This is a genomic window from Streptomyces sp. CA2R106, from assembly GCF_037034245.1.
Lineage (GTDB): Bacteria > Actinomycetota > Actinomycetes > Streptomycetales > Streptomycetaceae > Actinacidiphila.
This window is the reverse complement of sequence record NZ_JBAGKC010000011.1, coordinates 111473-168859: the sequence shown is the minus strand read 5'-3', so window position 1 is coordinate 168859 and position 57387 is coordinate 111473. Positions and strand designations below refer to the sequence as shown.

The following is a 57387-nucleotide window of genomic DNA, read 5'->3' as shown; positions in this document are numbered from 1 at the left end:
AACTCGCCGAGCCCCGCGCGCTGGCCGCGACCTGCGGCCCGGTCCGCGTCTGGTCGGTCTACGTGCCGAACGGCCGGGAGGTCGACCACCCGCACTTCGCCTACAAGCTGCGCTGGTTCGAGGCGCTGACCGCCGCCGTCGCCGGGGACGCGGCGGGGCAGCGCCCCTTCGCCGTCCTCGGCGACTACAACGTGGCGCCGACCGACGCCGACGTGTACGACCCGGCCGCGTTCGAGGGCGCCACCCATGTCACCCCCGCCGAGCGCGCCGCCCTGGCCGCCCTGCGCGGCACCGGCCTGAGCGACGTGGTCCCCCGCCCGCTGAAGTACGACCACCCGTACACGTACTGGGACTACCGCCAGCTCGCCTTCCCCAAGAACCGCGGCATGCGCATCGACCTCGTCTACGGCAACGCGCCGTTCGCGACCGCCGTCTCCGACGCCTATGTGGACCGCGAGGAGCGCAAGGGCAAGGGTGCCTCCGACCACGCGCCGGTGGTGGTCGACCTCCAGGTGTGACCGGAGGTAGGGGTGGTGGCGCGGGAGGCGGGCCGTGCGGCGTGCGGCCCACCGGGGTCATCAGCGCGGGGGACCGCCACGGGCGTGTCCGCCGCGGATCGGGCGAAGGCGCGCGCCGCGCGTGCATGATGGCGCCAACGGACACCGGAGCGTCCCCCGACGGTTTCTGACGCTCCCTCAGCTTTCAGACCACCTTCACCACCGGCTTGTACGGAGGAATGACGTGGACTCCCTTCAGCAACTGCCGAACATCGGAGCGGTGCTCGCCGACCGGCTGCGCCGCGCGGGCGTGGGCGACGCCGGCGAACTGCGCCGGCTCGGCTCGGGCCGCGCCTTCGAGAAGATCCGCCCGGAGCTTCCCGAGGACGCCCGCACCCACACCCTGCTGGCGCTCGAAGGGGCGCTGCGCGGCATGCGGTGGACCGCGATCCCGCAGACCGAGCGGGACACCCTGGTCGACCGCGTGCTGGGCGCCCCCGAACTCACGGGAGCGCCCAGCACCGCGGCATCCGGCCGGGTCGACTGAGAGTCTGTCGTTCGGATCTCCGCGGGAGAAGGAGCGGGGCCGAACGGCAGACGCTAATCGACGTTGGGGCCGCTGTGGCGGCGCGGGTGGCTCGGCACCCGGCCCGCGCGCACGCCGGAGTCGTGCACCTCGTGCGGGAACCGCCGCCGCCCGTCCTGCGGCATCTCGTCGGCCTCGATCTTCCGCGCGTCGTGGGTGCGCCGGCCGTCGCCCTGGTGCCCGGGACCGTGGTCCGGCGGCGCGCCCTGGTCGTGCTCCTGGCGGGTCGCCCACGCGCCCGAACGCGGCCGGGTACCGGTCGGCACCCGGGGGTCGCGGCCCATCCGCCGCATCCCGAACACCACGGCCGCGATCAGGACGATCACGATGCAGATTCCGATCACCAAGGGGCCGATCGAACCGGCCGGTAGCGCGAGCTGGACCATGTGCTGCTCGGAAAGAGACATTTCGGCACCTCCTCACATCACGCATGCCCGCGATCAACACCGGCACACGGGCGGCGGCCGGGAAAAGCGGAACCCGCACCGGCCGGTCACCGGGCGTGACCCGCCGGGCCCGCCCCGGGGCGCGCCGCCGGGCCGCCGACCGCGCCGCTCGGGACGCCCGCGCACTTCGCACCTGGTCCGCGCGCCGGCCGGCACCCCGTCAAGCCGACCCGGATTCGCCAGCGCGGACGCCGTCCTGGATCATTACCGCATGCCGGTCCTGATAGCCATGTGCGCCTTCGTGATGACCCTGGTCGGCGGCGTCGTCGCGCAGCACATCGGGGACCGCCGCCATCTCGTGCTGGGGCTCGCCGCCGGGCTCATGCTGGGCGTCGTCGGCTTCGACCTGCTGCCGGAGGCGCTGGAGAACCAGCCCCGGCACGTCTTCGGGGTGCCCGCGGGCCTGCTGATGTTCGTGGCCGGCTTCCTGGCGCTGCACGTCGTGGAGCGCGCGGTCGCCATCCACCGCGCCCACGAGGGCGAGTACGCCTCGCACACCCATGGCCACAGCCACGCGCACGACCCGGTCAAGGGGGTGGGCGTCGCCGCGGCGTGCGCCCTGGTCGGGCACAGCGTGATGGACGGCTTCGCGATCGGCGCCGCCTTCCAGGCCGGGGACACCGTCGGCATCGTCGTGGCCATCGCGGTCGTCGCGCACGACTTCGCCGACGGCTTCAACACGTACACGATCACCCGGCTCTACGGGAACGGCCGGCGCCGGGCGCAGGTGCTGCTGACCGCCGACGCGCTGGCCCCGGTGGCCGGCGCCGCGATCACCCTGGCGTTCACCATCCCGGCCGGGGTGCTCGGCCTCTACCTCGGCTTCTTCGCCGGCTTCCTGCTCTACCTGGCCACCTCCGACATCCTCCCCGAGGCCCACAGCCCGCACCCGTCCACCTCCACGCTGCTGTGCACAGTGGGCGGCGCCGGGATCATGTGGATGGTGATCGGCCTCGCCAACTAGGCCGGGCCCGACCGATACCGTCCTCCCGCCCAAGGGGCGGCGGCCGCCGGAGGCGGAACCCCCAGGTCAGCGCGTTCTTTGACTTCAAGCACTCGAAGTTTCTACCGTCGATGGGGTGACAGCAGGAATCGGCGAGCGAACGTACACGATCAAGGAAGCCGCGGCCCTCGCGGGGCTGCCCGCCAGCACGCTGCGCTACTACGAGTCGATCGGCGTGACCGCGCCGGTCGCCCGCGGCGAGAGCAGCGGGCACCGCGTCTACACGGACGCGGACGTGGAGCTGCTGACCGCGGTCGCGTGCATGGCGGCGACCGGCATGCCGGTCAGCGACATGCGGCACTACGTCGAGAACGGCCGGCTCGGCCCGGCCGCGGCGGCGCAGCAGATCGCGTTGCTCAGCGAGCGCGCCGAGCGGCTGGCCGAAGAAGCCCGGCTGGTCAGGGCCCGGCGCAAGTACGTCACGATCAAGATCGATTACTGGCACGCCGTGGCCGCCGGCGACGAGGCCGAGGCCGAACGACTGGCCGCCGAGGCGCGCGCGCTGGTCGGGCAACTCAAGCCGGCCAGGTGAAACGATCAGCTCGCGAAGCGCCCTCCCGGCCTTCGCCCGCTGATCCGCGCTGCCCGGAAGCAACTGCAAGTGAGACGGAGCTTTCATGCGTCAAGTAGTGATGACCCGGCCCGGTGAGATCGTCGTCGAGAACCGCCCCGACCCGAGGATCGAGGAGCCCACGGACGCGGTCATCCGGTTGGCCGCCACCTGCGTCTGCGGCTCGGACCTGTGGCCGTACCGCGGTGTGCAGCAGGTCGACCACCAGGTCATGGGGCACGAGTACGTCGGTGTGGTGGAGGAGGTGGGCCCGCAGGTCAGGACGGTCAAGGCCGGTGACTTCGTGGTCGGCTCGTTCTGGACCTCGGACAACACCTGCGAGATCTGCCGGGCGGGCTACCAGTCCCACTGTGTGCACCGCACCGTCATGGGCTCGATCGGCACGCAGGCCCAGCGGGCGCGCGTCCCGCTGGCCGACGGCACGCTGGTGGCCACCCCGGGCCTGCCCGACGCCGATCTCGTCCCGTCCCTGCTCGCCGCCTCCGACGTCCTGGGCACGGGCTGGTTCGCCGCGGTGGCCGCGCAGGCGGGGCCCGGCAGGACCGTCGCCGTCGTCGGTGACGGCGCGGTCGGCCTGCTCGGCGTCCTGGCAGCCCGGCAACTGGGCGCGGAGCGGATCATCGCCTTCAGCCGCCACCCCGACCGGCAGCGGCTGGCCCGGGAGTTCGGGGCCACCGACATCGTCGAGGAGCGCGGCGACGAGGGAGCGGCCAAGGTCAAGGCGATGACCGGCGGCCTCGGCGCACACGGCGTCATCGAGGCGGTCGGCACGCAGGAGGCCATGATGCAGGCGATCCACGCCGCGCGGGCGGGCGGGCACGTCGGCTTCGTCGGCGTCTCCCACGGCGTCAGCATCCCGGGCGACCTGCTCTTCAGCACCGGCGTCCACCTCCACGGCGGCCCGGCGCCGGTCCGCGAATACCTGCCCGAGCTGATCCGGCTCATCTGGGACCGCGAGATCGAACCCGGCCGGGTCTTCGACCTCACGCTCCCGCTGGAACAGGCGGCCGAGGGCTACCGGGCGATGGACGAGCGCCGCGCCGTCAAGGTGCTGCTGACGCCCTGACGCCCTGACGCCCTGACGCCCTGACGCCCTGACGCCCTACCCGCACCACCGGCCCGGCCGTACCGTCCCTAGCTCTTGCCCGCCTTGGGGGCGGTGGTCGCCGCCTTGGTGACGTCCGCGACGAGTTCCACCACGTCCGAGCCGTACGCCTGGGAGTTCACCACCCGCAGCAGCAGGCAGAAGGTCGAGTCCAGGCCGTACTTGCGGATCAGCCGCGGGTGGTGGCGGGCCAGGTAGCGGGTCGCGGCCTGGTTGGCTGTGCCGCGCTGTCCGGACGCCAGGAACACCGGCCGCTCGTTGCCGGAGTCGCGGGCGGACGACAGCCGGGCCAGCAGGACGTACTCCACCGCGCCCTTCTCCAGCCGGTACGTCTCGCCGGCCACGGTGATCGCGCCCTGCTCCGGGCCCTGCGCCGGGTCGGTGTCGATCTCCACGCCCGGCAGCATCGAACGCAGGTGGGCGGCCAGCCGGAAGTTGGCAGTCGGCCCGCCGATGCAGAACTCGGTGCGGGCGCCGAAGCCCTGCCAGGCGGTGTCGTGGGCCAGCACCTCCGCGTGCGCCCCGCACTCCTTGATCACCGCGGCGAGCTCCAGCAGCGCGAAGGCGTCGTGCCGGGCCAGGCTCCAGCCGCGCGCACCCGGGTCGCGCGGCACCACCAGCAGGCACTCGGAGTCCGTCGGCAGCCCGAAGAACCGCTGCTTGCGGTGCAGCCGGCGCCGCCACAGGTAGCCGCGGACCAGCCAGCCGAGCAGACCGCCGATGACCAGACCGGCCAGGACCAGTACGAGGTTGCGCACGTCGTCGCTCATGGCGCGGCATCGTAGCGGTGTTCGAGCCGGGCCGTCGCCCCCGGTGCGGGCCCGCACGCGCGGCCGCCGCCGTACCCGGGCGGGTACGGCGGCGGCCGCGGCAGGGTTCCTGGCGGAGGTCACCGCCCCCGCCGGGCGCGGGTACGGTTCAGTTGGCCGCGGCGGGCAGCAGCGCCAGGATCTCGTCGGTGCTGCCGGTCTCGCCGAGCCGCGGGAAGATCCGCTGCACGGAGTTGGCGTGGGCGTCCGCGTCGGTGTCGGTGACCGCGTCGGTGGCGATCGTGACGTGGTAGCCGGCCTCGAACGCGTCGCGGGCGGTGGACTCCACCCCGATGCTCGTCGAGATGCCGGCCAGCACGACCTGGGTCACCCCGCGGCGGCGCAGCTCCATGTCGAGGCCGGTGCCGTAGAACGCGCCCCACTGCTGCTTGCTGACGGTGATGTCGCCCGGCTGCTGGTCCAGTTCCTTGACCAGGTCGGCCCAGCCGTCGGGGAAGGTCACGGTGCCGCCGGGGCCGCCGTCGGTGCGGCCGGGCGCGACACCGGTGACGTTCACCAGGACCACGGGCAGCTCGCGCGCGCGGAAGGCGGCGGCCAGCCGCGCGGCGCGCTCGATCACCTCGGCGGACGGGTGGACGGTCGGCAGCGCGGTGATGCCCTGCTGGAGGTCGATGACGACGAGCGCGGTGCGGGCGTCGAGGGTGGTCGCGGTCATGGCGCAGTGCTCTCTCTCACGGGGTGGGTGGTGCTGTGCTGTTCCGTGCGGTACGGAAAGGACGGAAAGGTCGTGGGGCGGGTCACCGGGTCGTGCCCCGCAGGGAGCGGTCGGCCGCGGTGAGCAGCAGGACGGCGGCGCCGAGGACCAGCGTGGCCAGCGCCATCTCGTGCAGCCCCGCGTCGGTGGCGCGCGGGCCGTAGCACAGGCCGATCAGGCTGGCCGCGGTGATCGCGCCGAGGTACTGCGCGGTGCGCTGGAGCCCGGCGGCGCTGCCGGTCTCGCCGGGCGGCGCCTGCGCGTAGACCGCGGCCTGGTTGCCGGTGGAGGTCAGGCCCTGGGGCAGGCCGAACAGCGCGCCCGCCGCGCACAGCGCGACCGCGGGGGTGGTGTGCCCGGCCGCCAGCAGCAGCCCGCTGCCGGCCAGCAGCAGCACCGCGGCGGTGGTCAGCGGCGCCCTGATGCCCTTCGTCCGCGTGCCCAGCATCGAGGTGGCCATCGCCGCCACCGACATCGGCAGCATGAGCAGACCGGCCGTCGCCGAGGAGTAGCCGTGGGCGTCCTCCAGCCACTGCGCGAAGCCGTACATCACGCAGTAGACGACCAGGTACGACATGCCATGCCGCAGGTAGGTCAGGGTCAGTGGGCGGTTGCGGGCCAGCATCCGCAGGTCCAGGAAGGGCGTCTTGCGGCGCAGCTCCCACCAGGTCAGCACGCCCGCCAGCACGGCGGCCACCGGTAGCAGCGGCCACGGCGGGGCGGACAGCCGCATCAGGAAGAGCATGAAGGCGGTGAGCAGCGCGGCGAACAGGGCGATGCCGACCGGGTCGATACCGCCCTGCGGCCGTACGGGCCCGGCGGCGCCGGCCGGGGCGCCGTTCTCGGCCGGGGCGCCGCTCTCGTTCGGGGCCGGGGGAGTGCGCGGCAGCCAGAGCGCGGCCAGGACGAAGCCGAGCAGCGCGAGGGGGAGGTTCACCGCGAAGACCGCGCGCCAGCCCAGCGTCGCGGCGAGCACGCCGCCCAGCACCGGGCCGACCGCCGCGCTCGACAGGCCAGCCAGCGACAGCAGCCCCAGCACCGGGCGCGGTGTCGGCACGCCGATCCGCTGCGAGTGGGACCGCAGCAGCGCCATCGCCGCCGGGTAGGCGGAGGAGGTGCCGATGCCGAGCAGCACCCGGGAGCCGATCAGCCACCCCAGCGAGGGCGCCGCGGTGCCCACCAGCCCGGCCGCGGCCACGACCAGCAGCCCGGTCAGGAACACCCGGCGCGGCCCGAGCCGGTCGGCGAGCCGCCCCATCGTCGGCTGCGCCACGGCGCTGGCCAGGTAGAGGCTCGACACCAGCCAGGCGGTGTCGGCGGCGCCGACGTGGAAGCTGCCGCCGATCGCGACCAGCGCGGTGGCGATCATGGTGGAGTTGATCGGGTTGAGCACCGCGCCGAGCATCAGCGGGACCACGAGGCGGGGGCCGAAGCCGGGGGTCGCGCCCGCGGTGTCGGCGGCCGGTTCCGGGGCGTGCGGCCCGGAGGCGTGGGGCCCTGAGGTGTGCGGCTCGGGGGTGTGCGTCCCGGAGGCGTGAAGACCTGGGATGTCCGGTCCGGACGCGTGGGGCTCGGGCGCCGGGCCGTTCGGGGGCCGGGTCACCGCGCGACCGCCCGGCGGGCGGGGGAGCGTATGAGGGCGGGGGTCACGACTCGACCAGCCGGCGCAGCAGCGGCACCACGTCCGTCAGCGCGCGCTGCTCGTCCGGGCTGAGCTGCGCCTCCATCGCCTCGGCGAGCCAGCCGCGGCGGGCGCGGCGGCCGGTGCGCAGCAGGTCGGTGCCCGCGTCGGTGAGGGAGAAGACCACCTGGCGGCCGTCGGTCGGGTGCGGAGCGCGCTCGACCAGGCCGCGCTCCTCCAGCGCGGCGAGCGTCATCCGCATCGACTGCGGGCGGACCAGTTCGCCCCGGGCCAGGGCCGCGGTGGTGGCGGGGCCCTCCCGGTCGAGCCGGCTGATCACCGACTGCTGGGACGGCGTGATCTCCGCGTCGTTCGACGCGGTGCGCATGCGCCGCGACAGGTGCGCGACGAGCGTGGTCAGCTCGTCGGCGGTGCGGAGGCGTTCGGCCTGTGACATGCCTCCAGCGTAGAAGGTTGACAGGAAAACTTGCAAGTTTGCCTGTCGAGTTCCGGGCGCCGCCGCGCCCGGCGGTGCCCGGAACCCGCCCCCGCGACCTCTCGGCCGCGCTGTACGCCTGACGCGCCGTCCGGATGCCGCCGTACGGGTCGGGCGGGTGCGAAACAAGCCTGTTCCCCCGTGGTAACGGCACGGGCCTTGCCACAGTGGTGCGCGGGACTTACGTTCGTCGGACGGCTGGGATCTACGGGCGTAGAACCGACGTGACGTCACGTCAGAGGAGCTGCGGATGAGCAACGTCGTCAGGGCCGCGCTGGTACAGGCCACCTGGACCGGGGACACCGGGTCGATGATCGCCAAGCACGAGGAGCACGCGCGGGCCGCCGCCGCCCAGGGTGCCAAGGTGATCGGCTTCCAGGAGGTCTTCAACGCCCCCTACTTCTGCCAGGTGCAGGAGGCCGAGCACTACCGGTGGGCCGAACCGGTGCCGGACGGCCCCACGGTGCGCCGGATGCAGGCGCTGGCGAAGGAGACCGGGATGGTCCTGGTCGTGCCGGTCTTCGAGGTCGAGCAGTCCGGCTTCTACTACAACACCGCCGCGGTGATCGACGCCGACGGCAGCTACCTCGGCAAGTACCGCAAGCACCACATCCCGCAGGTCGAGGGCTTCTGGGAGAAGTACTACTTCAAACCCGGCAACCTCGGCTGGCCGGTCTTCGACACCGCCGTCGGCCGGATCGGGGTGTACATCTGCTACGACCGGCACTTCCCCGAGGGCTGGCGCGCCCTGGGCCTGGCCGGCGCGCAGCTCGTCTACAACCCCTCGGCCACCAGCCGCGGCCTGTCGGCGTACCTGTGGCAGCTGGAGCAGCCGGCCGCCGCCGTCGCCAACGAGTACTTCGTCGCGGCGATCAACCGCGTCGGCACCGAGCCGTACGGCGACAACGACTTCTACGGCAGCAGCTACTTCGTGGACCCGCGCGGGCAGCTCGTGGACGGCGCCGCCTCCGACACCGAGGAGGAACTGCTCGTCCGCGACCTCGACTTCGACCTGATCGACGAGGTCCGCCAGACCTGGGCGTTCTACCGGGACCGCAGGCCCGACGCCTACGGCGACCTGACGGAGGCGTGAGCAGATGGCAACCGCGACCGGCAGCGCGCACGCCGCGCTGCACGCCCGCCACCAGGCGGTGCTGCCCGACTGGCTGGCCACCTACTACGCCCGGCCGATCGAGCTGACGCACGGCGCCGGCCGGCACGTCTGGGACGCCGAGGGACGGCGCTACCTGGACTTCTTCGGCGGCATCCTCACCACGATGACCGCGCACGCGCTGCCCGAGGTGACCGCGGCCGTCACCGAGCAGGCCGGGAAGATCCTGCACACCTCGACGCTCTACCTCAGCCGCCAGGCGGTCGAACTCGCCGAGCGGATCGCCCGGCTGTCGGGCATCCCCGACGCCCGGGTGTTCTTCACCACCTCCGGCACCGAGGCCAACGACACCGCGCTGCTGCTGGCCACCACCTACCGCCGCTCCAACCAGGTGCTGGCGCTGCGCAACAGCTACCACGGCCGGTCCTTCACCTCGATCGGCATCACCGGCAACTCCGCCTGGTCCCCGACCAGCCTCTCCCCGCTCCAGACGCTCTACGTGCACGGCGGGGTGCGCACCCGCGGCCCGTACGCGCACCTGACGGACGCGGAGTTCACCGACGCCTGCGTGGCGGACCTGGAAGACCTGCTGGGACAGGCGGGCGGCACCATCGCCGCGCTGATCGCCGAACCGGTGCAGGGCGTGGGCGGCTTCACCTCCGGACCCGACGGGCTGCTCGCGGCGTTCAAGCGGGTGCTGGACCGGCACGGCATCCTGTGGATCACCGACGAGGTGCAGACCGGCTGGGGCCGCACCGGCGACCACTTCTGGGGCTGGCAGGCGCACGCCGAGGCCGGCCCGCCGGACATCCTCACCTTCGCCAAGGGCATCGGCAACGGCCTGTCCATGGGCGGCGTGGTGGCCCGCGCCGAGGTGATGAACTGCCTGGACGCCAACTCCATCTCCACCTTCGGCGGCAGCCCGATCACCACCGCCGGCGCCCTCGCCAACCTCACCTACCTGCTCGACCACGACCTCCAGGGCAACGCCCGCCGGGTCGGCGGCCTGCTGCGGGCCCGGCTGGACGCGGTCGCCGCCCGCAACCCGCTGGTCCGCGAGGTGCGCGGCCGCGGCCTGATGCTCGGCGTCGAGCTCGTCGAACCCGGCACCGACACCCCGTCGCCGGCCGCCGCCTCCCTCGTCCTGGAGGCCGCCCGCGAACGCGGCCTGCTCATCGGCAAGGGCGGCCGGGCCGGCAACGCGCTGCGGATCGCCCCGCCGCTGACCCTCACCGTGGCCGAGGCCGAGGAGGGCGCCGACGCGCTGGGCGAGGCCCTGGCCGCCGCCCACGCCGAAGTGGCCAAGCAGCCCGCGGAAGGGGGCGCGCGATGAGCCGTACCCTCATCCGCGGCGGCCTGGTCATCACCGCCGCCGACGAGGTCCACGCCGACGTGCTGATCGAGGGCGGCCGGATCGCCGCGCTCGCCGCCCACGACAGCGACACCGCGGCCGGCTGGACCGCCGACACCGTCATCGACGCCACCGACCGCTACGTCATCCCCGGCGGCGTCGACGCGCACACCCACATGGAGATGCCCTTCGGCGGCACCGTCGCCGCCGACACCTTCGAGACCGGCACCCGCGCCGCGGCCTGGGGCGGCACCACCACCATCGTGGACTTCGCCATCCAGCAGGTCGGCGGCACCCTCCGGGCCGGCCTCGACGCCTGGCACGCCAAGGCCGACGCGAAGTGCGCGATCGACTACGGCTTCCACATGATCGTCGCCGACGTCAACGAGCCGGTACTGGGGGAGATGGACCTCCTGGTCGAGGAGGGCATCACCAGCTTCAAGCTCTTCATGGCCTACCCGGGGGTCTTCTACAGCGACGACGGGCAGATCCTGCGGGCGATGCAGCGGGCCGGGGGAAATGGCGGGCTGATCATGGCCCACGCCGAGAACGGGATCGCCATCGACGTCCTGGTGCGGCAGGCGCTCGCCGCCGGGCGGACCGACCCGCGCTACCACGGCGAGGTCCGGCACGCGCTGCTGGAGGCCGAGGCGACCCACCGCGCCATCCAGCTCGCCCGGGTGGCCGGCGCCCCGCTGTACGTGGTGCACGTCTCCGCCCAGCAGGCGGTGGCCGAGCTGATCGCCGCCCGCGACCAGGGGCTGCCGGTCTTCGGCGAGACCTGCCCGCAGTACCTCTTCCTGTCCACCGACAACCTCGCCGAACCCGGCTTCGAGGGCAGCAAGTACGTGTGCAGCACCCCGCTGCGGCCGCGCGAGCACCAGGCCGCGCTGTGGCAGGGCCTGCGCACCGACGACCTCCAGGTGGTCTCCACCGACCACTGCCCGTTCTGCTTCACCGGGCAGAAGGACATCGGCCGCGGCGACTTCTCCAAGATCCCCAACGGGCTGCCCGGGGTGGAGAACCGGATGGACCTGCTGCACCAGGCGGTCCTGGACGGCCACCTCACCCGCCGCCGCTGGATCGAGATCGCCTGCGCCACGCCGGCCCGGATGTTCGGCCTCTACCCGCGCAAGGGCACCCTCGCCCCCGGCGCCGACGCCGACGTGGTCGTCTACGACCCGCACGCCGAGCAGGTGCTGTCCGCCGGCAGCCACCACATGAACGTGGACTACAACGCCTACGAGGGCCGCCGGATCACCGGGCAGGCGCAGACGGTGCTCTCCCGCGGGGTGCCGGTGATCCAGGACCGCGCGTACGTCGGGCGGGCCGGGCACGGGCAGTACGTGCCGCGCGGCACCTGCCAGTTCCTCGGCTGACCCGCCGCCGCGGCGGGTTCCGTCGACCATTCATCGAAGCTGAAGGAGCGGTGCCGCCATGGACTTCGGACTCGTTCTCCAGACCGACCCGCCGGCTTCGCGGGTCGTGTCGCTGATGCAGCGTGCGGAGCGCAGCGGGTTCACGTACGGGTGGACCTTCGACTCGGCGGTGCTGTGGCAGGAGCCGTTCGTCATCCACAGCCAGATCCTGGCGCGGACCGAGCGGATGCGGGTCGGCACGATGGTCACCAACCCCGGCACCCGCACCTGGGAGGTGACCGCGTCGACCTTCGCGACGCTCAACGACATGTACGGCAACCGGACGGTGTGCGGCATCGGCCGCGGCGACTCGGCGATGCGGGTGGCCGGCCGCAGCCCCAACACACTCGCGCGGCTCGGCGAGGCGATCACGGTGATCCGCGACCTCGCCGAGGGCCGCGAGGCCGCCGTCGACGGCACCGCGCTGCGCCTGCCCTGGGTCGAGGACGGCGAACTGCCGGTGTGGATGGCCGCGTACGGGCCGAGGGCGCTGAAGATGGCGGGGGAGAAGGCAGACGGGTTCATCCTCCAACTCGCCGACGTCTACCTCACCGAGCACATGGTCAAGGCGGTGCGCGCCGCCGCCGAGCAGGCGGGCCGGGACCCGGCGGGGATCACGATCTGCGTGGCCGCGCCGGCGTACGTCACGGCGGACGACTCGCCGGCCGCCCTCGCCCACGCCCGCGACCAGTGCCGCTGGTTCGGCGGGATGGTCGGCAACCACGTCGCCGACCTGGTCTCCCGCTACGGCGAGCACTCCGCGGCCGTGCCGGACGAACTCACCGACTACATCAAGGCCCGCCAGGGGTACGACTACTCCCACCACGGCCGCGCCGGCAACCCCGACACCGCCTTCGTCCCCGACGACATCGTGGACCGCTTCTGCCTGCTGGGCCCGCCGCAGGCCCACATCGCCAAACTGGAGGCCCTGCGCGCCCTGGGCGTCGACCAGTTCGCGGTCTACGACATGCACGACGCCCAGGAAACCGTCATCGACACCTACGGCACCGACATCATCCCCGCCCTCAACCCCTGACCCGCGCCTCCCGGTTCGACGGCCCCCCGCACGGCACCGCGTCCCCCTGCCGCCCTCCTCCGAACGGACGGACCGCCCATGACCGACACCGCTCCCATACCCCCGCCCGCGTCCCCGGGCGGCTCCGCCCAGCAGGCGTACCCGGACGGCCGGGTCGCGCTGTCCGACCCGTCCGCGGTGGCCTCCGCACCCTTCGCCAACGCCGAACTGGTTCCGGTCCCGGTAGAGCAGCGGACCTGGGGCGTGTACAACTACCTCGCGCTGTGGGTGGCCATGGCGCACTGCATCCCGTCCTGGACGCTGGCCTCGGGGCTGGTGGCGCTGGGGATGGACTGGAAGCAGGCGGTGCTGACGATCGCGCTCGCCAACGTGATCGTGCTGCTGCCGATGCTGCTGACCGGCCACGCCGGCCCGAAGTACGGCATCCCGTTCCCGGTGCTGGCGCGGGCCTCGTTCGGGGTCCGCGGCGCGAACCTGCCGGCACTGGTGCGGGCGGCGGTGGCGTGCTGCTGGTTCGGCATCCAGACCTGGATCGGCGGCCAGGGCATCTTCGTGCTGCTGGGCAAGATCTTCGGCGGGTGGGCCGACACCGGCGAGGTCGGCGGCTACCCGTGGACGCTGTGGCTGTCCTTCCTGGTCTTCTGGGCGATCGAACTCGCCGTCATATACCGCGGCATGGAGACCCTGCGGCGCTTCGAGAACTGGGCGGCGCCGTTCGTCCTGGTGGGCGCGGCCGTGCTGCTGGTCTGGATCGCGCACAAGGCGGGCGGCCTGGGCCCCCTGCTGCACCAGCCGTCGAAGCTGGGCTGGGGCGCGGACTTCTGGAAGGTCTTCTTCCCCGGCCTGATGGGCATGATCGGCTTCTGGTCGACGCTGTCCCTGAACATCCCCGACTTCACCCGCTTCGGCCGCGGGCAGCGGGCACAGGCGTGGGGCCAGACCCTCGGACTGCCGACGACCATGACGCTCTTCGCGCTGATGTCCGTGCTGGTCACCTCGGGATCGCAGCAGGTCTACGGGGCGGCGATCTGGGACCCGGTGGAACTCGCCGGCCGGACCGACAACGTCTTCGGCCTGCTCTTCGCGCTGGTCACCGTCTTCATCGCGACGATCTCGGTGAACGTCGCGGCGAACGTGGTCTCCCCGGCGTACGACCTGGCGAACCTCGCGCCGAAGCGCGTCACCTTCCGCACCGGCGCGGTCGTCACGGGTGTGGTCGGGGTCCTCGTCATGCCGTGGAAGCTGACCTCCACACCGCAGCTGTACATCTTCACCTGGCTCGGCGTGGTCGGCGGCCTGCTCGGTACGGTCGCCGGCATCCTCATCGCCGACTACTGGATCGTGCGGCGCACCGAACTGCACCTGGCCGACCTGTACGCCGACCACGGACGCTACTGGTACACCGGCGGCTGGAACTGGCGGGCCGTCGCGGCGTTCACGACCGGCGGCCTGCTCGCGGTCGGCGGCTCGTACTCGACCCTCGGCGCGGACGGCACGAAGGCGGGGCCCTTCCCCGTGCACGGGCTGATCCCCTTCCTCCAGCCCCTGGCGGACTACGGCTGGGCGGTCGGCCTCGGGGCGTCCCTCGTGGTGTACCTCGCCCTGATGCTCGCCCGGCCGCCGGGTGCGGCCGGCGCCGGGTGAGACGGGGCACGGGGCCGGGGCCGTCTCTGGTTGGATAGGGGGCATGGGCAACGATGCAGGCACGGCGCCGCCGACCGCGGAGGACCTGACCGACGCGTTCACCGCCGATGTCGAGGCGGTCGTCAGGGACGTCGTCGCGGCCGAAGTGACCCCGCGCTGGCGGCGGCTGGCCGATGCCGACGTCGTGGAGAAGAACGGGCCGCACGACCTCGTCACCACCGCCGACCGGCGGGCGGAGGAGGCCCTCACGCGGCGGCTGCCCCAACTGCTGCCCGGCTCCGTGGTGGTGGGCGAGGAAGCGGTCGCGGCCGACCCGGCCCTGCTGGAACTGCTGCGCGGTGACGCCCCGGTGTGGGTGGTGGACCCGGTCGACGGCACTTCGGCGTTCGTCCGGGGCGACGAGGGCTTCTCCACGCTGGTGAGCCTGGTCCGCGGCGGTGAGCCCGTGGCCTCCTGGACGTACGCCCCGCAGCTGGGCCTGTTCGCCACCGCGCGGCGCGGGCTGGGCGCGTACCTCGACGGGGCGCGGCTGCGGACGGCCGCCGACCGCGAGCCGCTGCGGATATGGATCTCCAACCCGGTCTTCCGCCACGCCGAGGAGCGCGCCGCGCTGGCCCGGCTGGAGGCGGCGGGCGTCGAGACGGTGCCGTGCGTCACCAGCGCCGGCCTGGCCTACCTGGAGGTCGCCCGGGGCATCGCCGACGGTGTGGCCTTCTTCTGGGAGGCGCCCTGGGACCACTCCGCGGGGCTGCTGCTGGTCTCGGAGGCGGGCGGCGCGAGCCTGACGCCGGCGGGGGCGCCGTTCCGCGTCGCCGGGGGCAACCGGCTGCCGTTCACGGTGGCCCGGAACGCGGCGACCGCCGAGCGCGTGGTGCGCACCCTGGGTGTCGGTTTCTCGGAGAGCGGCGCGGCGGGCAGTGCGGCGAGCAGTGCGGCGGACGGTCTGCACAGCGGCGCGCCGAGCGGGCCCGCGGGCGGCCCGCGGTGAGCCGCGCGGTGGTCGCCGACGCGGTCGTGGTCGGCGCCGGCCCGAACGGCCTGACCGCCGCGGTCGAACTCGCCCGCGCCGGCCTGTCCGTGCAGGTCTACGAGGCCGCCGACACCGTCGGGGGCGGCGCCCGCACCGAGGAGTTGACGCTCCCCGGCTTCCGCCACGACCCCTGCTCGGCCGTCCACCCCTTCGGCGTCGGCTCGCCGGCGTTCGGCGCGCTGCCGCTGGCCCGGCACGGCCTGGAGTGGCTCCACCCGCGGGTGCCGATGGCGCACCCCTTCCCCGACGGCACCGCCGCCGTGCTGGGCCGCACGGTCGGGGAGACCGCCGCCTCGCTCGGGCCGCGCGACGCGCCCGCCTACCGCAAGCTGCTCGCCCCGTACACCGGCCACTGGGACGCCCTGGCCGCGGACTTCTTCCGGCCGCCGTGGGCGGGGCTGCCCAAGGACCCCTACCGCTTCGCCCGGTTCGGCCTCACCGGCCTGCCCCCGGTCGGCCTGATGGCGCTCCGGTTCCATGACGCGAAGGCCCGCGGCCTGCTCGCGGGGCTGGCCGGGCACGCCATCGCGCGGCTGCGCGAACCGCTCACCGGCGCCATGGCCCTGATGTTCGCGCTGGCCGCCCACGAACGCGGCTGGCCGGTGGCGCGCGGCGGCTCCCAGGCGATCAGCGACGCGCTCGCCGCGCACCTGGCCGAACTCGGCGGCGCCGTCACCACCGGGGTGACCGTGCGCAAGCTCGACGAACTCCCGCCGGCCCGCGCGTACGTCTTCGACACCTCGCCCACCGCGCTGGCCCGGATCGCCGCGCTCGGCGACGCCTACCGCGGCTACCGCTACGGCCCGTCCGTCTTCAAGATCGACTACGCGCTGGACGGCCCCGTGCCGTGGACCGCGCCCGCCGCCCGCGAGGCCGGCACGGTGCACATCGGCCCCACGTACACCGAGATCGGCGACGCCCTCGACCGGGCCGTGGCCGGCCGGATGCCGCAGACGCCGTTCCTGATCACCTCGCAGCCGACCGTGGTCGACCCGTCCCGCGCGCCCGCGGGCAAGCACGTCTTCTGGGCGTACGCGCACGTCCCGCGCGGCTGGCACGGCGACGCGACCGACGCCGTCGAGCGGCAGATCGAGCGGTTCGCGCCGGGCTTCCGCGACCTGGTGCTGGCCCGCGCGGTGACCGGCCCCGCGGGCCTGGCCGCCCGCAACGCCAACTACGTGGAGGGCGACATCGCGTGCGGCGCGTTCTCCGGGCTCCAGACGGTGCTGCGGCCGCGGCTGGCCGCGATCCCGTACGCGACCCGGCGCCCCGGGGTCTTCCTGTGCTCCTCGGCGACCCCGCCCGGGCCGGGCGTGCACGGCATGAGTGGCCACAACGCGGCGAAGGCGGTGCTGCGGCACCTGAGGCGGGCCGCGGCCCGCGCGTAGACACCACGCGGGCCGTCAGGAGCGGTCACGCGGGGCGTCAGGAGCGGTGCGTCCGGCGGTAGCTCCACCCCAGCAGTCCGAGCAGCACCAGCCCGGACAGGATCAGACTCGACCCGGTGCTCCAGCCGCCGAACGGCAGCCGCGGCACCAGCCGCGCGCCCCACACCACCCCGGCGCCGATCAGCGCCAGCCCGGCCAGCGCGGTCCCGGCGATCCGCCACGGCGAGGCCACGCTCGCCGCCACGCCCTGCATCGCCCGGACCCGCACCGGCTCCTCGAAGCGGGCCACCGCGGGCACCGCCCGCGACAGCAGCACCAGCCCGGCCAGCACCAGCAGCATGCCCGGCCCCGGCAGCACCAGCAGCGCCAGCCCGACCAGCAGCAGCACACCACCGAGCACGCCCAGCGCCAGCCGCTTCGCCGGGTGCAGCCGCCGGGACCGCTCCACCGCGCCGGGCACACCGGACCCGCCGGGGCGCTCCGGCCCGCCCTGACCCGTACGCCGCGCCGCGCTCACCGCCTCACCGTAGCCGCCGGGCCGGTGGGCGGCGCGGCAACGCGCCCCGCGGGCGGCTCAGCCGGGGGTCAGCTGCTGCAAGCCCACCACCCGCAGCAGCTCCAGCCGCTCGCGGGACGCGCTGCCCGGGCGCGCGGTGTACACCACCAGCCGCTGGTCGTGCTCGGGGTTGACCAGCACCTCGCACTCCAGCTCCAGCAGCCCGACGACCGGGTGCAGGAAGCGCTTGACGTCGCTGCGCCGCACGGCCACCTCGTGGTCGTCCCACAGCGCCGCGAACTCCGCGCTGCGCTCGCGCAGCCGGCGCACCAGCCCGGCCAGCCGCTGGTCGTCCGGGCGCCGGGCGAGGGTGGCGCGCAGGTCGGCGACCGCCGCACGGGCGCCGCGGTCGCGGTCCTCGGCCGGGAACAGCTCACGGGCGGCCGGGTCGGTGAAGTAGCGCCAGGCGATGTTGCGCTGGTCCTCCGGGCGGGCGGACGCGTCGCCGTGCAGCGCCTTGGCCATCGCGTTCTGCGCCAGCACGTCGCCGCGGTCGCTCACCACCTGCGCGGGGGTGTCGGCCAGCCGGTCCAGGACGAGCAGCAGACCCGGGCGGACATGTGCGGTGGCCGGCCGGCCACCGCGCGGCGGCTCCTCGCCGGCCAGCAGGAACAGGTGGTCGCGCTCGTCACCGCTCAGCCGCAGCGCCCGGGCGACCGCGGCGAGCATCTGCCGGGAGGGGTACGAGCCCCTGGCCTGCTCCAGCCGCGTGTAGTGGTCGGTGGACATCCCCGCCAGCCGCGCCACCTCCTCGCGGCGCAGCCCGGGGGTGCGCCGCCGTGGCCCTGCGGAGAGCCCGACGTCGGCGGGGGAGAGCCGGGTGCGGCAGCGCCGCAGGAAGTCGGCCAGTTCGGTTCTGTCCACCCCTCCACCATGCACTCGGCCGCCGTCCGTAGCCAGGGACAGCCGGTCCCCGGCTACGGACGCGGGCGGTCAGGCGCCGGGGTAGCCGTAGCCCTGGCCGGGCTGGGCGCCGGGCTGCTGCGGGTAGCCCGGCTGCGGGCTGCCGTAGCCGGGGGCGGGCTGCTGGTAGCCGGGCTGCGGGGTGCCGTAGCCCGGGGCGGGCTGCTGGTAGCCGATCTGCGGCTGGCCGCCGGCCTGGTACATCGCGGCCGGGTCGCGCACCTCCGACAGCGCGCGCTTGAAGATCACCTTGCTGAAGTAGCCGCCCCCGCCGAATATGCACAGCACGACGTACCAGAACTGCTCGGCGCCGGTCATCTGGACCAGGCCGTACTCGCTCAGGGCCTTCTTCGCGGGCACCTTGGCGAGGTAGTACACGCCGAAGTAGATGCAGCCGAGGACGTACCAGAACTTCTCCCACGACGTGTTCACGCCGCGCCCGAGGTACTGCCGTTCCGCCATGGGACTTTCCGCCTTCTTTCGCTGTGGTGACCTGGCCGGGGTCTGCCGACCCGACCCGTGTCCGGCCGTGCCGGCACAGATGGCCGCCGCCAAGCGAAAAGCCGTCGTCCCCCGTGCGCAGAATCTTAAGTCGGCGGGGGCACCGGTGTCCCACCTCAGTCCGTAACCCTTGCCAGTCGAAGGGCGGTTCACTAACCTTACTCGCCAGTAAGGTTACTGCGAAGTCAGGAAGAGGCGTAAGCATGGCCGCACTTGATGATCTCGACCTGGAGGCGCTGGACTTCGGGTCCGTGGAGCCGGGCGAGTTCGCCCGGATCGTGAAGGGCCTGCCGGGCCGCCGGCTCAGCGAGTTCATGGCCGGGCCGCAGCGCCGCCGGGTGCTGGACGAGGTGTTCGGGCGGATGCACACCCGGTTCAAGCCCGAGGCGGCCGGCGGCCGGGACGCCCTGATCCGCTGGCGGATCACCGAGTCCGGCACCGAGCCCGGCGACCGCGACGACGTCTACGAGACGCACATAGCCGGCGGCGCCTGCACGGTGACGACCGAACGCACCGACCGCACACCGCAGTTGAGCCTGACGATGGCCGCACCGGAGTTCCTGAAGCTGGTCTCCGGCAACGCCTCGGGACCCACCCTGTTCTTCACCCGCAAGCTGAAGGTGAAGGGCGACATCCGCCTCGCCGGCGGTCTGACGTACTTCTTCGACATCCCCAAGGCGTAGCCCGCGGGCGCGGCGGCCTCCGTCAACTCCCCTCGGGCGCGGCGGCGGCCGCCTCCTGCGCCGGGTCGCCGTCCACCAGCTCCACCGGCGCGGTGCCCGCTGCCAGCGCGGCCAGCCCGGCCCGGACCCGGCGCGCGCCGTTCGCGTACAGGTACTGCTCCAGGTCCTCCGGCGCCACCAGCCGCCAGGAGTCCAACTCCTCCGCCTGGAGTTTGATCGCCGCCAGTTCGTCGTCGCCGAGCACGCCCCCGTCGTAGAGGTAGATCACCAGCGGCGGCCGGGCGGCGCCGGCGATCCAGTCGATCGCCAGCAGCGCGCCGGGCACCACGTCGAGGCCGATCTCCTCCAGCGTCTCCCGGCGGGCGCCCTGCCGCGGGGTCTCGCCCTGGTCCGACTCGATGGTGCCGCCCGGCAGCGTCCAGGTGCCGTCGTCCCGGTAGTTGGGCTCGACCAGCAGCACCCGGCCGTCGGTCGAGCGGAACAGGGTGCTCGCACTGGCCAGGATCTTGGGCAGCGACGCGATGTACGTGGCGTAGTCGGTGGTCATACGCACCAACCTACGGGGTGCGTACGGCCGGTGGGATAGGGTCTCGAACCGGCGCGACGTCCCGTTCCGGATCAGGAGAGATCACGTGTCCGACGCAGCACGGCGGCCGGTGGGGCATGTCCTCGTCGCCGCGGACAAGTTCAAGGGCTCGCTGACCGCGGTCGAGGTCGCCGCCCACGTCACCGCCGGACTTCACGAGGTGGCACCCCAGGTGGCCGTCACGTCGCTGCCCGTGGCCGACGGCGGCGACGGCACCGTGGACGCGGCGGTCGCCGCGGGCTTCGAACGCCGCACCGCGCGGGTGGCCGGCCCGCTCGGCGCACCGGTCGACGCGGCGTACGCGCTGCGCGCCGGCACCGCCGTCGTCGAGATGGCCGAGGCGTCCGGGCTGCGGCACCTGCCCCCCGGGGTCTTCGCGGCGCTGACCGCCACCACGTACGGCACCGGCGAGCTGCTGCGCGCCGCGCTCGACGCCGGGGCCCGCACCATCGTGCTCGGGGTCGGCGGCAGCGCCACCACCGACGGCGGCGCGGGCATGCTCGCCGCGCTCGGCGCCCGCCTGCTCGACGCCGAAGGGGTGCCCGTCGCGCCCGGCGGCGCCGCGCTCGCCTCGCTCGCCACCGCGGACCTGTCCGGGCTCGACCCGCGGCTGGCCGACACGGAGATCGTGCTCGCCAGCGACGTGGACAACCCGCTGCGCGGGCCCAAGGGCGCCGCCGCCGTCTACGGGCCCCAGAAGGGCGCCTCCGAGCAGGACGTGGCGCTCCTCGACGGTGCGCTCGGGCAGTACGCCGCCGTGCTCGGCGCCACCCTCGGGGGTGCGGCTCTCGCCGCAGCCGACGCGCCCGGGGCCGGCGCCGCCGGCGGCATCGGGTACGGCGCCCTCGTCGGGCTCCGCGCGTCCTTCCGGCCCGGGATCGAGGTCCTCCTCGACGTCCTCGGGTTCGCCGACGCGGTCAGCCGCGCCGACCTCGTCATCACCGGTGAGGGCTCCCTCGACGCCCAGACCCTCCACGGCAAGGCGCCGGTCGGCGTCGCCGCGGCGGCCCGCTCCCGCGGAGTGCCCGTCGCCGCGGTCTGCGGCCGCCTCGCCCTTTCCCCCGAGGAGCTCGCCTCCGTCGGCATCACCCGTGCGTATGCTCTTGCCGAGCTCGAACCCGATGTCCAACGGTGCATGGCTGATGCCGCGCGGCTCCTGCGGCTCGCGGCGGCCTCCCTGGCGCGGGATTTCCTCGGCTGACCTCCCCCCGGGTGCCCCCGTCCGGTCTGCCCCGGGACCACCCCCCGGTGGGGGGCTGGTCGCGCCGTTCCCCGCGCCCCTGATTCCGCTCGGCCCTTCCGTGCCGGCCGTCCCCCCGCCCAGCCCGCTCCGGTCTGCTTCGGGACCACCTGCCGGTCCTGGGCTTGTCGCGCAGTTCCCCGCGCCCCTGATTCCGCTCGGCCCTTCCGCGGCCCCCATCCTGCCCGTCGGCAGGTGAAAGCTTCAGACCCTTCCGCGGCCCCCATCCTGCGGAGGGAGCCGAGCCAATCAGGGGCGCGGGGAACTGCGCGACAAGCCACAGGCAAGCAGGTGATCCCGGGACGGCGGAACCCACCCGCCCGGAGGGCAGGAGCCGCCCACCGGGAGGTGGTCCCGGGGCGGACGGGACGGGGGCACCCGGGGGGGGTGCGTTTACCGCGCGGTAGCGCGTTCGCGACGGTTGGCGCGGAAGGTGTTGACGCGGCGGGTGGTCGCGAACCCGGGAATCGTGGCGGCGGCGACGCACTGGAGGGCGCAGCCGGCCTGGAGCAGCTGGTGCCCCCCGGGAATGTCGAGGGTCCAGGCGGCGAGGCACCCCATGCTGACCAGCGTCCAGCAGAACGTGACGAGTGCGAGGCGCCCCCGCGGCTTGGGGTACTCGACGCGGCTGACCATGAGCCACGCCACCCCGACGATCGCGAGCACGGTCGGGACGAAGGGCAGCTCGAGCAGGACCAGGGACACCACGGTCATTGCCCCGAAGGGGCTGGGCATGCCCTGGAAGACGCCGTCGCGCAGAGTGGTGCAGGAGAAGCGGGCAAGCCGCAGGACCACCGCGAGCACGACAAGTACGGCCGCGGCGGCGGCCACCTTGCCGTGGGCGTCGTCGGTGACGATCCCCCACACGACGACGAAGTACGCGGGCGCGAGCCCGAAGCTGATCAGGTCCGAGAGGTTGTCCAGCTCGGCGCCCATCGCCGAGCTGCGCAGCTTCCGCGCGACGAGACCGTCGAAGAGGTCGAAGACGGACGCCATCAGCATCAGCGTGACCGCGTTGGCCGCGCTGTGCTTGGACATCGCGTTGCTGCTGTTCCCCATGAGGTGCGGGACGAGCACGCCGGTGGTGGTGAAGTAGACGGCCATGAAGCCGCAGATCGCGTTGCCGAGCGTCAGCGCGTCCGCGATCGACAGCCGGGTGGACAGCGGCAGGTCGTCGTCCTGCTCCTCGATCTCGCTGACCCAGTTGTGCGTCTCGTGCTCAGTCACGGTCAAGACGCGTCACCCCAGCCGTCATGGTCTCGCCGACCTCGACCGCGCTGCCCACGCCTTCCGGCAGGTAGACATCCACCCGGGAGCCGAACCGGATCAGCCCGATCCGCTCGCCCTGCTCGACCTTGCAGCCGCGCGGCACGTACGGCACGATCCGCCGGGCCACCGCGCCGGCGATCTGGATCACCTCGACGTCACCGATCTCGGTGTCGAAGTGCCAGACCACCCGCTCGTTGTGCTCGCTCTCCTTGTTGAACGCCGGTACGAACCCGCCGGGGATGTGCTCGACGGAGGTGACCGTGCCGCTCAGCGGGGCGCGGTTGACGTGGACGTTCAGCGGGCTCATGAAGATCGCGACGCGGGTGCGCCCGTCCTTCCACGGCATGACGCTCTGGACCACGCCGTCGGCGGGGGAGACCACCCCGCCCTCGGTGATCTTCCGCTCGGGGTCGCGGAAGAACCACAGCATGCCGGCGGTGAGGACGGTGGCGGGGACGGCCACCGCCGTCCACCGTCCGGAGCGTCGGGCGCGCAGCAGGCTGACCGCCGCCGTGGCCGCGGTCGGCAGGAGCCACGGCGACGCTCCGCGCGCGAGGCCGACCCGGCGGCGAGGTGCAGAGGATTGGCTGTGGGGCATGGAAGACCTTCGTAGCGGAGGGTGCCGCGAAATGCTTCTGGGGACGGCGGCTTTCACTGATGGTATCGGCTGACACGGGCAACTCGGCAAGCTGATGGGCGAGTCGATGGCCGGTTCCCGCACCTGCCGTTTTCACGCAGTGTGACTCTCATCTCAGGAAAACCGCTGCGAACGCGGACATTCACCCGTCGACACGGTACTCCTCCAACAGCCGCCGTCCGATGATCATTTTCTGGATCTCGGCGGTCCCCTCGCCGATCAGCAGCATGGGGGCCTCACGGTACAGCCGCTCGATCTCGTACTCCTTGGAGAAGCCGTAGCCGCCGTGGATGCGGAAGGCGTCCTCGACGACCTCCTTGCAGTACTCCGAGGCGAGATATTTGGCCATGCCCGCCTCCAGGTCGTTCCGCTCGCCGGAGTCCTTCTTGCGGGCGGCGTTGACCATGAGCTGGTGGGCGGCCTCCACTTTCGTGGCCATCTCGGCCAGCTTGAACTGGATCGCCTGGTGCTGCGCGATCGGCCGCCCGAAGGTCTCGCGCTGCTGGGCGTAGGAGATGCCCAGCTCGAAGGCGCGGCGGGCGACCCCGCAGCCGCGCGCGGCGACGTTCACCCGGCCCACCTCGACGCCGTCCATCATCTGGTAGAAGCCGCGGCCGCCGGTTCCGCCGAGCACCCGGTCGGCCGGCACGCGGACGTCCTGGAGGACCAGCTCGGTGGTGTCGACGCCCTTGTAGCCCATCTTCTCGATCTTGCCGGGCACGGTGAGCCCGGAGACCTTGGGGTTCGGGCCGAAGCCGGGCTCCTTCTCGATCAGGAAGGTGGTCATCGACCGGTGCGCGGGCGCGTCGGCCGGCTGTCCCTCGTCGGTGCGGCACAGCACGGCCACGAGGTTGGCCGAGCCGCCGTTGGTCAGCCACATCTTCTGGCCGTTGAGCACATAGGCGTCGCCCTCCCGGACGGCCTTGGTGCGGATCGCGGACACGTCGGAGCCGAGCCCCGGCTCCGACATCGAGAACGCTCCGCGTACGTCGCCGGTGGCCATCTTCGGCAGGAAGTAGTCCTTCTGCTCCTGCGTGCCGTGCTGCTTGATCATGTACGCGACGATGAAGTGCGTGTTGATGATGCCGGACACGCTCATCCAGCCGCGGGCGATCTCCTCCACGGTCAGCGCGTAGGTCAGCAGTGACTCGCCGAGCCCGCCGTACTCCTCGGGGATCATCAGGCCGAAGATGCCCAGGTCCTTCAGGCCCGCGACGATCTCGGTCGGGTACTCGTCGCGGTGTTCCAGCTCGGTGGCGACCGGCAGGATCTCCTTGTCGACGAAGGAGCGCACGGTGGCGAGGATCTCCCGCTGGATGTCGGTCAGACCCTCGGTCTGCGCGAGGCGGTCGGCCATGTCACTTCCCTCCCCGGGAGTCGGTGCCGGCGGTGCCGGTGGGTTCGGCGGGGCCGGCGGTCTCTGCGGTGCCCGCGGCGGGTGCGGGTTCGGGGCGGCCGGGCTGCTCGCCGCCGCGCTCGGCCACGTAGGAGGCGGTCGGCACCATCACCTTGCGGCGGAAGACGCAGACCAGGGTGCCGTCCTGCTTGTAGCCGCGGGTCTCCACCTCCACGATGCCGCGGTCGTCCTTCGACTTCGACGGCCGCTTGCCCAGCACGGTCGTCTCGCCGTAGATCGTGTCGCCGTGGAAGGTCGGCGCCACGTGCCGCAGCGACTCGATCTCCAGGTTGGCGATCGCCTTTCCGGACACGTCGGGCACGGACATGCCCAGCAGCAGCGAGTAGACGTAGTTGCCGACCACCACGTTGCGGCCGAAGTCCGTACTGCTCCCGGCGTAGTGCGCGTCCATGTGGAGCGGGTGGTGGTTCATCGTGAGGAGGCAGAAGAGGTGGTCGTCGTATTCGGTGACCGTCTTGCCGGGCCAGTGCCGGTAGACGGCGCCGACCTCGAACTCCTCGTAAGTACGCCCGAACTGCACCGTCATACCTCCAGCTTGTTCGCTCGGCGGATCTCGTCCACGATCCGGCCGATGATCCCGGTGATACCGAAGTCCTTCGGCGTGAAGACGGCCGCCACACCGGCGGCCCGCAGGTGCTCCGCGTCCGCGGCCGGGATGATGCCGCCGACGATCACCGGCACATCGTCCACCCCGGCCCGCCGCAGCCGCCCGAGCACGTCCGGCACCAGGGCCGCGTGCGACCCGGACAGGATCGACAGGCCCACGCAGTGCACGTCCTCGGCGACCGCGGCGGCCACGATCTGCTCCGGGGTGAGCCTGATCCCCTGGTAGACCACCTCGAAGCCGGCGTCGCGGGCGCGCACCGCGATCTGCTCCGCGCCGTTGGAGTGCCCGTCCAGGCCCGGCTTGCCGACCAGCAGCCGCAGCCGCCCGCCGCCCAGTTCGGCCGCGGTGGCGGCCACCTTCCGCCGTACGGCGGCGAGTTCGCCGTCCACCTCGGCGCCCACCGCGACCGGCGCGCCGCTCACCCCGGTCGGCGCGCGGAACTCGCCGAACACGTCGCGCAGCGCCGACGCCCACTCGCCGGTGGTCACCCCCGCCCGCGCGCACTCCAGCGTCGCGGGCATCAGGTTCTCCGTTCCGGCGGCCGCGGCCCGCAGCTCGGCAAGCGCCTTGTCGACCCGCGGCTGGTCCCGGCCGACCCGCCAGTCGTGCAGCGCGGCCACCACCCGTGCCTCGCCCGCCGGGTCCACCGTCATGATCGCCCGGTCCAGGTCCGCGGTGAGCGGGTTGGGCTCGGTCGACTCGTGGATGTTGACGCCGACGATCTTCTCCGCGCCGGACTCGATCCGCGCCCGCCGCTCCGCGTGCGAGGCCACCAGCTGCGACTTGAGGTAGCCGGACTCCACCGCGGCCATCACACCGCCCAGTTCGTCGATGTGCGCCATCTCCGCGGTGGCCTGCTCGACGAGTTCGGCGACCTTCGCCTCCACCACGTGGCTGCCGGCGAAGATGTCGTCGTACTCCAGCAGGTCGCTCTCGTGGGCCAGCACCTGCTGGATGCGCAGGCTCCACTGCTGGTCCCAGGGGCGCGGCAGCCCCAGCGCCTCGTTCCACGCGGGCAGTTGGACCGCGCGGGCGCGGGCGTCCTTGGACAGGGTGACGGCCAGCATCTCCAGCACGATCCGCTGGACGTTGTTCTCCGGCTGCGCCTCGGTCAGGCCGAGCGAGTTGACCTGCACGCCGTAGCGGAAACGGCGCTGCTTCGGGTCGGTCACGCCGTACCGCTCGCGGGTCACCTGGTCCCAGATCCGGCCGAAGGCGCGCATCTTGCACATCTCCTCGACGAACCGCACGCCCGCGTTCACGAAGAAGGAGATCCGCCCGACCACGTCGCCCTGCCGCTGCCGCGGGATGCGGCCGGAGGCGAACACCGCGTCCAGCACGGCGATCGCGGTGGACATCGCGTACGCGATCTCCTGCACCGGGGTGGCCCCGGCCTCCTGGAGGTGGTAGCTGCAGATGTTGATCGGGTTCCACTTGGGGATGTGGTTGACCGCGTACGTGATCATGTCCGTGGTCAGCCGCAGCGAGGGGCCCGGCGGGAAGACGTGGGTGCCGCGGGAGAGGTACTCCTTGACGATGTCGTTCTGCGTGGTGCCCTGGAGCGTGGCGATGTCCGCGCCCTGCTCCTCGGCGACGACCTGGAGCAGCGCCAGCATCCACATCGCGGTGGCGTTGATCGTCATCGAGGTGTTCATCCGCTCCAGCGGGATGTCCTCGAACAGCCGCCGCATGTCGCCGAGATGGGATATCGGCACCCCGACCCGGCCCACCTCGCCGAGCGCCAGCACGTGGTCGGGGTCGTAGCCGGTCTGCGTCGGCAGGTCGAACGCCACCGACAGCCCGGTCTGCCCCTTCGCCAGGTTCCGCCGGTACAGCGCGTTGGACGCCTCCGCGGTGGAGTGCCCGGCATACGTCCGCATCAGCCACGGCCGGTCGCGCCCCCTTTTGTGCTCGCTCGCCTCCGGGGGCTTCGACCCGGCGTCGACGGTCCTCGCTCCCGCGCTCGTGCCTCGCTTGTCGCTCGTCGCTTTCGACACCGGCGCCCCCTTTGGCTCGCTCGCCGGGGGCGCCGTTCTTACGTGGGTGCCCGGTGGCTGGTGGTTGTCCGTCATCGTGGCGGTCTCACGCGTCCTTGAATCGGTTGATGGCGGGCAGGTGGCGGGCGCGCAGTTCGGGGTCCGTGACGCCCAGGCCCTCGCGCGGGGCGAGCGCGAGCACGCCGACCTTGCCCTGGTGGAGGTTGCGGTGCACGTCGTACGCGGCCTGGCCGGTGTCCTCCAGGCGGTAGGTCCTGGACAGGGTGGGGTGGATCTTCCCCTTGGCGATCAGGCGGTTGGCCTCCCACGCCTCGCGGTAGTTGGCGAAGTGCGAGCCGACGATCCGCTTGAGGCTCATCCACAGGTAGCGGTTGTCGTACTCGTGCGTGTAGCCGCTGGTGGAGGCACAGGTGACGATGGTGCCGCCCTTGCGGGCGACGTAGACCGACGCGCCGAACGTCTCGCGGCCGGGGTGCTCGAAAACGATGTCCACGTCCTCGCCGCCGGTCAGCTCCCTGATCCGGGCGCCGAACCGCTTCCACTCGCGCGGGTCCTGGTGCCGGTCGTCCTTCCAGAAGCGGTATCCCTCGGCGGACCGGTCGATGACCGCCTCGGCGCCCATCCGGCGGCAGATCTCCGCCTTCTGCGGGCTGGAGACCACGCAGACTGGGTTGGCGCCGCCGGCCAGCGCGAACTGGGTGGCGTACGACCCGAGTCCGCCGCTGGCGCCCCAGATCAGCACGTTGTCGCCCTGCTTCATGCCGGCGCCGTTGCGGGAGACCAGCTGCCGGTAGGCGGTGGAGTTGACCAGCCCGGGGGAGGCGGCCTCCTCCCAGGTCAGGTGGGCGGGCTTGGGCATCAGCTGGTTCGCCTTGACCAGGGCGATCTCCGCCAGCCCGCCGAAGTTCGTCTCGAAGCCCCAGATCCGCTGCTCCGGGTCGAGCATCGTGTCGTCGTGCCCGTCGGCCGACTCCAGCTCCACGCTCAGGCAGTGCGCCACCACCCGGTCGCCGGGGCGCCACCGGTTCACGCCGGTCCCGGTGCGCAGCACCACCCCGGCCAGGTCCGAGCCGATCACGTGGTAGGGCAGGTCGTGCCGGGCGGCCAGCGGCGAGGTGCGGCCGTAGCGCTCCAGGAAGGCGAAGGTGGAGACCGGCTCGAAGATCGAGGTCCACACCGAGTTGTAGTTGACCGAGCTGGCCATGACGGCCACCAGGGCCTCGCCCGGGCCCAGTTCGGGCACCGGGACCTCGTCCAGGTGCAGTGACTTGCGGGGGTCCTTGTCGCGGGTAGCGAGCCCGGCGAACATCCCCGCCTCGTCCTTGTGCACGGTCACCGCGCGGTACGACGCGGGCAGGGGCATGGCCGCGAAGTCCGCGGCGGTGGCATCCGGTGCCTGGATCGCGTCCAGGACGTCCCTGGTGGAACTCGTCGTCATGTGGCTCGCCTCCGGTGCAGCGGAACGGGGATGGAGGTGCCGTTGTCGGTTCGGCGAACAGGGGGAACTCGGGGGCCGGGCCGGGGGGACAGGTGCTCGGCGTACGGACACGTTATGGCACTGCGTGCCAGACGTAAAGACACTGCGTGCCAGTATTTTTCCTCAAGTGTCGCGCCGACGGCACGGATGAGCAACGCGAACGGCCGCCCGGGAAGCGCCGGGCGGCCGTTGTGCGGGGTCGCAGGGGGTGTGGGTCGTGGGGGGGGAGTCGGCGGTCGCTACGCCTTGCGCAGCGCCTCCTCGATGCTGCGCAGGATCTCCGCCGGCGAGGCGTCCGTACGGGCCACCGCCACCACCACCTCGCCCTGCCGCGAGACGGACGTGGTGGTGCCGGCGCCGGCCCGCGAAGGTATCCGGCCCGCGCCGATCCCCGTGCCGAACGTCGTCTTGATCACGTCGAAGGCGTGGTCGAGCTGCGCCTCCACGTCGCCCTTGCCGTCCGCCCGCAGCCAGCGCCGCAGCACATGGTTGTGGGCCGCGACCACCGCGGAGGCGGCCACCTCCGCCAGCAGCGGGTCGTCGTCGCCGTCGCGGTGCGCCCCCTCGTCGAAGTGGCCCAGCAGGTAACGCGTGAACAGCCGCTCGTACCGGGCCACCGACGCGATCTCCCGCTCCCGCAGGGTCGGCACCTCACGGGTGAGCCGGTAGCGCTCCACCGACATCTCGGGCACGTTCGCGTACATCCGCAGCACCTCGGTGATGCCGCGGCAGACCGTGTCCAACGGGTGCTCGTGCGGGTCGGCGGAGTCCAGCACCGCCTGCACCCGGACCAGGGTGTCGTCGTGGTCCGGGAAGATCGCCTCCTCTTTCGACCGGAAGTGCCGGAAGAACGTACGGCGGGCCACACCCGCGCTCGCGGCGATCTCGTCCACCGTCGTGGCCTCGTAGCCCTGAGTCGCGAACAGCCGCATCGCCGCCGACGCGATGTCCTGCCGCACCCGCTGGCGCTGAGCGGCCGCGCGGCGGCCGCTCGCGCTCTCGGTGGCGGACTTCACACTCTCAGGCATGCGGGGAACGTAACACGTACGGTCGCGGGCGATCGACGGGCCGCCTCCCTGGGCGCCGGGACGTCCTGCGGTCGGCTGTCGACACCGGGTCTACGCGCCCCGAGGCGAGGTGGCGGCGAAAGAACGGCCGTACTCGCGGAAGCCGCGGCCGGTCTTGCGGCCCAGGCAGCCCGCCGAGACGAGGTGCTCCAGCAGGGGGGCCGGGGCCAGCCCCGGGTCGCGGAACTCGTCGTGCAGGACCTGCTCGATCGCCAGGGAGACGTCCAACCCGACCACGTCCAGGAGCTCGAAGGGCCCCATCGGGTAGCCGCCGCCCAGCTTCATCGCCGCGTCGACCGCGTCGACGGTCGCGTAGTGGTCCTGCACCATCTTCACCGCGTTGTTCAGGTACGGGAAGAGCAGCGCGTTGACGATGAAGCCCGCCCGGTCCCCGCAGTCCACCGGGTGCTTGCGCAGCGCCCCGCTCACCTCGTGCGCCGTCGCCACCACGTCCGCCGCGGTCAGCACCGTCCGCACCACCTCCACCAGCTTCATCGCCGGCGCCGGGTTGAAGAAGTGCAGCCCCACCACGTCCTGCGGCCGCGCCGTGGCCCGCGCGATCGCCACCACCGGCAGCGAGGACGTGGTCGTCGCCAGCACCGCGCCCGGCCGGCACACCTTGTCCAGCACCCGGAACAGTTCCTGCTTCACGTACAGGTCCTCGGCGACCGCCTCCACCACCAGGTCGACCCGCGCGAACGCCTCGTACGACCCCGTGGGCGCCACCCGCGCCAGCGCCGCGTCCCGCTGCTGCGCGGTGAGCCGCCCCTTGGCCACCGAGCGCTCCAGCGACCCCGCCAGCCGCGCCGCCGCCCGCTCCGCCTTCTCCCGCGTCCTGGCCGCCAGCACCACGTCGAACCCGGCCTTCGCGAACACCTCGGCGATACCCGTCGCCATGGTGCCCGAGCCCGCCACACCGACCGAGCGGACCGTACGGCCCCGGGCGCCGCCGCCCCGCTCGGGCGGCGTCTCGGCGTCGGCGACGACCGTGCCGGACCCGGGGGAGGCGTAACTGTAGAAGCCGCGCCCGGACTTGCGGCCCAGCAGCCCGGCCGCCGTGAGCTGCCGCAGCACCGGCGCGGGCGCGTGCAGCCGGTCCCGGCTCGCCTCGTACATCGCCTCCAGCACGGTGGTGGCGGTGTCCACCCCGATCAGGTCGAGCAGCGCCAGCGGGCCCATCGGCAGCCCGCAGCCCAGCCGCATCGCCGCGTCGATGTCCTCCCGGGTGGCGTACCGCGCCTCGTACATCGCCGCGGCCTGGTTGAGGTAGCCGAACAGCAGGCCGTCGGCGATGAAGCCCGCGCGGTCGCCGACCGGCACCGGCTCCTTGCCGAGGCTGCGCACCAGCGCGGTCACCGTCCGCGTCGCCTCGGGCGCCGTCAGCACCGTGGAGACCACCTCGACGAGCTTCATCGCCTGCGCGGGGGTGAAGAAGTGCAGGCCCAGCACCCGGTCCGGCCGCCCGGTCTCGGCCGCCAGCCGCGTCACCGACAGCGCGTTGGTGCCGGTCGCGAGGATCGCCTCCGGCTTGGCGATGCGGTCCAGCGCGGTGAACACCTCGCGCTTGACGTCATAGCGCTCGGCGACCACCTCGATCACCAGGTCCGCGGCCGCGGCCGCGCGCAGCTCGGGGAAGGTGCGGAACCGCGCGAGCACGTCGGCCCGTTCGGCCGCGGTCAGCCGGCCGCGCTCGACCTGCCGGGCGGTGCGGGTCTCCAGCGCGGCGACGGCCCGGCGGGCGGCCGCGTCGTCGATGTCGACGCCGACCACCTCGTGGCCGGCGCACGCCAGCACCTCGGCGATGCCGGCACCCATGGTGCCCAGGCCGATCACGGCCACCACGGCGGGCAGGGCGGGCTGCTCGGACGGTTCGGGGCGCGCTGACGGTTCGGGGCGCGCGGACCCGGGCGACACCGCGGCGGCGGGCCGGGCGGAGGGCTTGGCGGACGCCTGGGCGGGGACTGCGGCCGGATCGGCCGCGGACGGGGTGGAGGGACGGTCCATCGCGTGACTCCAGGGATGGCGGGAGCCGCGCCGCGCAGCGCGCGGGCGCACGGCAGGAAGGATGAAGTGGAGTCGCGGGCTTGATCGCGGCCAAGGGCCGGCGCGTGTGCGCCCGCGTGCGTCGGCGGGGCCCTGTCCCGGGGCCACACCGTAAAGTGCCGAACCGACAACGGCGTCCGCCCAGCGCCCGGTTCACCGGTCGCCGGCGGGTCCCTCGACTGTAACCCGCGGGTAACTTGCCCGCCAGTCTTCTGCACAGGTGATGTGCGTTACTCACAGATGAGCGAATATCGATCATCTGTCACGCCGGGTGTCGCGCGCCGGGCGCGCCCCTACGGCAGGGCGCGGGTGTAGCGGGTCTCCTCGACGGGCACGCCGTCGTACAGCTCCGTCATGGTCGCGCCGTCGGGCAGGAAGCCGGCGGCGGCGTAGAAGCGGCGGGCCCGGGTGTTGCCGGTCAGGACCCACAACGACAGCCGGGTGCGGCCGAGTTGGGCCGAGCGCCGGACCACCTCCGCGGTCAGCGCGCGCCCGGCGCCGGTACCGATCCGGTCCGGCCGTACGTACAGCGCGTACAGCTCCCCGGCGGCCGTGCCGGTGTCCTCGCCCCGGTAGGGCCCGAACGAGGCCCAGCCGACGAGCGCGGGCGTGCCGTCGCCGGCGGTCTCCTCGGCGACCAGGTTGTGCACGCGGCCGGCGGAGCGGACGAACCACTCGCGGCGCTGCACGGCGTCCGCGACCGGGTCCATCGCGTCGAGGTGGCCGGCGGGTATCAGTCCGGCGTAGGCGTGCCGCCAGCCCAGGACGCGGATCGCCGACACCGCCGGCACGTCCGGCTCGCTCATCTCCCTGACCCGCACCATGCGCCGCATTCTAGGCAGGTCACATCAAGGTGAGCTGCGTGTTTTCCGGCGCCCCCGGACCGGGCGCGCCGGCGGGCGGCTCCGCCGCGCTCCGTGCCGTGGGCGCCGCGGGTGTCCTGGCCGCCTCGGACGCCTCCCCGGGGCCCGCCGGGGGCGCTTCCCCGGCCGCCGCCAGGCCGCGCGCGGCGCCGAGGCGGGCCGGGCCGCAGCCGAACTCCGCCGCGAACTCGTGCACCTGGCGCGTGACCTGCCGCTGGTACCACTTCGGCGCGTACGAGCCGCCCGCGTACAGCGCTTCGTACCGCCGTACGAGGTGGGGGTGGTGGCGCTGGAGCCAGGCGGTGTACCACTCCCGTGCGCCCGGGCGCAGATGCAGCACCAGGGGGGTCACGGAGGTGGCGCCGGCCGCGGCGATCGCCCGTACCGCCGCGCGCAGTTGGCCGGGGGAGTCGCTCAGGAAGGGCAGCACCGGGGCCATCAGCACCCCGGTGGGTATGCCGTTGTCGCTCAGGGTGCGGCAGACCGCCAGCCGCGTCTCCGGGGAAGGCGTGCCCGGTTCCACGCTGCGCCACAGCTCGCCGTCCAGGAAGCCGATCGACAGCGCTATGGACACGTCGGTGACGCTCGCGGCCTGCCGCACCAGTTCGAGGTCGCGCAGGATCAGCGAGCCCTTGGTGAGGATCGAGAAGGGGTTCGCCCGGTCGCGCAGGGCGGTGATGATCCCGGGCATCAGGCGGTAGCGGCCCTCGGCGCGCTGGTAGCAGTCCACGTTGGTGCCCATGGCGACGTGGTCGCCCTGCCAGCGCGGCGCGGCCAGTTCGCGGCGCAGCAGCTCCGGCGCGTTGACCTTCACCACGATCTGCGAGTCGAAGCCGTGCCCGGTGTCCAGGTCGAGGTAGCTGTGCGTCTTGCGGGCGAAGCAGTACACGCAGGCGTGCGAGCAGCCGCGGTACGGGTTGACCGTCCACTCGAACCGCATCCGCGAGGTGCCCGGCACCCGGTTGAGGATCGAGCGGGCGCGCACCTCGTGGAAGGTGATGCCGCGGAATCCCGGGGTGTCGAACGTCCGCGTCGTCACCGCCGAGGTCCCGAAGAGCGCCCCCGCGGAGTCCTCGGCGTTCAGCCCGTCCCAGCGCATCGCGCCCTCCTTCCGTCGTCCGGCCCCCACCGGCGGTCTCGTGGCCGCCCTCCACACCATAATAGAACACAGATTCGATAAGCGAGTGTGGTTGGCTGGTGTGTCGCGCGCCGCAGGTGCGCGCACCACGAACCCCCGATGCCCCAACGGGCATGGACCCGAGGAGAATTCATGGCGCTGGTCGAGGCCACCACGGAGCGGATCGTCGCGGCGGAGCCGGAGCGGGTGTTCGCCGCGCTGGCCGACTACGCCGGCACCCGCGGCCGGGTCCTGCCCGGTCAGTACAGCGAGTACGAAGTCCGCGAGGGCGGCGAGGGCGCGGGCACCGTCGTGCACTGGAAGCTCCAGGCCACCAGCAAGCGGGTCCGCGACTGCCTCTTCGACGTCACCGCCCCCGCGGAGGGCACGCTCGTAGAGACCGACCGCAACTCCTCGATGGTGACCACCTGGACGGTCACCCCGGCCGGCGACGGCAGCAGCAAGGTGGTCAACGCGACCGCCTGGCAGGGTGCCGGCGGCGTCGGCGGCTTCTTCGAGCGGACGTTCGCCCCCAAGGGGCTCAACGCGATCCACGACCAGGTGCTCGCCAACCTCGCCGCCGAGGTGGAGGGCTGACCCCGCCGCGCTCCGCCGCCGCGGAGCAGTAACTCCCGCGGTACTCGCCCGGTTTCGCGACCGTTCACCGATAAGGGTGAATTCGCCGACTTCCTGAGACCACACCGGGTCCGTCCGTCGTTGTCGCCTCATGGCGGGAGACGGTGGCGGAACAGGTGGCACGAGGGGAGTGGCAGTGAGCGGCGGCACACTGATCGAGCGGCAGGGGGAGCCCCGCCCGGGCGGGTTCCTGGGTGAAGTCCTGGGCGGGGCACCGCCGAAGGAGCAGGCGGGGGAGGAGGCGCAGGGCGCGCCGGGCGGTGCGGCCGGCGCTGCGGTGGGCGGGGCGGAGCGCGCGGCTGCCGCGCCGGCCGGCGGCCCGGACGCGGCGCCGGGCGGCCTGTCCCCCCGCCGGCTGCGGCTGGTCTTCCTGGGACTGATGCTCGCCCTGCTGCTGGCGGCTCTCGACCAGATGATCGTGGCGACCGCGCTGCCCAAGATCGTCGGCGAACTGCACGGCCTGGACCGGATGTCCTGGGTCGTGACCGCCTACCTGCTGTCGTCCACCATCGGCCTGCCGATCTACGGCAAGCTCGGCGACCTGCTGGGCCGCAAGAGCGTCTTCCAGTTCGCGATCCTGACCTTCGTGATCGGCTCGGCGCTCGCCGCCTGGTCCCAGACGATGAACGAACTCATCGCCTTCCGCGCGGTCCAGGGCATCGGCGGCGGCGGGCTGATGATCGGCGTGCAGGCGATCATGGCCGACATCGTGCCGCCCCGCGAACGCGGCCGGTACATGGGCCTGATCGGCGCCGCCTTCGGTGTCGCCTCGGTCGCCGGACCGCTGCTGGGCGGCTTCTTCACCGACCACGCCTCCTGGCGCTGGTGCTTCTCGGTCAACGTGCCCTTCGGGCTGGTCACGCTCCTGGTCGTCAGCCTGGTGCTCAAGCTGCCCAAGCCGACCGCCCGGCCCCGGCTCGACGTCATCGGAGCCCTGCTGCTGGCGGCCGGCTCGACCTGCCTGGTGCTGCTGACCACCTGGGGCGGCTCCACCTACGGCTGGCGGTCCAAGGAGATCCTCGGGCTCGGCGCGGGCACCGTCGTGTGCGTGCTGCTCTTCGTGCTCGTGGAGCGGTTCGCCGCGGAGCCGGTCATCCCGCTGCGGCTCTTCCGCGACGGGGTGTTCAACACCTCGGCGCTGATCGGCGCCGTGGTCGGCGTCGCGCTCTTCGGCGCCGCCAGCTACCTGCCGACGTTCCTGCAGATGGTCGACGGCGCCAGCGCCACCGGGTCCGGGCTGCTCATGCTCCCGATGATGCTCGGCGTCGTCGTCGCCTCCATCGGCAGCGGCCAACTCATCAGCCGCACCGGCCGCTACAAGATCTTCCCGCTCGTCGGCAGCGCCCTGTCCGCGATCGGCATGTATCTGCTCTCCCGGCTGGACGCCGGCACCGGCCGCCCCGAGTACAGCGTCTACATGGCGGTCCTGGGCCTGGGCATCGGCCTGATCCTCCCGGTCCTGGTGCTCGCCGTGCAGAACTCGGTGCGGCCCGCCGACATCGGGTCGGCGACCAGCGCCAACAACTACTTCCGGCAGATCGGCGGCTCGGTCGGCGCGGCCGTCTTCGGCACCCTGTTCGCCAACCGCCTCAGCCACCAACTCGCCGCCGACCTGCCGCACGGCGTCAAACTGCCCGACCCCGAGTCGGTCACCCCCCAACTGGTCCGCACCCTGCCCGCGTCCCTGCGCGACGGATACGTGCACGCGTACTCCGACGCCATGCCGCGGATCTTCCTCTACCTGGTGCCGGTCCTCGTCCTCGGCTTCATCATCACCTTCCTGCTCAAGGAGAAACCCCTGGTGACCCAGCACGGCCCCGCCGCTCAGGCGGCGTACGAACCCGGTTACGACCCCGGGTACGACACCCCCTACGAGTCCGGCCACGACCCCCTGTACGGCGCGGGCCCCACGGCCACGACCACCACGGTCAACCCCGGGCCGGTCCCCGACCAGCCGGTGCCCAGCGCCCGGCGCGGCCAGGGCGGCGTGCCCGTCTGCGGCACCGTCCAGCACTCCGACGGCACCACCGTCGGCCGCGCCGCGCTCACCCTCATCGACGGCTCCGGCCGCCAGGTGGGCCGCGGCGCCACCGCCGAGGACGGGCGGTACGCCCTGAGCACCCCCGGAGCCGGCAGCTACGTCCTGATCGCCGCGGCAGGCGGGCACCAGCCGCAGGCCGTCACCGTCGCCGTCGGCGACCACCCGGTCGAGCTCGACGTCGTCCTCGGCGGCGCCGGCCGGCTGGCCGGCACCGTGCACACCGCCGACGGCACCCCCGTGCGCGACGCGATCGTCACCCTCACCGACGTGCGCGGCGACGTCGTCGCCACCTCACGCAGCGGCCGCGAGGGCGTCTACACGCTCACCGAGCTCGTCGCCGGCGAGTACACCCTCGCCGCCAGCGCGCCCGCCTACCGCCCGGCCGCCCTCCCCGTCACCGTCCAGGCATCCCGCGAGACCCGGCAGGACGTCGAACTCGCCGGCGGCGCCTCCCTGCGCGGCATCGTCCGCGCCCCCGGCGGCCGCCTCGTCGAGGACGCCCGCGTCACCCTCCTCGACGCGGCGGGCAACGTCGTGGACTCCGTCACCACCGGCCCCGACGGCCACTTCCGCTTCGTCGACCTCGCGGCCGGCGAGTACACCGTCATCGCCGCCGGCTACCCGCCCGTGGCCACCGTCCTCCAAGTAGCCGGCGGCGGCCGCACCGAACGCGACCTCCAACTCGGCCACGCCGACTAGCCCCTGCGGGCGGCCCGAACCAACCCACCCGGGCCGCCACGTGCTGCCGGTTCCGGGACCACCCGCCGGTGGGACTGCGGTAACCCGCCGTTGCCCTGCCGGCGGGTTTCCGGCTGCCGCCCGGTGGCCTGCTGAGCGCGCAGTTCCCCGCGCCCCTGCCGGTGCGGGCCCTCCGCGGGCGGCTTGAACGAACCCGCCGGGGCCGGCATGTGCGGCCGGTTCCGGGGCCACCCGCCGGTGGGACTGCGGTAACCCGCCGTTGCCCTGCCGGCGGGTTTCCGGCTGCCGCCCGGTGGCCTGCTGAGCGCGCAGTTCCCCGCGCCCCTGCCGGTGCGGGCCCTTCGTGCGGAAGGAGCTGTCACGCGCCCAGGGGCGCGGGGAACTGCGCGACAAGCCCGGACGGACCGTAAGATCCGGGCACCGTGCCGCAGGGGCACCCCGGGCGGGACGGCTCAGCCTCCGGAGGAGGACGTCGGCTTGCGCCCCGTCCCGTCCTCGATCTGCGCCTTGTCGCACTGGGTGCCGCGGATCAGCGCATAGGTCCCGCCGATCTTGTACGTGCCCGCCTTGGGCGCGTACAGCCGCGTCCAGTCGCCGTCCGGCGCCAGGCACCCGCTGTCGTTGTCGGTGGCCCCCTCGATCCCGAGGACGGGCGACCAGGGGATGCGCAGCAGCACCGACCCGCTGTTCGGCATCGTGACGGTCAGCTCGGCCGGCCCGGCCTGGTCCACCACCGCGGGCGGGTCCGCCATCGGGTCCGCCCCGGCGACGGAGTACACCTGCCAGTCCGTGTCGTGCCAGACCTCGGTCATCCACGGCTGCCCCGCGGCCACCAGCTTCGCCTCGGCGACGGCCGCGCCGTCCGGCTGCGCGACGGAGGGCAGCACCACGTAGTTCACGCTCCAGCGCCGCAGCCAGTCCCGGTAGGTGTCCGCGGTGAGCGTGCCGTCGTAGAAGAGCGGGTTGCGCTCCACGTCGGCCTGCCGGTTCCAGCCGCGGGCGAGGTTGACGTAGGGCGAGAGCCCGGAGGCCTCCCAGTGCGACCGCAGGGGCACCACCTCCACGCGGCCCCGGTCGGCGTGCAGGGAGTGCAGCTCGTGGATGAGCGAGGACGCGTGTTGCACCGAGGAGGAGGTCGAGGCGGTGGTGACCTGGTCCACTATCGGCTTGGCGATCTGCCACGACGCGGTCCCGGCGAACGCCAGCCACACCAGCAGCGACCGCTTGGTGCCCCAGGTGCTGGCCATCGCCACGATCAGCAGGATGGTGCCGCCGTACAGCAGCGCGAGCCGCTCGACGTTGCTGCCGATCGGCGAGGGGATGATGAACGTCAGCACCACGCCGAGCGCGTACACCCAGGAGCCCAGGTGGATGGCCTTCCATGCCTTGGGCACCGCGAGCGCGGTCGCCACCGAGACCCCGAACGGGATGATGGCGAAGTACCACTTGAAGGGCTGCACCCCGTAGAACGGGAAGAGCAGCGAGGTCGCCCCGACCACCACCGGGGGAGCCGCGGCCAGGATGTACGCGTCCTTGCGGCGGCCGGTCAGGAACAGCGCCGCGGCCACCACGAGCAGGAAGAGCCCGGCGACCGGGCTGCACATCGTGGCGAAGGCCGCCATCGCGGTGGCCAGCACCAGCCGGGGCGAGCGGCCGCGCGTGGTGCGCTCCCCGGGGTAGAGCGCCAGGGTGGCGACCACCGCGAAGAGCATGCCCAGCGCGAAGGTGACCCGGCCGGAGACGACATCACCCCAAAGAGCGAACGTCGTCCACAGCACCGGCACCAGCGGCCGCTTCACCTGGGACCGCATCAGCAGCGCCGCGGAGAACGTCGCGGTGAGGGTGCCGGCGATCACCCCGGTCATCCGCACCCCGAGCGCGGCCATGATGTACGGCGACAGGATGCTGTACGAGGCCGGGTGCATGCCGCCGTACCAGGACAGGTTGTACGACGCGGAGGGGTGGGCCTTTATGAACTCCGTCCACGCGTACTGGGCGGCCATGTCGCCGGAGTCCTTGGCCAGGTACAGCGCCCACAGCACGTGCAGCACGGCGGCCAGCAAGGTGGCCACGGCCACCGGGTGGCGTAGGTCGACCCGCCGCAGCAGGCCCCTCGGTCCGCGGGCGACAGCGACGCGCGCGGGCTGCCAGGTGGTCACGTGGCCTCTTCCGGTAGCGGGTGCGGAGTGCCCCGGCCGGGTCCCGTCCGGCGGGGCCGGACCCCCGCCGTGACAGGAGTTCGAACACAGACTTTGGACGCTAGCACGCTCGCGACGGTTGCCCTCGTGCGGGCGTGCCCGGTTTCGTACGGTCTCCCGCGGCGGACGCGGGACAAGGCCAACGAATCACGGACCGGCGTGATCCGCCACTGATTTCCCGGTCCTCACGCACGGTGGCCGGCCGGCCGAAGCGGGTGGCCCGCACCCGGCCGCACAGCGCCGCCGAGCGGGTCCCGACGCGTCCGGCAACCGGTGAACAACCGCCGCCGGCGGCCGAGTTCGCGGCGCCGGAGCGGTGGCGGCTGGGTGCGGGAAAGCCGCTGGTCGCGGGGGTGAAACGGGCGATTCCGGAAGGTCGGCGACGGGCCGGCGGGGCCCGTGAATTGGTCCAGTCCACTGACGTTTTCCACAGGGCGGCCAGGGGGCCTGGCACGGGTGTCCGACGGCCGCGTAACGTGACGCTCATGACGAAGATCCTCATCTCGGCGGACATGGAAGGCGCGACCGGCGTGACGTGGCCGGCCGACGTTCTGCCGGGCAGCGAGCAGTGGCAGCGCTGCCGCCATATGTTCACGTCCGACGTCAATGCGGCGATCGCCGGCTTCTTCGACGGCGGCGCCGACGAGGTCCTTGTCAACGAAGCCCATTGGTCCATGCGCAACCTCCTGCTGGAGAAGCTCGACGAGCGCGCCCAGATGCTCACTGGCCGCCACAAGGACCTGTCGATGGTCGAGGGCGTCCAGCACGGCGACGTGGACGGCATCGCCTTCGTCGGCTACCACACCGGCGCCGGCACCGAGGGCGTCCTCGCCCACACCTATCTCGCCAACTCCATCACCGGCGTGTGGGTCAACGGCGAGCAGGCCAGCGAGGGCCGGCTGAACGCCCTCGTGGTGGCGGAGTACGGCGTGCCGGTGGTGCTCGTCACCGGCGACGACCGCACCGGCATCGACGCCCGGGGGTACGCCCCGCAGGCGCACACGGTGGCCGTCAAGGACTACGTCTCGCGGTACGCCGCGGTGTGCCGCCCGCCCGCGCGCACCGCCGCCGACATCCGCGCCGCCGCCGCGTCGGCCGCCGCGCTCGCCGTCAAGCACACCCCGGCCGACGCCGGGCCCTACACGGTGGAGCTGGAGTTCGACGCGGTGCACCTGGCCGGCGCCGCCACCGTGGTCCCCGGTGTCGAGCGCACCGGCGAGCGGCGGGTGTCCTACACCCTGCCGACGATGTACGAGGCGATCCGCGCCTTCAAGGCGGTCACCACTCTCGTTTCGCAGGCCGTGGAGGAGCAGTATGGCTGAGCAGTTTGTCGACCCGCAGGCGCTCGACGAGGTGGTCCGCTTCACCTCCGAGCTGATCCGGATCGACACCACCAACCGCGGCGGCGGGGACGGCAACGAACGCCCCGCCGCGGAGTACGTCGCCGGGCACCTCTCCGACGCCGGGATCGAGCCGCAGATCCTGGAGTCCGCCCCCGGCCGGGCCAATGTGGTCGCCCGCATCCCCGGCACCGACCCGTCCGCCGACGCCCTCCTGGTGCACGGCCACCTCGACGTGGTGCCCGCCGAGGCCGCCGACTGGAGCGTCCACCCCTTCTCCGGCGAGATCCGCGACGGCGTGGTCTGGGGCCGCGGCGCCATCGACATGAAGAACATGGACGCGATGGTGCTGGCCACCGTCCGCGCCTGGGCCCGCGCCGGCCACCGCCCGGCCCGCGACATCGTGCTCGCCTTCACCGCCGACGAGGAGGACAGCGCCGCCTACGGCTCCGGGTTCCTCGCCGACAAGCACGCCGAACTCTTCGAAGGCTGCACCGAGGGCATCAGCGAGTCCGGCGCCTACACCTTCCACGCCGGCGACGGCCTGCGCCTGTACCCGGTCGCCGCCGGCGAACGCGGCACCGCCTGGCTGAAGCTCACCGCCCACGGCAAGGCCGGCCACGGCTCGAAGGTCAACGGAGCCAATGCCGTCACCCGCCTGTCCGCGGCCATCGCTCGGATCGGCGAGCACCGCTGGCCGCTGCGCCTGACCGGCACCGTGCGCGCCGCCCTCCTCGAACTGGCCGCGATCCAGGGCGTGGACATCGACCTGGACCGCGTCACCGACGGGGACGGCGCCACCGACCCCGACAGCATCGACGCCCTGCTCGCCCGGCTCGGCCCGGCCGCCGCCTTCGTGGAGCCGACCGTCCGCAACAGCTCCAACCCGACGGTGCTCCAGGCCGGCTACAAGGTGAACGTGATCCCCGGCACCGCCACCGCCCTCGTCGACGGACGGGTGCTGCCCGGCGGCGAGGAGGAGTTCACCACCACCATGGACCGCCTCACCGGGCCCGGCGTCGACTGGGAGTACCACCACCGCGAGGTCGCCCTCCAGGCGCCCGTCGACTCGCCCACCTTCGCGGCGATGCGCGAGTCCCTGGAGCACTTCGACCCGGGCGCGCACGTGCTGCCGTTCTGCATGTCCGGCGGCACCGACGCCAAGCAGTTCTCCCGCCTGGGCATCGTCGGCTACGGCTTCTCGCCGCTGAAGCTGCCGCCCGGCTTCGACTACAACGCCCTCTTCCACGGCGTGGACGAGCACGTCCCGGTCGAGGCGCTGCACTTCGGCGTCGAGGTGCTGGACCGCTTCCTGCGCCGCACCGGCGCACCCGCCACCACCGCAGGGGAGGGCGCCCGATGACCGCCACAGACCGCGAGGCCGTCGGCTACGGCAGCTGGCCGTCGCCGATCGACGCCGCCACCGCCGCCTCCCACGACGGCAGCCCGGAGTTCGTGGGCGTCGTCGGCGACGAGGTGTGGTGGACCGCGCCCCGGCCCGCCGAGGGCGGCCGGCGCGCGCTGGTCCGCCGCCTGCCCGACGGCACCGAGCAGTGCCCGCTGCCCGCGCCCTGGAACGTCCGCAGCCGCGTCATCGAGTACGGCGGCACCCCCTGGGCCGGCGCGGTCCTCGACGGCTCCGTGCTGATCGTCTTCGCCCACCACGCCGACCAGCGGCTGTACGCCTTCCGCCCGGACGGGCCGGACCGCACCCCCCGCCCGCTCACCCCCCTCTCGCCGGTCGGCGAGGGCCTGCGCTGGGCGGACCTGACGATCAGCCCGGAGCGCGGCGAGGTCTGGGGCGTGCTGGAGGAGTTCACCGGCGACGGCCCGTCCGACGTGCGCCGGGTGCCCGCGGCCGTCCCGCTGGACGGCTCGGCCGCCGAGGACCGCGGCGCGGTCCGCGAACTGGCCGCGGCCGGGCACCGGTTCGTCACCGGGCCGCGGCTGTCGCCCGACGGCAGCCGGGCGGCCTGGCTCGCCTGGGACCACCCGCTGATGCCGTGGGACGGCACCGAGCTGCGGATCGCCGAGGTCGGCGCCGACGGCGTCTTCGGCCCGGCCCGCACCCTGATCGGCGGCCCGCAGGAGTCCGTCCCGCAGGTCGAGTGGGCGCCCGACGGCAGCCTGCTGGCCGCCACGGACCGGACCGGCTGGTGGAACCTGCACCGGATCGACCCGGACAGCGGTGCCGCGGCCGCCCTGTGCCCGCGCGAGGAGGAGTTCGCCGGCGCGCTGTGGAAGCTGGGCCACCGCTGGTTCCTGCCGCTGGACGGCGGCCTGGTCGCGGTGCTGCACGGCGTGGGCGCCCCCCGGCTGGGCCTGCTCGACACCGCCACCGGCGAGGTCGCCGACGCCCCCGGCCCGTGGACGGAGTGGAACCCGACGCTCGCCGCCACCGGCGGCCGGGTGATCGGCATCGCCGCGAGCGCCCGCACCTCCTACGAGGTGGTCGAGCTGGACACCGCCACCGGCCGCACCCAGGTGATCGGCAACGCGCACCACGACACCGTGGACCCCGACTACCTCCCCGAGCCCGTCGCCCGCACCTTCACCGGCCCCGGGGGCCGCGAGGTGCACGCCCACCTCTACCCGCCGCGCCACCCGCAGTTCCGCGCCGAGGGCCCCGGACCGTATGTGATCTGGGTGCACGGCGGGCCGACCAGCCGCGCGGCGATGGTGCTGGACCTGGAGATCGCCTACTTCACCTCGCGCGGCATCGGCGTCGCCGAGGTCAACTACGGCGGCTCCACCGGCCACGGCCGCGCCTACCGCAACCGGCTGCGCGAGCAGTGGGGCGTGGTGGACGTCGAGGACTGCGCGGCGGTCGCCCAGGGACTGGTCGCCGAGGGCGCCGCCGACCCGCGGCGCCTCGCCATCCGCGGCGGCAGCGCCGGCGGCTGGACCAGCGCGGCCGCGCTGACCAGCACCGACACCTACGCCTGCGGCACCGTGATCTACCCGATCCTGGACCTGCTCGGCTGGTCGAAGCAGGGCGGCGAGACCCACGACTTCGAGTCGCAGTACCTGGAGTCGCTGGTCGGCCCGGTCGACGAGGTGCCCGAGCGGTACCGCGAGCGCTCGCCGATCACCCGCAGCGACCGGATCGCGGTGCCCTTCCTGCTGCTCCAGGGGCTCGACGACGTGATCTGCCCGCCGGTGCAGTGCGAGCGGTTCCTCGCCGCAGTCGCCGGGCGCGGCATCCCGCACGCCTACCGCGCCTTCGCCGGGGAGAGCCACGGCTTCCGCCGCCTCGACACCATGGTGACCTGCCTGGAGGCCGAACTGTCCCTGTACGGGCAGGTCTTCGGCTTCACCCCGGACGGGGTGCCGGTCCTGGAGCTGACCACATGACCGAACGACTCAGGCGCGTCGCCGACGCCGTGGGCGTCCCCGTGCCCGCGCTGATCCGCCCGCAGCGGCTCGCCCCGGGCGACCGTATCTCGGTGGTGGCCCCCAGCGGCCCGATACCGGCCGACCGGCTCGACGCGGGCCTGGAGGTGCTGCGCGGCTGGGGCCTGGTGCCGCAGGTGGCCCCGCACGTCCTGGACGGCCACCGCAGCGGCTACCTCGCCGCCGACGACGCGGCCCGGGCGGACGACTTCCAGGACGCCTGGTGCGACCCGGCCACCACCGCGGTGCTCTGCGCCCGCGGCGGCTACGGCGCGCAGCGCATGGTCGACCTGCTCGACTGGGAGGAGTTGCGGGCCGCACCGCCGAAGGCCCTGATCGGGTACAGCGACATCACCGCCCTGCACGAAGCGGTGGCCACCCGGCTGGGCCTGGCCACCGTGCACGGCCCGATGGCCGCGGCGGCCACCTTCCTCGACGACGCCCCGACCCGGGAGGGCCTGCGCCGCACCCTGTTCGAGCCGGAGTCGGTCCAGGTGATGGCCCCCGCCGGGGCCCGCACCCTCGTGCCCGGCCGGGCCGAGGGCGTCACCCTCGGCGGCTGCCTGTCGCTGCTCGCCGCCGACCTGGGCACGCCGTACGCCCGCGCGTCGGCGGCCGGCGGCATCCTGCTGCTGGAGGACGTCGGCGAGGAGCCGTACCGGCTGGACCGCTACCTCACCCAGTTGCTGCGCGCCGGCTGGTTCGAGGGGGTCGCCGGTGTCGTGCTGGGCTCCTGGGCGGAGTGCGGCCCGTACGAGGCGGTGCGCGACCTCGTGGTGGACCTGCTCGGGCCGCTCGGGGTGCCGATCGTCGAGGAGTTCGGCTTCGGTCACTGCGCGTCCACGCTCACGATGCCGCTCGGCGTCCCGGCGGTCCTCGACGCGCCGGCGCCCGCGCCCGGCGACCCGGCGGCGCCCGGCCCGGTCCTGAGCATGGGGGTGCCCGCGCTGGCGTGAGGGCGCACGGCCCGCCCCGGGCGGACCTTGCGTACGGGGGCTGCGGTGGTCGCCGACCGCGGACCGGCGTATCTGCCGTATATCGTCCGGTCACGGCGGGTGCGGGGGCGGGGCTGTGTCCCGGCTGTGCGGGAGCTGTCCGGCGGCGCCGCTACCGGCGGTACGGGCGCTGCCGGACGGGTCCGCGGCGGGCCGCCCCGGGCCCGGTCGGAGGCGGCCGGGCGGCGCGCTCCGGCGCACCGCCCGGGGCACGGCGCGAGCACCCGCAGGACCACGCTGAGCTGCGCGTTCGGCATGCGGCCCGGGTCCCATCCGGTGGGGCGCGAACCCCGGGGCGCGCGCCGGGCGCACCCGGGCACGCATGCGCCCCGTCCCGACGCGGTGCACCCGGCCCCGGGCGCCCGCCTCCGGGTCCGGTCCGGCGACGGGCGTCCCGACCCGGCCCGGGAGCGGCGCCGGTAGCACCGTTGACACCTTCGCGGGGGCGTGACCTACTGACGGAACCGAACTCGAAGCCGTCATGCGGGGTGCGGCTCGGGGGTCCGCGGCAGGGGGTTGCGGTGACGGAAGAGCGCTATCCGACGACGGGCGAAATCACCGAGAGTGCTCGTCGTCTCACGTGGAGATATCAGGGGCTGTGCCGTCTGGCGGAGGTCGGCCGGTCCCGGGCGGGACGCCCGCTCCAGCTGCTGACGGTGGGCCAGGGACCGCGCAACGTCCTGGTGGTGGCCGGACCGCACGCCAACGAGGCCGCGGTGGGCGGCGCCACCAGCCTGAAACTGGCCGAGCGCATCGCCGAGTCCTGCCGCGCCGGCGCCGGCGACGGCAGCACCTGGCACTTCCTGCTGTGCATCGACCCCGACGGCGCGGCCCTCAACGAGCCCTGGCTGACCGGGCCCTACACCCTGCGCCGGCACTACGAGCACTTCTTCCGGCCGTGCGCCGCCGAACAGCCCGAGTGGCTGCCCACCGACGGGGCCGTGCGCTCCGCGGCCCTGCCCGAGACCCGCACCCTGGTCGAACTCCTCGACCGGCTGCGCCCGGTGCTCCAGTGCTCCCTGCACGGCATCGACGTCGGCGGCAGCTTCGTCCAGCTCACCCGGGACGTTCCCGGCGTCCCCGAGCGGATCGCCAAGTCCGCCGCCGAACTCGACATCCCGCTGGAGAGCGGCTCCTCGGACGCCTTCCAGTGGCCCAGCCCGGGCCCCGGCGTCTACGTCATGCCGCCCGCCTCCGCCGCCGGCGACGGCGCCCACTCCACCTGGGCGCACGCCGGGCGGTACGACGGGGTGACCGCGGTCGTCGAGGTGCCCATGTGGGCCTGCGACCGCGCCGCCGACACCACCCCCCACCCCGACGCCGACCGCGCCCTGCGCGTCGCCGGCGCCGCGCTGCGCCGCGACCTGCCGACCGTCGCGCGGCTGCTGGACCGGATCGACCCGCGGCTGGTCGGCGCCGACAGCCCGATGCTGCGCACCGTGCGCGAACTCGTCGGCATCGGCCCGCAGCTCAGCGCCGAGTGGGACCCCGCGGTGCGCCCCGCGGACGCCTGGCCGCTGCCGGAGATGACCACCGCGCGTGTCACCAGCATCGAGGTCTACGCCCAGCGCATCCCGCTGCGCGCGGCCGCGATGCTGCGCCGGATCGCGGCGCTGCCGGCCGTGACGGGCCTGGTCGACTCCTGGTGCGCGGCGTACGAGGCCGCCTACCGGCCGCGCTGGGTGCCGGTCGCGGACCAGGTCGAGCAGCAGGCGCGCAGCGTGATGGCCGTCTACGAAGAGCTGCGGCCGTGAGGCGGCGCGCCCCGGGCAGCGGCCGGGCCGCCGTCACCCGTTCGGAGTAGTTCCCGGCCCGTGCGGCCGCCCCTGCGGTGACCATGGACCGAAGGGGGCGTCCCGCGGACCGGAGGCAGGTGAGCGCGATGAGCGCCGACAGGGCGGACCGGCCCACCCGCGGCCGGTGGCGGGAGGCGATGACGCCGCGCCGGATCGCCGCGCTGGTGCTGGCGGTGCTCGCGCTCGTGTTCATCTTCGAGAACACCCGGGAGGTGCCGATCCGGCTGATCGGGCCCGTGGTGCGGATGCCGCTGTGGTCGGCGCTGCTGATCACCTTCGTCGCGGGCGTCCTGTGCGGGCTGTTCGCCGCCTGGAGCGGCAGGCGCAGCAGGCGGCGCGCCCGGCGGTGACCGCCCGGCGCCGGTCAGCCCGCGAGCGGCTTGCCCAAGTGGACGCTCAGCGGCTCGTCGCGGTAGTGGCCGAAGCCGCCCACCGGGATGTACCCGCACGACGTGTACAGCGCGATCGCCTCGGGCTGCTTCTGCCCGGTCTCCAGCACCATCCGGGTCCGGCCGGCGGCCGCCGCGGTCGCCTCCAGCTCGGCGAGCATCGCGCGGGCGTGGCCCCGCCCGCGCGCGGACCGCACCACGAACATCCGCTTGATCTCCGCGTCACCGGCCGTGAAGCCCTCGGCCGCATCGTCCTGCGCCCGCCAGCCGCCGCTGGCCACGGGCTTGCCGTCGGCGTCGTACCCCAGCAGGTAGAGGCCCCGCGGCGGGTCGAAGTGGTCGGCGGCCATGTGCGTCGCGTCGCCGTCGCCGTACCGCTCCGCGTACTCCAGCTGCACCAGGTCGTTGAGACGTATGGCGTCCGGGTGGTCGAAGCGGGTCGTCCTGATCTCCATGCGGCCATCGTAGGCGGACCCGCCGACAGGTCCGAAAGGGCGGTCTGGTGCTGACAGCGGCGCGGAAAGGCGTGGAAGGCGGGCGCGGGGCGGTGGGATGCTGGGGACGTGAGCCAGAACACCGCGGACAAGCCGCGGATCAGCGTGCGCATCGCCCCTGAACTGCATGTCTTCGTGGCCGCCGGGTACCGGGGGAGCGCCGCGGAGGTGGTGACGGACGGCATGTCCTCGCTCGGGCACGTGGTGGAGTCGCTGGGCATCCCGCTCACCGAGGTGGGCGCCCTGCGCGCCGGCGGCCGCCGGGTGCCGGCCAGACACGTGCCCGCGGCGGGCGAGGAGATCGCGATCGAGGCGGTACGGCGGCCGCAGCAGATCCCCGGCCCGCCGGCCTTCCTCCTCGACGTCCACCTGGGCACGCTGGCCCGCCGGTTGCGGCTGCTCGGCGTCGACGCCGCGTACGAGAACGAGGACATCGGCGACCCGGCCCTCGCCCGCCGCTCCGCGCAGGAGCGGCGCGTGATGCTCTCCCGCGACCGCGGGCTGCTGCGCCGCCGGGAGATCTTCGCGGGCGGCTACGTCTACAGCGACCGCCCGCAGGAGCAACTGAGCGACGTGCTCGGCCGGTTCGCGCCCCCGCTCGCCCCCTGGACCCGCTGCGTGGCCTGCAACGGCCCGCTGGTCGCCGCGGACAAGGACACCGTGCGCGACCGCCTGCGCGACGGCACCCAGAAGTCCTACGACGTCTTCGCCCGCTGCACCGCCTGCGAGCGGGTGTACTGGAAGGGCGCGCACCACGCCCACCTGGAGGCGGTCGTGGAGTGGGCGATGCGGGAGTACGGCCCGGCGCCGGCCGCCCCGGGCCCGGCGGCCTGACCCGCGGCGGGGCGGGTCGATCCGGGGCGGCCCGGATCGACCCGGTCCGACCCAGTCCGACCTGGTCCGGCCCTCGCGGCCCGCGGCGGCGCCGACCCGCGTACAGGCCGGCGGCGCCCCGTTCAGCCGCCGTCCGCCCCCTGCTGCCGCTGCGCCGCCAGCCCGTCCCGTACGGACGCCAGCGCCTCGGCGGCCTCGGGCAGCTCCGCCGCGGTGCAGCGCTCGATCGCCGCGGCGAGGCGGGCGGTGGCCGCGGGCACGTCGCCCAGCGCGTTGCCCTCGATGAGCGCGGCGATCCGCACCGCCTCCGCCCGCGGCTCCTCGCCCGCCCGGCCGCCCTCGGCGTACGCCTCGATCGCCCGCTCCATGGCGGCCAGGGCCTCGTCGTACGCGTCGGCGGCGGCGTAGGCGCGTCCGCGCTGGTAGGCGGTGGCGCCGGTGTGGTACCAGTGCGCGAAGTCCGGCGTGCCGGGCGGGACCTCAGCGCACAGCTCGTCCGCCGCCGCCAGGTGGCCCAGCGCGGCCGGCAGGCCCTCGGCGTCCTCGGCCTCCATCGCGAGGCGGGCGAACTCGCGCATCATGGCGGCCAGCGGGGCCGGCCGCGGGCCGCGCGCGTGGGAGGCGACGGCCCGCTCGTACGCGCCGCGCGCGGCCGCCGGCTGGCCGGACCGCGCCAGGGCCACCGCGGCCTCGCAGGCGACCAGGGTGTGCGTGCCCCGGTCGCCCTCCCAGCCGGCGACGGTGTCCGCGAGGGACACGAACTCGGCCGCCGCCTCCCGCAGTTCGCCGAGCGCGGCGAGCCCGCGGCCCAGGTCCAGCCGGATCTGGGCGAGCAGCCGGCGGTCGATCCCTGCGGTGTCGCCGAGCGTCACCGACTCCAGCACCGCGACCGCGTCGGCCGGGCGGCCCTCGGCGGTCAGCAGGTCGGCCAGCTCGACCCGGACCTGCGCGGCGCTCTGGTCCGCGCCGTCCCGGTCCATCCGGTCCGCCGCCTCCGACAGGTGCCGGATCGCGCTCGCCGCGTCGCCGTCGCGGCCGTAGGCGTGCCCCAACAGCGCGTGCAGCGGCCCCAGGTGCAAGGAGCGGTCGGGCCAGCGCGTCGCGGCCGACAGCGCCCGGTGCAGCAGCGCGACCGCCTCGCCGGGCGCGCCGCCGTGCAGCCGGACCTGGGCGAGCAGCGCCAGCGCCCGCGGGGTGCGCCACAACTGGCCGGCGCCCTCCAGCAGTTCGATCGCGCCGGCCAGCTCCGCCTCTGCCGTTCGGAAGTCGCCCAGCCGCATGGCTACGTCGGCGGCGTACTGCCGGGCGGCCGACGCCCGGGCCGGCACGTCGAGGCGGGCCGCCTCCCCGATCAGCCGCGCCACGGCGGCGTCGAACGCGGCCCGCGCGGCCTCGCCCGGCGCCGGCAGCTCGTCGATCACCTGGCGCCGCCGGGTCATGGCCTCGCACTGGAGGACCGCGAGGTAGCGGTCCGGTTTGATGCGTTCCTCGGCCAACAGGTCAGCTGCGAGCCGCAGTTCGGCGTCGAGTTCGGCGCGTGCGGCAGCCGGGCCGGGCAGGCCGGACACGGCGCCGGCGCCAGACGCAGCGGGGGCCTCGGCGGCGTCTGCGGTATCGGCGGTTTCGGCGGCATCGGCGGCATCGGCGGTTTCGGTGGTGCCGGCCGGGGCCGACGGGTCGGCCGCCGCGAACACCGCGACCGCGGCCCTGGCCCGCGCCGTCACCGCCCGCCCGGACAGCCCCGCCGCCTCGTACAGCTCCGCCGCGCGCAGCAACTCCGCGCGGGCCCGCGCCCACTGCTCCCGGTCGAGGCCGTCGAACCCGGCGTGCTCGGCGAGTTCGGCGGTCAGCACCTGCTCCGGGCCGAGCGCGGCCTCGTCATGGACGTACCCCGGCTCGGCCGCCCGGGCCCCGATCCGGTCCCACAGCGGGTCCGCGTCGGGCCGGCCGTCCGCCGCCAACGCCCTGACATGCAGCACCAGTTCGGCGAAGTCCGCGGGGACCGCCCCGGCGGGTGCGCCCTCCGTGCGGGCCGCGCCGCCGGGAGTCGTACTGCCGGGCTCCGTGCCCCCGGACGCCCCCGCCGCCCCTGCCGACGGAGCCAGCGGCGCCGCCGCCCGCACCCCCAGCGCCAGTGGCTCGTCCAGCAGCGGGCGCCGCGCCAGCCGCTCCCGCCGCCGCGCGCCGACCGCCGCCGTGCCGTTCCGCCGGTCGAACGCCGCCGCCAGCGGCTCCGCCTCCTGCCGGACATGCGCCAGCAGCGCGTCCACCGTCCAGGCGCGGCCGGGCGGACCGGCCACCGCCAGCGCGCCGTGGCCCTGCGCGGCGAGCCGCGCGAGCAGCACCTCCACACCCGTCAGCCAGTTCAGCCGGTCCAGCGGCGAGCCCACCACGTCGAACATCGACCGGTTCTCGGCGAGCAGCTCCAGCCCGCGCGCCTCGTTGCGGGTCAGCGCGCAGAACTCCAGGTGCAGGCCGAGCGCGTAGGGCATGTCCGGCTTGCCGCGGGCGAAGCGGTAGCCCACCAGGTGGTGCGAGCGCGCCTCGTCCAGCCGCCCGGCGCGCAGCAGCGGCAGCAGCGCGTGCGCCATGCTGACGTACGGCTCCTCCATGCAGGTCTGGCCGCCGGCCAGTACGGGCTGCCACTCCCGCAGCGCACGCTCCTCGTCACCCGATGCCAGGTGGTACAGCGCCCGGTGCCGGGTCTCGCACGCCTCGCAGTCGCTCAGGTCGGTCCGCGGCCGGGTCGCCCACAGGTCGTACGCCTCGTCGAGACCCGCGCCGGTGTGCTCGGCGATGTGGTAGCGCATCGCCAGCACCGGCTGGAGGCCGTGCCCGGCGGCCTGGTAGCGGGCCCGCATCTCCTCGGTCCACCGCTCCACCGCCGCCAGCGGCACGTCCGGCACCTGGAGCAGCGCGGTCGTCACCCACTTGTAGCGCCAGTAGAGCTGGTGCTCCTCCCAGTCGCTGAAGTCGGCCGGGTGCTCGTCCCACATCCGCACCAGCCGCGCGAAGACGACCGGCGACTTCCGCTCCTCGCCCGCCCACGTGTACGCGGACATCAGCTCGAACAGCGCGGTCACCAGGGCGCCGCGGTCCGCCAGTTGCCCGGCCGCCTCGGCCAGTTCCTCCGCGCGCAGCGTGCGCTGCCGCCCGAAGGGCCGCTCGTTGTTCTCCCGCAGCGCGTCGAAGACGGCCTCCGAGGTCTCCAGCATCACCGCTCCTCGTGCATCGCGTGGTCCAGCAGGCCGATGAAGGCCCGGTTCAGCAGGGCGCTCTCCGAGGCGCGCAGCGGCCGCCGGGACAGCAGCAGCGCCTGCCCGTAGAGCGCTTCGACCGCGGTGGTCGCCAGGCCCGGCTCGCTGATCGAGGCGGCCCTGCGCACCAGCGGGTTGAGGTGGTTGAGCACGAGCTGCGCGCGCGGCGCCTCGGCCCGCAGCGAGCCGAGGATGTCCGCCCACAGCCCGTCCGCCTGCCCCGCCAGCTCGCCGCGCGCCCGCTCGTGCCGGGCCTCGCGGTTGTCCAGCAGCAGCGAGGGCGCGCTCACCGGGTGGAAGGCCCGCAGCACCACGTCGCAGTCGAACTGCGCCACCACCTCGCGCGCGGTGTGCAGGAAGGCCGCCGCCGCCAGCTCCGCCGAAGGGTCCACCGCGTCCAGGTGCGCGGTGACCGTCGCCGGGTCGAGGTCGACCACCGACGTGCCCGGCCGCACCTCCGGCAGCCGGTGCACCAGGTCCCGGTCGTACGCGTACCCGCCGTTGACCACGCCGAGCCCGGCCGCGGCCGCGATCGGCGCCACCTGGCGGAACTCCTCCACGGTCTGCGTGACCAGCACGGCGGGGTGGCTGCGGGCGAACTCGTCGAGCGTCACCTGCCCGTCGGTCGTCTCGAACGGCAGCCACGGCAGCAGCAGCCGCAGCAGCGCGTCGTCGTAGCGCGCCAGCGCCTTGACCGCGAGGTGGTGCACCGCGATGAACCGGTGCAGCAGCGCCGGGTCGCTCGCCGATATCCCGGTCAGCCAGTCCCGGATACGCGTCCCGAGCGCGTCCCTGATCGCCGCCAGCGTCTCGTCCTCGTACAGCGCCTCGCGCGAGGCGGTGGGCCGCAGGCTGTCGGCGTCGACCACGCACCGTACGAAGAACGCCCACTCCGGGAGGAGTTCGGGTGCCTGGTCCGACAGCAGCATGCCCTTCAGGTGCACCCGGTGCCCGGCCTGCCGCGACGGGTGCACCGAGGTGGGCAGCACGTATGCGACCCCGCGCAGGCCGACCACCGGCAGGTCCAGCTCGATGCTGTCCAGCGGCACGAAGTCGAACACCGTCCGGCAGTGGTCGGCGAGCGCCTGCCGGCGGGCCGACACCGACGGGTGGGACGCCTGCCACGGCGGCGGGGTGCCGTTGATCCGGACCGCTGAGCCGCGCTCGTCGGCCACCGTGACCTCGTGGCGCAGCAGGCTGCCGTAGTGCCGGGCCAGCGCCACGACCCGGTCGTGGGAGGTCCACTCCGCGGCGTCGGCGCGCGGCACCAGCGTCACGGTGGTGCCCGGCTCCGGCAGTTCGGCGGCGGGCAGCAGGCTGATCGTGTAGCGGCCGTCTGACCTGCCGCGCCACTGGACCGCGGGCGCCGCCGGGTCGGCGGCCGACCGGGTCCGTACGGTGATCTCGTCGGCGACCACGAAGCAGGCGAGCAGGCCGATGCCGAACTGCCCGATGAAGTCGTTGCGGGCCGCGGCGAGTTGGTCGCCGTCCAGCGGCCCGGCGGCGGTGCGCTTGGAGCTGCGGCCGATCGTGGCGAGGAAGCGGTGCACGTCCGCCTCGGTCAGCCCGATGCCGGTGTCGGTGACGGTCAGGCGCCCGTCGCCGGCCCGCACGCTGATCCGCGCAGGCGCCGCCGCGTCCGCCGCCTGGCGCGCGGTGATCGCGTCGACCGCGTTCTGCAGCAGCTCGCGCAGGTACACCCGGGGGCTGGAGTAGAGGTGGTGGGAGAGCAGGTCCACCAGGCCGCGCAGGTCGACCTGGAAGGTGTGGGTGGTCTGTGCGTCGTCGGACACCGAGGAGCCTTGTCGTCAAAGGGGTCGGGCGGGATACGTCGGGCGGGGTGCGGGGTGCCCGGTACGGGATGCGTCAGGCGGGAGCGGAGCGCGGGGGAGCGGTGGCGCGGGCGCGGAACGGCCGCGGTGGCGGCGCTCGGGCCGCGTGCGGGCGCGAACGGGGACCGAGGTCAGGCGCCGACGCGTGCCCGCCACGCGAGGAAGGGCACGGCGGGCGACCTGCCGTCCATGTACCGCCACGGCATCTCGGTGGGGGCCTTGCGCACCATCCGGAACATGGCGCGGGCCGCCGCGTCCTCCCCGGCCAGCGCGAACGCCATCGCGAAGGTGTTGATGCCCACGGCCCAGTCGCCGCGCCGGGCGAACGCCGGATGGTGCACCGAGCGCGCGCCCGCCTCGTGCAGGGCGCGCACCACGTGCGGGGCGTGCAGGACGGTGGAGTCCGGATCGCCGCCGGCCTCCATCCAGTCCTCCAGGTGGGCCTGTGCGACGAGTTGTCCCAGGCCGCTGCCCTCGGGGGCGGCGAGTGCCGACCTCCTGGCGAACGCGTGCATCCGCTCCTGGCTGCCGCCCCACTTGGCGCACAGCTGCTGGAGGTGCTGGCGGTGGGCGGCCACATGGCCCGGCGCCCGGCGGCACACGGCCTCGAACCGGCGCTCGGCCGCCTCCTGCCCGACCCCCAGACCGCGGCCGCTGACCTGGAGGAAGTACCAGGGCGCGGCCCAGGACGGCTCGCGCTCGGCCACCTCGTACAGCTGCTCCTCGGCGACCAGCAGCCGCTCGCGGAAGACCTTCCACTGCTCCGCGGAGACGTGGGCGCCGCTCGCCCGGCCGCGCGCCTGCCAGGCCCACTCCACGTGCCGGGCGCCGGAGACCAGCAGCGCCAGGGTGTCGCCGGGGTCGGCGTCGGCCACCTCGCGCGTCCACTGCTCGACCTGGGCGATGTCCCCGACGCCCTCGACCAGGAACGTCAGGTCCTCGTCGCCGTCGGCCGCCGCCAGGTGGGCGCGCAGCACCGGCCACCGCTCGGCGCCGCCCTGGGCGGCCTGCCTCATCTCCGCCAGCCGCGGATCGCCGAAGGCGCGGTCCACGGCCGCACCCCTTCCGCGCGGCCGCAGCGCGTACGCGTGCCCCTCCGGTTGGCGTACCTGCAACAGCCTCCGCCACGCCATCTGCCGCCCCCTTGTCGCGTGCTCCCCAAAGGCTTGGATATCACGCCGGACCGACAGCGGGCCGCCGGGGCTACTTGTAGACCTTGCCCGCCTGCGGGGTGCCGGGCGCGAGGAGCTGCTTGACGGTGACGAAGGTGTAGCCGCGGGCCTGGAGGGTGGAGATGATCGGGGCGATCGAGGCGACCGTGCCGTTGTAGCCCTTGTTCGTCTTGTCGACCAGGTCGTGCAGCAGGATGATCCCGTCCGGCTTGGCCGACTTGAGTATCCGGGACGCTATGAGCTTGGAGTCGGTGGTCCGGTAGTCGGCCCCGTCGGAGTTCCAGACGACCTCGGACATGCCGAGCTGCTTGACGATCTTGGTGACCTTGCTGCTGGTCCGGCCCTGCGGCGGGCGCAGCAGGGTGGGCGTGACCCCGGCGACCTTCTGCACCGCGTCCCGTCCCTGGGTGATCTCCTTGCGGATCTCGGAGGAGCTGATCTTCGTGAGGATCTGGTGGCTCCAGGTGAGGGTCTCCACCTCGTGTCCCTGCGCGACCATGTCCCGCACCATCTGCGGGTGCTTCATCACGTGGTTCTTGCCGAGCGTGAAGAAGGTCGCGTGCACGTGGTACTTGCTGAGGATGCCCAGGATCTGCGGGGTGCGCACGCTCGGTCCCGCGTCGAAGGTGATCGCTATGCACTTGACCTTGCGGCAGTCCACGCTGCCTTTCGCGCCGCTGGCGAACGCGGCGGCCCCGGTCGTCGCCAGGTGCTTGCGCGCTGCGGCCGGGGAGGTGGCGTCGTAGCCGTTGCACCCGGTCAGGGTGAAGGCCATGGTGGCGGCCGCCAGCAGCGTGGTCAGCGCGCGGGCTCGGCGCGCTGTGGTCGTGCGCATGCGGGAACTCCCCCTCGTCGTGTCGGCAGGCCCGCTCGGGCGCGCCCACTCCTCACTATACACAGAGGGTATACACGCGGTACCTACTTATCCACCGGTTCCGCCGAGCCGCGCGCCGGGCGTCGCGCACAGCGTTCTCCCAGGATTCTCCCAGCCGGGCTCGAACGACCTTTCGGCGGCCCCACGGGAGTGCGCCCGCCCGACCCACCGGTTTCCGTTATCCGCCCCCCGGTGCCGCCGTCTCCTGTGCGAACGGGCCGTGCCGGTGCGGGACGTGGGAGGCGGCCGATGGGGGCCGGGGTCGGAGCCAGGAGCGGGCGCGGGCGTCGGCGCAGGCGTGGCAGGCGGCACGGCGCCGCGTGGTCGGCGGCGGTGATCGCCGTCGCCGGCGTGTGCCTGGCGGTGTACGTCGTCGCGGGCGGCGGCGGTCGCGAACTCCCGGGCGGGCGCGGGCGTACGGCATCCGCCTCCCCTCCCGCCCCCGCGACCGCGGCACACGGCGGTGCGGTGCCGGGCGGTGCGGTGCCGGGCGGTGCGGTGCCGGGCGGTGCGGTGCCGACGGCGTCAACCCCGACCGCCTCCCCGCTGCCGCCGTCGCCGTCCGGACCGGGGCGCGCCGCCCGTACGCGTCCGACCGCCCGATGACAATGCGACGGGCCTCCTCACCGGCAAGGGCGAAGCGGGGGCGCCGGATCGCCTTCGGGGCGAGCTGAACCGGCCCGCCGATGGCGGGTTTTGGGCCGTTTGCCTGACTTGCTCCCACCGGGGTCGCTGACATGGGGTCGGATGATATGACGCCCCGTCAGGCGCTCGAACATCCGCACATCTGTGCGCCACGAAGGTGACTTGTAGGGCGAATCGGGCGTTGGCGGGGGTTGGATGATGTACTCCGGCTCCGGGTTTGCGAGGATCGTCGCGATGACTGCCGCCCTCCCGGACGCGACCACCCAGCGTCCCAGCCAAGACGACCGGGGCCCTCGCCGGCACCGGCGGCCGCGCCGCACCGCGAAGCGGGTGGCCGTCGCCGTGTCGGTGACGGCCCTCGGCCTCGCCCTGCTCGGCGCCGGCTACGTGGCCACCGACCACTACGGCACGGCCTCCACCGACAACCGCGACGCGGCCGCCCGCTCCGCCGCCGGCACCGCCGCGCGCGTCGCGGGCAGTGCCTCGCCGTCGTCCGACCCGATGCCCCTGGCCATCCCCGGGCTCGGTCCCAGGACGCGCGCGAAGATCCCGGCGAACAGCCGGCAGGTGCTGGTGGCCTCGGGGCGGGCCAAGAACTCCTCGGACTCCCTGGTGACGCTCTGGTCCAGACGCTCCGACGGCCACTGGCAGCCCGGCGCGACCTGGACGGCGCACAACGCCAAGGACGGCTGGACCGCCGACCACCACGCCGGCGACCTGCACAGCCCGATCGGCGTGTTCACCCTCCACGACGCGGGCGGGTTCGACGCCGACCCGGGCACCAAGCTCCCGTACGACCACTCGTCGAGCTTCCACGCCGGCGGGGTCGGCTTCGACGGCGAGACCCTGGACGAGGCGTTCGACTACGTCATCGCGATCGACTACAACCGGGTTCCCGGCACCTCCCCGCTCGACGGCACCCAGCCGCTCGGCGCGAGCAAGGGCGGCGGCATCTGGGTGCACGTCGACCACGGCGGCCCCACGCACGGCTGCGTCAGCATC

General features: G+C 73.9%; 49 protein-coding genes (2 of these 49 only partly in view). 24 read left to right on the top strand and 25 right to left on the bottom strand.

From position 1 onward, the window contains the following. Both WA788_RS18965 and WA788_RS18960 read left to right on the top strand, forming a co-directional pair. Positions 1–518: the 3' portion of an exodeoxyribonuclease III gene (locus WA788_RS18965; protein WP_335978800.1), read on the top strand. It extends 262 nt beyond the left edge of the window; the window shows 518 of its 780 coding nt (coding positions 263–780); its start codon lies beyond the left edge, outside the window; it ends in the stop codon at positions 516–518. A gap of 223 nt (positions 519–741) precedes the next feature. Then, positions 742–1044, top strand: coding sequence for a TfoX/Sxy family DNA transformation protein (locus WA788_RS18960; protein ID WP_335978798.1), 303 nt, complete (start codon positions 742–744; stop codon positions 1042–1044). A 53-nt stretch (positions 1045–1097) separates the two neighbouring features. Here WA788_RS18960 and WA788_RS18955 read toward each other — a convergent pair whose 3' ends face one another. Beyond that, positions 1098–1490 carry a DUF6479 family protein gene (locus tag WA788_RS18955; RefSeq protein WP_335978796.1) on the bottom strand — a complete coding sequence of 131 codons (393 nt, stop codon included), beginning with the start codon at positions 1488–1490 and terminating at the stop codon, positions 1098–1100. Positions 1491–1740: 250 nt separating this feature from the next. Between WA788_RS18955 and WA788_RS18950 the strand changes: the two genes are divergently transcribed. The 3 genes from WA788_RS18950 (at position 1741) to WA788_RS18940 (ending at position 4169) form a co-directional block, all read left to right on the top strand. Then, complete coding sequence (locus tag WA788_RS18950; RefSeq protein WP_335978794.1) at positions 1741–2493, top strand: ZIP family metal transporter; 753 nt, start codon at positions 1741–1743, stop codon at positions 2491–2493. A 115-nt stretch (positions 2494–2608) separates the two neighbouring features. Beyond that, complete coding sequence (locus WA788_RS18945; protein ID WP_335978792.1) at positions 2609–3064, top strand: MerR family transcriptional regulator; 456 nt, start codon at positions 2609–2611, stop codon at positions 3062–3064. Between the two features lie 85 nt (positions 3065–3149). Further along, complete coding sequence (locus WA788_RS18940; RefSeq protein ID WP_335978791.1) at positions 3150–4169, top strand: zinc-dependent alcohol dehydrogenase family protein; 1020 nt, start codon at positions 3150–3152, stop codon at positions 4167–4169. Between the two features lie 68 nt (positions 4170–4237). On the opposite strand, the gene WA788_RS18935 is transcribed toward WA788_RS18940, so the two are convergent. The 4 genes from WA788_RS18935 to WA788_RS18920 all read right to left on the bottom strand — a co-directional run bounded on the left by WA788_RS18935 (position 4238) and on the right by WA788_RS18920 (position 7810). Next, complete coding sequence (locus WA788_RS18935; RefSeq protein ID WP_335978789.1) at positions 4238–4978, bottom strand: hypothetical protein; 741 nt, start codon at positions 4976–4978, stop codon at positions 4238–4240. A 148-nt stretch (positions 4979–5126) separates the two neighbouring features. Beyond that, on the bottom strand, positions 5127–5693 hold the full coding sequence (locus tag WA788_RS18930) for an isochorismatase family protein (RefSeq protein WP_335978787.1): 567 nt from the start codon (positions 5691–5693) through the stop codon (positions 5127–5129). 82 nt (positions 5694–5775) lie between these two features. Further along, positions 5776–7335, bottom strand: a complete 1560-nt coding sequence (locus WA788_RS18925) for an MFS transporter (protein ID WP_335978785.1) — start codon at positions 7333–7335, stop codon at positions 5776–5778. A gap of 43 nt (positions 7336–7378) precedes the next feature. Continuing rightward, positions 7379–7810 (bottom strand): MarR family winged helix-turn-helix transcriptional regulator, encoded by a 432-nt coding sequence (locus tag WA788_RS18920; protein ID WP_335978783.1) that lies wholly within the window; start codon positions 7808–7810, stop codon positions 7379–7381. A gap of 289 nt (positions 7811–8099) precedes the next feature. On the opposite strand from WA788_RS18920, the gene WA788_RS18915 reads away from it, so the two are divergent. The 7 genes from WA788_RS18915 to WA788_RS18885 all read left to right on the top strand — a co-directional run bounded on the left by WA788_RS18915 (position 8100) and on the right by WA788_RS18885 (position 16827). After that, a complete protein-coding gene (locus tag WA788_RS18915) occupies positions 8100–8942 on the top strand; it encodes a nitrilase-related carbon-nitrogen hydrolase (protein ID WP_335978781.1) in 843 nt (280 codons plus the stop codon). A gap of 4 nt (positions 8943–8946) precedes the next feature. Continuing rightward, the gene (locus tag WA788_RS18910; RefSeq protein WP_335978780.1) at positions 8947–10293 is read left to right on the top strand and encodes an aspartate aminotransferase family protein; all 1347 of its coding nucleotides are present in this window, start codon (positions 8947–8949) and stop codon (positions 10291–10293) included. Continuing rightward, complete coding sequence (gene hydA / locus WA788_RS18905; protein WP_335978778.1) at positions 10290–11690, top strand: dihydropyrimidinase; 1401 nt, start codon at positions 10290–10292, stop codon at positions 11688–11690. The genes WA788_RS18910 and hydA overlap by 4 nt, the downstream gene beginning before the upstream one ends. A 58-nt stretch (positions 11691–11748) precedes the next feature. Beyond that, a complete protein-coding gene (locus WA788_RS18900) occupies positions 11749–12765 on the top strand; it encodes a TIGR03842 family LLM class F420-dependent oxidoreductase (RefSeq protein WP_335978776.1) in 1017 nt (338 codons plus the stop codon). Between the two features lie 78 nt (positions 12766–12843). Beyond that, positions 12844–14409 carry an NCS1 family nucleobase:cation symporter-1 gene (locus WA788_RS18895; RefSeq protein ID WP_335978774.1) on the top strand — a complete coding sequence of 522 codons (1566 nt, stop codon included), beginning with the start codon at positions 12844–12846 and terminating at the stop codon, positions 14407–14409. 43 nt (positions 14410–14452) lie between these two features. After that, complete coding sequence (locus tag WA788_RS18890; RefSeq protein ID WP_335978772.1) at positions 14453–15397, top strand: inositol monophosphatase family protein; 945 nt, start codon at positions 14453–14455, stop codon at positions 15395–15397. Beyond that, positions 15394–16827: a phytoene desaturase family protein gene (locus WA788_RS18885; protein WP_335978770.1), complete on the top strand. Its 1434-nt coding sequence runs from the start codon at positions 15394–15396 to the stop codon at positions 16825–16827. The genes WA788_RS18890 and WA788_RS18885 overlap by 4 nt, the downstream gene beginning before the upstream one ends. A 37-nt stretch (positions 16828–16864) precedes the next feature. Here WA788_RS18885 and WA788_RS18880 read toward each other — a convergent pair whose 3' ends face one another. The 3 genes from WA788_RS18880 to WA788_RS18870 all read right to left on the bottom strand — a co-directional run bounded on the left by WA788_RS18880 (position 16865) and on the right by WA788_RS18870 (position 18748). Further along, a complete protein-coding gene (locus WA788_RS18880; RefSeq protein ID WP_443034061.1) occupies positions 16865–17344 on the bottom strand; it encodes a PGPGW domain-containing protein in 480 nt (159 codons plus the stop codon). A 57-nt stretch (positions 17345–17401) separates the two neighbouring features. Continuing rightward, positions 17402–18247: a helix-turn-helix transcriptional regulator gene (locus WA788_RS18875; protein WP_335978768.1), complete on the bottom strand. Its 846-nt coding sequence runs from the start codon at positions 18245–18247 to the stop codon at positions 17402–17404. Between the two features lie 69 nt (positions 18248–18316). Further along, a complete protein-coding gene (locus WA788_RS18870; protein ID WP_335978766.1) occupies positions 18317–18748 on the bottom strand; it encodes a hypothetical protein in 432 nt (143 codons plus the stop codon). A gap of 242 nt (positions 18749–18990) precedes the next feature. Here WA788_RS18870 and WA788_RS18865 point away from each other — a divergent pair, with 242 nt between their 5' ends. Further along, positions 18991–19470 carry an SCP2 sterol-binding domain-containing protein gene (locus tag WA788_RS18865; RefSeq protein WP_335978764.1) on the top strand — a complete coding sequence of 160 codons (480 nt, stop codon included), beginning with the start codon at positions 18991–18993 and terminating at the stop codon, positions 19468–19470. 22 nt (positions 19471–19492) lie between these two features. Here WA788_RS18865 and WA788_RS18860 read toward each other — a convergent pair whose 3' ends face one another. Continuing rightward, a complete protein-coding gene (locus WA788_RS18860; RefSeq protein WP_335978762.1) occupies positions 19493–20017 on the bottom strand; it encodes an NUDIX hydrolase in 525 nt (174 codons plus the stop codon). 85 nt (positions 20018–20102) lie between these two features. Between WA788_RS18860 and WA788_RS18855 the strand changes: the two genes are divergently transcribed. Further along, positions 20103–21257, top strand: a complete 1155-nt coding sequence (locus tag WA788_RS18855) for a glycerate kinase (protein ID WP_335978760.1) — start codon at positions 20103–20105, stop codon at positions 21255–21257. Positions 21258–21689: 432 nt separating this feature from the next. Here WA788_RS18855 and pssA read toward each other — a convergent pair whose 3' ends face one another. The 10 genes from pssA to WA788_RS18805 all read right to left on the bottom strand — a co-directional run bounded on the left by pssA (position 21690) and on the right by WA788_RS18805 (position 33772). After that, positions 21690–22529 carry a CDP-diacylglycerol--serine O-phosphatidyltransferase gene (pssA, locus tag WA788_RS18850; RefSeq protein ID WP_335978758.1) on the bottom strand — a complete coding sequence of 280 codons (840 nt, stop codon included), beginning with the start codon at positions 22527–22529 and terminating at the stop codon, positions 21690–21692. Beyond that, positions 22516–23163 carry a phosphatidylserine decarboxylase gene (locus WA788_RS18845; RefSeq protein ID WP_335978755.1) on the bottom strand — a complete coding sequence of 216 codons (648 nt, stop codon included), beginning with the start codon at positions 23161–23163 and terminating at the stop codon, positions 22516–22518. Before WA788_RS18845 ends, pssA begins: the two co-directional genes overlap by 14 nt. Positions 23164–23344: 181 nt before the next feature. Further along, positions 23345–24559, bottom strand: a complete 1215-nt coding sequence (locus tag WA788_RS18840; protein ID WP_335978753.1) for an acyl-CoA dehydrogenase family protein — start codon at positions 24557–24559, stop codon at positions 23345–23347. A 1-nt stretch (position 24560) separates the two neighbouring features. Beyond that, positions 24561–25139, bottom strand: a complete 579-nt coding sequence (locus WA788_RS18835) for a MaoC family dehydratase (protein WP_335978845.1) — start codon at positions 25137–25139, stop codon at positions 24561–24563. A gap of 2 nt (positions 25140–25141) precedes the next feature. Continuing rightward, positions 25142–27106 (bottom strand): protein meaA, encoded by a 1965-nt coding sequence (locus WA788_RS18830; protein ID WP_443034063.1) that lies wholly within the window; start codon positions 27104–27106, stop codon positions 25142–25144. 202 nt (positions 27107–27308) lie between these two features. Further along, a complete protein-coding gene (gene ccrA, locus WA788_RS18825; protein ID WP_335978749.1) occupies positions 27309–28661 on the bottom strand; it encodes a crotonyl-CoA carboxylase/reductase in 1353 nt (450 codons plus the stop codon). A gap of 278 nt (positions 28662–28939) precedes the next feature. Beyond that, positions 28940–29728, bottom strand: coding sequence for a TetR family transcriptional regulator (locus WA788_RS18820; protein WP_335978747.1), 789 nt, complete (start codon positions 29726–29728; stop codon positions 28940–28942). Between the two features lie 90 nt (positions 29729–29818). After that, the gene (locus WA788_RS18815; protein WP_335978745.1) at positions 29819–31771 is read right to left on the bottom strand and encodes a 3-hydroxyacyl-CoA dehydrogenase family protein; all 1953 of its coding nucleotides are present in this window, start codon (positions 31769–31771) and stop codon (positions 29819–29821) included. 332 nt (positions 31772–32103) lie between these two features. Further along, positions 32104–32634, bottom strand: a complete 531-nt coding sequence (locus WA788_RS18810) for a GNAT family N-acetyltransferase (RefSeq protein ID WP_335978744.1) — start codon at positions 32632–32634, stop codon at positions 32104–32106. Positions 32635–32653: 19 nt separating this feature from the next. After that, entirely contained in the window at positions 32654–33772 is a 1119-nt protein-coding gene (locus tag WA788_RS18805) for an Rv2578c family radical SAM protein (RefSeq protein ID WP_335978741.1), read from the bottom strand. Positions 33773–33943: 171 nt separating this feature from the next. Between WA788_RS18805 and WA788_RS18800 the strand changes: the two genes are divergently transcribed. Together WA788_RS18800 and WA788_RS18795 are read left to right on the top strand one after the other, a co-directional pair. Continuing rightward, a complete protein-coding gene (locus tag WA788_RS18800) occupies positions 33944–34387 on the top strand; it encodes an SRPBCC family protein (protein WP_335978739.1) in 444 nt (147 codons plus the stop codon). A 130-nt stretch (positions 34388–34517) separates the two neighbouring features. Continuing rightward, complete coding sequence (locus tag WA788_RS18795) at positions 34518–37166, top strand: MFS transporter (RefSeq protein WP_443034060.1); 2649 nt, start codon at positions 34518–34520, stop codon at positions 37164–37166. Positions 37167–37618: 452 nt separating this feature from the next. On the opposite strand, the gene WA788_RS18790 is transcribed toward WA788_RS18795, so the two are convergent. Next, positions 37619–39325, bottom strand: coding sequence for an MFS transporter (locus WA788_RS18790; RefSeq protein ID WP_335978737.1), 1707 nt, complete (start codon positions 39323–39325; stop codon positions 37619–37621). A gap of 524 nt (positions 39326–39849) precedes the next feature. On the opposite strand from WA788_RS18790, the gene WA788_RS18785 reads away from it, so the two are divergent. From WA788_RS18785 to WA788_RS18760, 6 genes are all read left to right on the top strand, one after another. Beyond that, positions 39850–40686 carry a M55 family metallopeptidase gene (locus tag WA788_RS18785; RefSeq protein ID WP_335978735.1) on the top strand — a complete coding sequence of 279 codons (837 nt, stop codon included), beginning with the start codon at positions 39850–39852 and terminating at the stop codon, positions 40684–40686. Beyond that, positions 40679–42067, top strand: a complete 1389-nt coding sequence (locus WA788_RS18780; RefSeq protein ID WP_335978733.1) for a M20/M25/M40 family metallo-hydrolase — start codon at positions 40679–40681, stop codon at positions 42065–42067. The genes WA788_RS18785 and WA788_RS18780 overlap by 8 nt, the downstream gene beginning before the upstream one ends. Next, positions 42064–44058 (top strand): prolyl oligopeptidase family serine peptidase, encoded by a 1995-nt coding sequence (locus WA788_RS18775; protein WP_335978731.1) that lies wholly within the window; start codon positions 42064–42066, stop codon positions 44056–44058. Before WA788_RS18780 ends, WA788_RS18775 begins: the two co-directional genes overlap by 4 nt. Next, positions 44055–45053, top strand: coding sequence for a S66 peptidase family protein (locus tag WA788_RS18770; protein ID WP_335978729.1), 999 nt, complete (start codon positions 44055–44057; stop codon positions 45051–45053). The genes WA788_RS18775 and WA788_RS18770 overlap by 4 nt, the downstream gene beginning before the upstream one ends. A 527-nt stretch (positions 45054–45580) precedes the next feature. Next, positions 45581–46846: a M14 family zinc carboxypeptidase gene (locus tag WA788_RS18765; RefSeq protein WP_335978727.1), complete on the top strand. Its 1266-nt coding sequence runs from the start codon at positions 45581–45583 to the stop codon at positions 46844–46846. 128 nt (positions 46847–46974) lie between these two features. Next, entirely contained in the window at positions 46975–47238 is a 264-nt protein-coding gene (locus tag WA788_RS18760; protein ID WP_335978725.1) for a LapA family protein, read from the top strand. 14 nt (positions 47239–47252) lie between these two features. Here the strand turns inward: WA788_RS18760 and WA788_RS18755 are convergent, their stop codons facing one another. Beyond that, on the bottom strand, positions 47253–47732 hold the full coding sequence (locus WA788_RS18755) for a GNAT family N-acetyltransferase (protein ID WP_335978724.1): 480 nt from the start codon (positions 47730–47732) through the stop codon (positions 47253–47255). Between the two features lie 108 nt (positions 47733–47840). Here WA788_RS18755 and WA788_RS18750 point away from each other — a divergent pair, with 108 nt between their 5' ends. Next, the gene (locus tag WA788_RS18750) at positions 47841–48605 is read left to right on the top strand and encodes a Mut7-C RNAse domain-containing protein (RefSeq protein ID WP_335978723.1); all 765 of its coding nucleotides are present in this window, start codon (positions 47841–47843) and stop codon (positions 48603–48605) included. Positions 48606–48727: 122 nt separating this feature from the next. Here the strand turns inward: WA788_RS18750 and WA788_RS18745 are convergent, their stop codons facing one another. The 4 genes from WA788_RS18745 to WA788_RS18730 all read right to left on the bottom strand — a co-directional run bounded on the left by WA788_RS18745 (position 48728) and on the right by WA788_RS18730 (position 55701). Then, positions 48728–51820, bottom strand: a complete 3093-nt coding sequence (locus WA788_RS18745) for a hypothetical protein (RefSeq protein WP_335978721.1) — start codon at positions 51818–51820, stop codon at positions 48728–48730. Further along, a complete protein-coding gene (locus WA788_RS18740) occupies positions 51820–53655 on the bottom strand; it encodes an HSP90 family protein (RefSeq protein ID WP_335978720.1) in 1836 nt (611 codons plus the stop codon). Before WA788_RS18740 ends, WA788_RS18745 begins: the two co-directional genes overlap by 1 nt. Positions 53656–53825: 170 nt before the next feature. Further along, positions 53826–54746, bottom strand: a complete 921-nt coding sequence (locus WA788_RS18735) for a hypothetical protein (RefSeq protein ID WP_335978719.1) — start codon at positions 54744–54746, stop codon at positions 53826–53828. 151 nt (positions 54747–54897) lie between these two features. Next, entirely contained in the window at positions 54898–55701 is an 804-nt protein-coding gene (locus WA788_RS18730) for a polysaccharide deacetylase family protein (protein WP_335978717.1), read from the bottom strand. Between the two features lie 918 nt (positions 55702–56619). On the opposite strand from WA788_RS18730, the gene WA788_RS18725 reads away from it, so the two are divergent. Continuing rightward, on the top strand, positions 56620–57387 hold the 5' portion of the coding sequence (locus tag WA788_RS18725) for a L,D-transpeptidase family protein (protein WP_335978715.1). 93 nt of this gene lie beyond the right edge of the window; 768 of the gene's 861 nt are visible here — the first part of the coding sequence; it begins with the start codon at positions 56620–56622; its stop codon lies off the right edge, out of view.

Coding starts and splice junctions, on each gene's coding strand:
- WA788_RS18955 (WP_335978796.1), bottom strand. CDS start 1,490: ATGTCTCTTTCCGAGCAGCACATGGTCCAGCTCGCGCTACCGGCCGGT.
- WA788_RS18950 (WP_335978794.1), top strand. CDS start 1,741: ATGCCGGTCCTGATAGCCATGTGCGCCTTCGTGATGACCCTGGTCGGC.
- WA788_RS18940 (WP_335978791.1), top strand. CDS start 3,150: ATGCGTCAAGTAGTGATGACCCGGCCCGGTGAGATCGTCGTCGAGAAC.
- WA788_RS18935 (WP_335978789.1), bottom strand. CDS start 4,978: ATGAGCGACGACGTGCGCAACCTCGTACTGGTCCTGGCCGGTCTGGTC.
- WA788_RS18930 (WP_335978787.1), bottom strand. CDS start 5,693: ATGACCGCGACCACCCTCGACGCCCGCACCGCGCTCGTCGTCATCGAC.
- WA788_RS18920 (WP_335978783.1), bottom strand. CDS start 7,810: ATGTCACAGGCCGAACGCCTCCGCACCGCCGACGAGCTGACCACGCTC.
- WA788_RS18915 (WP_335978781.1), top strand. CDS start 8,100: ATGAGCAACGTCGTCAGGGCCGCGCTGGTACAGGCCACCTGGACCGGG.
- WA788_RS18910 (WP_335978780.1), top strand. CDS start 8,947: ATGGCAACCGCGACCGGCAGCGCGCACGCCGCGCTGCACGCCCGCCAC.
- hydA (WP_335978778.1), top strand. CDS start 10,290: ATGAGCCGTACCCTCATCCGCGGCGGCCTGGTCATCACCGCCGCCGAC.
- WA788_RS18900 (WP_335978776.1), top strand. CDS start 11,749: ATGGACTTCGGACTCGTTCTCCAGACCGACCCGCCGGCTTCGCGGGTC.
- WA788_RS18895 (WP_335978774.1), top strand. CDS start 12,844: ATGACCGACACCGCTCCCATACCCCCGCCCGCGTCCCCGGGCGGCTCC.
- WA788_RS18890 (WP_335978772.1), top strand. CDS start 14,453: ATGGGCAACGATGCAGGCACGGCGCCGCCGACCGCGGAGGACCTGACC.
- WA788_RS18870 (WP_335978766.1), bottom strand. CDS start 18,748: ATGGCGGAACGGCAGTACCTCGGGCGCGGCGTGAACACGTCGTGGGAG.
- WA788_RS18865 (WP_335978764.1), top strand. CDS start 18,991: ATGGCCGCACTTGATGATCTCGACCTGGAGGCGCTGGACTTCGGGTCC.
- WA788_RS18860 (WP_335978762.1), bottom strand. CDS start 20,017: ATGACCACCGACTACGCCACGTACATCGCGTCGCTGCCCAAGATCCTG.
- WA788_RS18845 (WP_335978755.1), bottom strand. CDS start 23,163: ATGCCCCACAGCCAATCCTCTGCACCTCGCCGCCGGGTCGGCCTCGCG.
- WA788_RS18840 (WP_335978753.1), bottom strand. CDS start 24,559: ATGGCCGACCGCCTCGCGCAGACCGAGGGTCTGACCGACATCCAGCGG.
- WA788_RS18830 (WP_443034063.1), bottom strand. CDS start 27,106: ATGCGGACGTATGCCGGGCACTCCACCGCGGAGGCGTCCAACGCGCTG.
- ccrA (WP_335978749.1), bottom strand. CDS start 28,661: ATGACGACGAGTTCCACCAGGGACGTCCTGGACGCGATCCAGGCACCG.
- WA788_RS18820 (WP_335978747.1), bottom strand. CDS start 29,728: ATGCCTGAGAGTGTGAAGTCCGCCACCGAGAGCGCGAGCGGCCGCCGC.
- WA788_RS18815 (WP_335978745.1), bottom strand. CDS start 31,771: ATGGACCGTCCCTCCACCCCGTCCGCGGCCGATCCGGCCGCAGTCCCC.
- WA788_RS18810 (WP_335978744.1), bottom strand. CDS start 32,634: ATGGTGCGGGTCAGGGAGATGAGCGAGCCGGACGTGCCGGCGGTGTCG.
- WA788_RS18805 (WP_335978741.1), bottom strand. CDS start 33,772: ATGCGCTGGGACGGGCTGAACGCCGAGGACTCCGCGGGGGCGCTCTTC.
- WA788_RS18800 (WP_335978739.1), top strand. CDS start 33,944: ATGGCGCTGGTCGAGGCCACCACGGAGCGGATCGTCGCGGCGGAGCCG.
- WA788_RS18795 (WP_443034060.1), top strand. CDS start 34,518: ATGGCGGGAGACGGTGGCGGAACAGGTGGCACGAGGGGAGTGGCAGTG.
- WA788_RS18785 (WP_335978735.1), top strand. CDS start 39,850: ATGACGAAGATCCTCATCTCGGCGGACATGGAAGGCGCGACCGGCGTG.
- WA788_RS18780 (WP_335978733.1), top strand. CDS start 40,679: ATGGCTGAGCAGTTTGTCGACCCGCAGGCGCTCGACGAGGTGGTCCGC.
- WA788_RS18775 (WP_335978731.1), top strand. CDS start 42,064: ATGACCGCCACAGACCGCGAGGCCGTCGGCTACGGCAGCTGGCCGTCG.
- WA788_RS18770 (WP_335978729.1), top strand. CDS start 44,055: ATGACCGAACGACTCAGGCGCGTCGCCGACGCCGTGGGCGTCCCCGTG.
- WA788_RS18760 (WP_335978725.1), top strand. CDS start 46,975: ATGAGCGCCGACAGGGCGGACCGGCCCACCCGCGGCCGGTGGCGGGAG.
- WA788_RS18755 (WP_335978724.1), bottom strand. CDS start 47,732: ATGGAGATCAGGACGACCCGCTTCGACCACCCGGACGCCATACGTCTC.
- WA788_RS18745 (WP_335978721.1), bottom strand. CDS start 51,820: ATGCTGGAGACCTCGGAGGCCGTCTTCGACGCGCTGCGGGAGAACAAC.
- WA788_RS18730 (WP_335978717.1), bottom strand. CDS start 55,701: ATGCGCACGACCACAGCGCGCCGAGCCCGCGCGCTGACCACGCTGCTG.